Genomic DNA, 53,418 nt, shown 5'->3' with positions numbered 1-53,418 from the left:
CGACGCCGGCATTGTAGTGAACCAAGCGAAAGTGTCGGGTGATGATCCGGTAGGTAACCCGACATCGGAAGTGCCTTCTGACAACCCGGATACGCCGCAGCCGAACGACCCGACGGTTGTTGAATTTACTCAGCAGCCTGGCTTGTCACTTACCAAACGGACAACGGGCGAAGGTCCATTTGCAGTCGATGACTACATCAATTACGAAATTGTAGTCCGTAATACCGGCAATGTGACGTTGACAGACATTGTCGTTACCGATAATAATGCGGAAATCGTATCCGATTCGCCGATAGCCAGCCTGGCACCGGGTGCCACAGCCACGGTCACCGCACGTCACCAGATAACGCAAGCCGATATCAATGACGGTATGGTGGTGAACCAGGCGAAGGTGACAGGCGACGACCCGGACGGCAACCCGATAGCGGAAGTGCCTTCTGACAACCCGGATACGCCGCAGCCGAACGATCCGACGGTGGTCGAACTGACACAGCGACCGGCCCTGTCCCTGACCAAACGCGCAACCAGTGAAGGTCCGTATGCATTAGGCAAGTACATAAGCTATGAGATTACAGTCCGCAATACCGGCAACGTAACATTGACGGGTGTAACCGTTACGGATGACAACGCGGAGATCATTGCAGGTATACCGATAGCGCAACTTACCCCGAATGCTATTGCTACAATCATCGCTCGGCACCAAATTACCCAGATAGACATCGACGCCGGCACGGTGGTGAACCAAGCGAAGGTGACAGGCGACGACCCGGACGGCAACCCGATAGCGGAAGTGCTTTCTGACAACCCAGATACGCCACAGCCGAACGATCCGATGGTGGTCGAGCTGACACAGCGACCGGCCCTGTCCTTGACCAAACGCGCAACCAGTGAAGGCCCGTACGCAGTTGGCCAATACATAAGCTACGAGATTACAGTCCGTAATACCGGCAACGTAACATTGACGGATGTCACTGTTACGGATGACAATGCGGAGATCATTGCAGGTACACCGATAGCTTCCCTGAAACCAAACGTGTCGGCTACAGTCATTGCGCGGCACCGCGTAACGCAAGCCGACATCGATGCGGGTACCGTCACGAATCAAGCTACGGTAACCGGCAATGACCCCCGGGGTAACCCAATATCGGAAGTGCCATCGGATAACCCGAATACACTTGAGCCGAACGACCCTACGGTGGTGCCTATGGAGAGCGCACCTATGTTATCGCTAACCAAAGGGGTAACCAGCGAAGGGCCATATGATGTGGGCGACCAGATTAAATACTTCAATATTATAGTAACCAACACGGGAAATGTGACATTGACTGATGTGGTCGTTACCGACGATAACGCCGAAATCATTGCTGGTTCGCCGATTGCCAGGTTAAGACCGGGCGAATCCGCATCGGTAATGGCTAGGCACGTCGTTACGCAGGCCGATGTGGATGCCGGTGAAGTGATTAACCAAGCGCGCGTATCGGGCAATGATCCGGGCGGAAGCCGCACTCCTGAGTTCTTGTCGGACGATCCGAACACACCGGAACCGGGCGACGAGACCATTACACCTATTGCACAAGCGCCGGCAATTCGTATCGACAAAGTCGCCAATAGGCAGCTCGTTGAAAAAGGGGGTGACCGTATAGGGTACCAGCTGCAAGTGATCAACACGGGTAATGTAACGCTCTATGATGTGGAGATTACCGACCCGTTGACGGGATTTGTGCAACAGATTGCCCGGGTGAAACCGGGTGTGATAAACGCACATACCTTCTGGACGACGTATACAACCACGGCTGCCGATTTGGTCGTCGGCAAGATTGTGAACACGGCCACGGTGACTGCTTCGGCACCCGATGGAAGTGAGATCAGCCACGAGGCCAGTGTTGAAGTGGAAGCATACTTCAAAGAAATCGAAGCAGAAAATGATGACTTCGGGCCTGTGAATGGCAAAACGGGTGGAAATGCAGGGAATGTTTTCACCAATGATAAGATCAACGGCGATCCGTTGGTTCCCGGCGAGGTGATCCTGACGAGGGTGCCGTCAGACGACCCGTCGCCATTGAGGCTGGAAGAAGACGGTACGGTGACCATCGCCCCGAATACACCGGCCGGAACGTACAGTTTCGACTACCGGGTGTGCGATGTCATCAATCCGAACAATTGCAGCACAGCCACCGTTACGGTGGTGGTGGCCCCTGCGGAAATCCGGGCTACCGATGACCTGGTGACCGGTGTCAACGGTTATGAGGGTACGTCGAACGTAGCCAATGTGTTTGCCAACGACCAACTCAACGGTGTTCCCATCACATCCGAAGACGTGACGCTTACATTGATTGGCGGTGACCCGGCATTGCGGCTCAACCCCGACGGTTCGGTAGATGTATTGCCTGGTACGCGGGGCGGCACGTATACCCTGGAATACCAGATCTGCGAGAAGCTGAATCCGGATAATTGTTCGGTAGCAAGGGTGACCATCACCGTGGTGAACCCACTCAAAATTCCGAACGTGTTTACCCCCAACGGTGATGGTAAGAACGATCAGTTTGAGATTATCGGCAGTGAAGGTTTTGATCGCATTGAAGTTACGGTCGTTAACCGTTGGGGCAACGAGGTGTACCGGAACGACGATTACCAGAATGATTGGAGCGGTCAGGGCCTTACGGAAGGCACGTACTATTACCTGATAACTACTCATTTGGGTAGTGCAAGGGAAGTACATAAAGGTTGGGTATTGATAAAACGTCTGTAATGAAGAGTCTGATAAAATCAATGATAGGGCTGGTACTGCTTACAGTAGCCAAGGAAGGAGCGGCCCAGCAGAACATCCAGTTCACGCAGTACATTTTCAATTCGATGAGTGTTAATCCGGGTTATACGGGCTACAAGGAGGAATGGTTCGGTCAGCTGGGTCTTCGGAGCCAGTGGGTTGGGCTTGACGGGGCGCCCCGGACGGGGCTGCTGTCCATCGACGGAGTGGTCGATCCGGTTAACAAGCGGCACGGGCTGGGGCTACAGGTTACGGCGGATAGACTCGGTCCGCAGTCGGCTACCTCGGCCTATGCGAACTACGCGTTCCGGCTTCGGCTGAACGAGGAGGATACGCAGCGGCTGAGCTTCGGCATCGGGGCTGGTGTTACGCAGTACAGCCTTGATGGCGCATTGTTGGAACCCACTGACGGGGGCGACCAAATAATCCCTGCGGGCAAAATCAGCAATTGGGTTCCGGATGTGCGTTTCGGGGTGTACTATTACAATCCGAAGTGGTATGCGGGTGTATCGGTGATGGACCTATTGTCGGGCGACCAGAGCAACAACATCTTCCGCTGGGATAACACCACGACCGATAACATCCGCCGCAAGCGGCACCTGTACTTCATCGGCGGTGCATTGTTCAACCTCAACCGGGGGCTGGATTTCCGTCCCAGTTTACTGGTGAAGGAGGACTTCAGGGGCCCGACGAGCCTGGACGTGAACGCGATGTTCATTTTCGGCAAGCGGTTCTGGCTTGGTGCGGGTTGGCGCACGGGTGTGACGGTTTTCAAGCGTGAATATGGCCGGGTGAGCGGCCACAGCCTGAGCGGGCGGAACTCGTTTTCGGCGGTCACCCAGATTTATGTGACGGATGCCCTGCGCATCGGTTATTCCTACGACCACATCGTGAGCCGGTTGAGCAGCGTGCAGAACGGTTCGCATGAGATCACTTTGGGAATCACCTTTGGGCGGCAATCCCAACGGATACTCAGTCCGCGGTTTTTTTAGTTAGACATTAGACAGTCGCCATGAGACATTATCTGAAACCATTCATTTTTTCCACGTTGCTGCTTTGTATCGGCGGCTTCGCTTTTCCACAGGAACAACCCAGCTTACGCGATCGCGCAGATGAGCTGTATAGGCAGTACGAGTATGCGAATGCGGCCAAGCTGTACACGAAGCTGGTGGACACCAGACAGCCCCGCCTTCAGGATCTGGAACGGCTTGCCGACAGCTACCTAAGGATGAACGACTATGAATCTGCCGAAAACTGGTGCGCGCGGGTCATCGGACATGAAGACAGTCCGGCGCAGAACCGGCTGGTCTACGGCGACGTGCTGAAAGCCAACGGCAAGTATGCCGAAGCCAAGGAACAGCTGAAAGCGTATGTGGAAGCGACCGGCGACGCGGCCTCCGTGGCGCTGCAGATCGCGGGTTGCGACTCGGCACAGGTGTGGATGGCCGACCCGACGGTGCATAAGCTGCGCAATGAAGGGGTGAATACGTCGCTGTCGGAGTTTTCGGCATTCCCGGTGGGCGGGAAGGTGTACTACGCCGGCGAGCCGCAAGGCAACGCCGATACCTACGGGTGGACAGGCAACGCCTTCCTGCGGGTATATACGGCCGACCGCAACGCAGACAACATCCTATCCGATGCGGCCCTTGCCAGTGATGACATCAACAGCGGCAAATTCCACGTTGGCCCCGTGGCGACCGATGCCACCGGCAACACCTTGTTCGTGACACGCACATATGTAGGAAACGACGGCGAGCGGACAAAAGAGGGGCAACGGAAATACCGGACCCGCAACCTGGAATTGTTTATCTATACGAAAAGCAACGACGGGACGTGGTCGGCCGAACCCTTTGCGTATAACCGGGTGGAAGAATATTCGGTGGGACATGCGGCATTGAGCACTGACGGCAATACGCTCTACTACGCGAGCGATATGCCCGGTGGACAAGGAGGCACGGACATCTGGTACAGTGAAAGGCAGGCCGATGGTAGCTGGGGTACCCCGGTCAACGCGGGCGCAAGTATCAACAGCGCCGGCGACGAGCTTTTCCCAAATACAGGGCCAAACCATACGCTGTATTATTCAAGTGACGGCTTTGCGAGCATGGGTGGATTGGACGTCTTCCAATCCACCGGGGGGAAGGCACGATGGGGCACCCCGCGGAACCTTGGTTATCCGGTGAATTCATCGGGCGACGATTTTGCATACATCGTCACGTTTAATGGGGAAGAAGGTATCGCAGGTTACCTATCTTCCAATCGCAAAGGCGGACGGGGCAGTGATGACATTTATTCGTTCACGTATGAGAAACCGAAGATTGTAATCCTCTTGCGCGGTACCACATCGGATAAACAGACGGGCGACCGTATCGAGGCGACGGTGACATTATTCGATGGGACGAGAAGAATCATAGCTCGCAAAAGCAGTGGTGAATCGGGGACCTTCGAGTTCCTGCTCGACCGAAACCAAACGTATACCGTACTCGGAAACAAGGAAGGGTACCACGCCGATTCAGCGAAAGTGAGCACGGTGGACATTACAAAATCAGATACGCTGGAAGTGGCATTGCTGTTGGAACCCATATTTAAAGTGGGCGATACGTTTGAGCTGGAGAATATTTATTACGACTTCGACAAACATCATATTCGGCCGGACGCCGCTGCGATATTGGACGAACTGGTGCGCACGCTGCGGGATAATCCGACACTGAAAATCGAGCTCTCCAGCCATACGGACAGCCGGGGCAGTGACGCATATAACGAAGCATTATCGCAGCGGCGGGCACAGTCGGCCGTCGATTACCTGGTGAGCAAGGGTATCGCACGCGATCGCATGATGGCTAAAGGTTATGGTGAAACGCGATTGGTGAACGATTGCGGCAATGACGTGCCGTGCACGCGTGAGCAGCATCAGGCAAATCGGAGAACGGAGGTAACCGTGCTTGAATACTAGCTACTGCTTAACTGGTCATAAGTGGGCTGCGAGATGTATACGGAAAAGCCCGTCGGGCGTTGTAGCTATGAAGGTAATTATTAAAGAAGCCTATCCGGTCATGAGGATTGGGCTAAAACGTTTGATAACGAATTATTGCCCTTGTCAGATTATCAGCTGTGCTGATGTTTCCCAAACAATTGAAGCTATTGGCGAATCAAGACAACAGATTGATTTGCTGGTATTTGGAATGCATATGGATGAAGTGGCAGATATGAAAAGGGTATTGGCGACAGCCAAGCCACAGGTGCAGCGTAATGATATACGTGTTTTGGTCATATCGGATATGTGTGAATCTGTATATGCCCCGCTATGTATTTCTGCGGGAGCAAAGGGGTTTATATCCCCGCATGAGCCTGTGGAGGTGGTGCTCGCTGCAATAAAGGCAATTTTATTAGGTGGAATGTTTGTAAATCGTCTGCTCGCTAGGCATCCGGTCATGCAGCAAATAGTTAATAAAGGTGAATTGAATGTCTTCGACCTATTTTCCTGCCGAGAACAAGAAATAGCAGAATATCTTTTGAAAAATACTTCGCTTCAGGATGTTGGTGAAAAATTGAATCTTAGCTATACGACTGTTGCAACGTATCGGGATAGGATCTTGAAAAAGGCAAATGTAAAACAGATTTCACATTTAAGTAAACTGATCGGTCATAGGCATGAATCGTAATCGTATTTATTTCGTATTTTCGCGCCCATGGATAACCGTTTGGTTCTTTACAATACGTTAACAAGAAAAAAGGAAAAATTTGAGCCGCTGAATCCGCCATTCGTCGGAATGTATGTTTGCGGCCCCACCGTATACAGCGATGTGCATCTGGGCAATTGCCGCACATTTGTATCCTTCGACCTGATATTCCGTTACTTAACCCATTTGGGTTACAAGGTGCGCTACGTGCGCAACATCACGGACGCTGGCCATTTGGAGGGCGATAACGATGAGGGCGACGATAAGTTTGCCAAAAAGGCCAAATTGGAACGGTTGGAGCCCATGGAGATCGTGCAAAAATACACCTTGGGATTCCATGAGGTGCTGCGGCTTTTCAATACACTACCGCCTAGCATCGAACCTACCGCCACGGGTCATATTTCCGAGCAGATTGAAATGGTCAAGAAAATCATCGAACAGGGATATGCCTATGAAGTGAACGGCACCGTATATTTTGATGTGGAGAAATATGTAAAGGAATACGATTATACGATTCTTACTAACCGAAAGCTGGACGATTTACTTAACAACACCCGTGAGTTAAACGGGCAGGACGAAAAACGCGGCCGGCTTGATTTTGCCCTTTGGATCAAGGCGAAACCCGAGCATATCATGCGATGGCCTTCACCGTGGGGTGTTGGTTTTCCTGGCTGGCATATCGAGTGCTCGGCCATGAGCAGTAAATACCTGGGCGATCAATTTGACATCCACGGTGGAGGAATGGACCTGGCGGCTACCCACCACACCAACGAGATTGCACAATCTCAGGCATGCAACCACATGCAACCCGCAAAGTATTGGATGCACACCAATATGCTGACCGTAAACGGTACACGCATGTCTAAATCTGCCGGTAATGGTTTTCTACCCCACGAGCTTTTCAGTGGGAGCCATCCGTTATTGGAACGTGGCTATTCACCCATGGCCGTCCGCTTTTTTATGCTGCAGGCACACTATAGGAGCACACTTGATTTTTCGAATGAGGCGCTTGAGGCAGCGGACAAAGGTTATAGGCGGCTTATGAATGCCATGGCGCTGCTACCTAAACTGAATGCTACAGCCAAGAATACGGAGATAAAGGTCGATGAGTTGAAAGCACGTTGCTACGCTGCCATGGACGACGATTTTAACAGTCCGGTATTGATTGCCGAATTATTCGATGCAGTACGCATCATTAACAGCGCATACGACGGTAAACTCACCCTTGACGAACCGTCGCTGGTGTCGTTGAGGACGCTGATGCAGGATTTTGTGCATGGCGTACTTGGTTTGGTAGATGATAACACAGGATCCGATGATTTCGAAAAATTAATGGATGTTGTCATTTCGCTCCGTAATGAGGCCAAGCATAGTAAAGATTACACCACATCAGACCGAATCAGGGAAGGGCTGAGTTCCATTGGTATCCAGCTTAAGGACAGCAAGGATGGCACACTTTGGAATAAGATTTGATTGGTTGAATTGCTTTTAAGAATCGTTTATCAATCCGCAGTTAATGACAGCTCGTATCAGGATTAGTTTTTCCATCTTTTTTCTCGTTACTTCTATCCCTGTCTTCGCACAGGTATTGGGCAAAGTAGGGAGCTTACTGTCGGCAGATCGCACGGCGGCGCGATTATCAGTTACGGAAGGGCCGCACGCAGCGTTATTATCCGTGGTGGATAAGAATACGACTTTCTTTACCCCTTCGCCGGTGAACGCATTAGACTATTTGAACGAGCGCCCTAATATCCCGGATGTGCTGACTTGGAAACCGACCTACGCAGCCGTTGCAAAAAGTATGGAATGGGGAATTACCGCTGGTCCGCTTTCATTCCAACGCGTGGGAGCTATAAAGCGATATGGTGAGTATTTAGCTGTATGGCGACGTGACCGTAAAGGCAATTGGAAGATTGATCTTCGAGCGCAAATCGAACATAAGGGCGGCAACGAGGAACCCGAATTGCACTATATTGAGCCGGATGATAAAGACTATACGAAATTTAGGACGAAAGAACGAATACAGCAACGGAAAGAAATTGTAGTCAGCAATGATCAGTTGCTGTCGGCAGTACTGAAGTCCGATGCGTCCATTGCATACGGCGAGTTTTTAGCGGACGATGCACGCTTTTATTTTCCGTGGAAAACTCCAATCATTGGAAAGAAGGCTATTCTCGAATTTGTAAAAAAACAAGATATGGCTATCCAGGCAGAGTCATTGGTGGCCAATCGCTCTTATAGTGGGGAACTGGCTTATTCCTATGGCGAGGCCACGGTGGCCACGGCAGCTGAAACACTTAAGTGTAATTACGTACGGATATGGCAGTTACAGCCTGATTTCCAATGGCGGGTTATCATCGAAATGCTGTTTGAGCGATAATTGCTGCTACAGCTGCGCTTCAGTCGTTTCGTTATCTTTTAACCATATCTTCAAGTCGTCGCAATCATGGTACTCATCATTGATGTTGATAAATGTCACTTTCCGACGGCCTTCGAACCATTCGCTTAATTTGCGATTAATTTTATCTTGCAGCGCAGCCTCTTTAATTTTAGCGTAATCCAATTGGAGGCTAGCCTGATGTGGCGCAGTCCGTGACTTGAGGTACGTAAATTGGTATCCAATTTTACCGGCGCGGTCAGTAAATCGTGCCGGTTTTGAATACTCGCCGGGTTGAAGGGTATCTATAGCTGTAAAAACGGAAGCATCAAGCTTATCCGCGGGGATCAGCGTTGTGCGGCTTTGCTGGTTTTCCATATTGAGCAGCATGCCCCCGTTGTATTTGGTTTCTTTATTATCCGAATACAGGGTCGCTGCACTATAGAAATCGAGTTTATTGGCCACTACGTTTTCATAGATACTGTCGATATTGGCTTTTGCACGCTCCAGGCTAGCTGCAGTGGGTTTGATTTGGACGAGGATGTGGCGTGTCCGTACCTCTTCTCCGCGGCGTTCCAGCACTTCCAGGAAATGGAAACCATGCTCGGATTCAAACACTGGTGAGAGCTCTCCCGGTTTCATCCGAAAAGCCATGGCAGTATATTCCTTTACCATCATGTCTCGTGTGTGGAAGCCAAGATCACCTCCATAAGGGGCCGAACCGCCGTCCTGTGAGTACAGCCGCGCTACCGTGGCAAAGTCTGTGCCTTCCTGTACCTGGCTGCGGAGCTCCTCCGCGCGGTCGCGAAACTGTTGCTTTTCCTCGCGGGTAAGTTGGGGAAATATCACCAATTCGCCTACCTCTACTTCGGTATTGAAATAGGGTAAGCTGTCAGCGTCCAACGATTCGAAATACCGCTTTACCTCCAATGGGGTCACATCGATGCCTGATACGATATTCTGCTGCATCTTATTGGCCTTCAATTGCTCGAACACACTGGGCCGCATCTCTTCCTTGTATTGGAGCAATGAACGATTGAGAAACTGCTCGAGCCGCTCTTGTCCGCCCGCTTGGGTTGACATGTATCGCAGGCGGGAATTGATATTGTCGTCCACTTCGCCCTCACTCACTTCTATGGAATCAATGGCAGCCTGCTGGGCTAATAATTTCTGTGTGAGCTGTTGTTGGAGGATGTAGCATTTGAAATCTTCGTCGGCCTTATTGCCCTGGGCGAGGTATTGGGCATATTGCATTTCGATTTCTGATTGCAGGATGATGTTGGAACCGACCACCGCAGCTACCTTATCGATGACGTGTGGTTCTTGGGCAAGGGCCCAATTGGAAGTGCCTACTATTGCCAAAACCAGAAAAATGCAGCTATGTTTACTCATTTAGTTATATATTTCAATGTTGTTCTTTTCCCGGGCATCGTCTACAATGCTCCTTTGCATTTGGTCAACCAAATCAATTTTACGTTTATTCAAAATCAGGTTGCGGATATTGTTGGTTACCAATGACAGTGGCGAATGCGTATCCCTGAATTTCGAATCGTGCAAAATTATCAGATATAATTCATTATTTTCAATTATTTCAAAAATTCGGCCTTTTTGGTCAAAATTGTCCTCTCCAATCCCCGAAAGCGGAATCTTTTTTACCAGTTCGTCGACATAGTGCCACGAAGTATCGTGCAATGCATATTGTGAAGCGTACCTGGCGCAGTATTTTTCCAGTACATCTTGCTCCTCAAAATCCGTTGAAACAAACAATCGTTTTACGCGCTCCAATTCCGGTGCGTCGCTTTGTAACTGGATATAGGATACTTTGAGGATGGGCTGCTTGAGTGTAAATAAGTCCTCGCGCGACTCGTAATATCGCCTGATTTCATCATCCGTGATCACGGTATCCAGTTTTTGGCTCACCAGTGCTTGCTCATATTCATAAACAATAAGTCCGTTTTTGTACTCCTCCACCTGCCGATCAAGGCGATCCGTATTGATATTAACGTTGCGCTGCGCATGGTGAAGCAAGGCTTGCTGACGTGACCATTGCTCAATATACGCCCGTACTAGTTGTATACTATCAACTCCCGTTACCCCCCGAGGCACGACGCCCTGCAAATCTTCGGGATAGAGAAATTGATCAAATGATCGTGCCACTGGCTTTGGTTTTCCACGGTTACAGGCAGCCAGCAATGATGTAAGAATAACGAAAGTTAATATAAATGCCCTAACCATTAACTTGTCCATGCAACGCGATGCCAACCTGCTTATTTCAAAAGGCTAAGGTACGTATTTGGTGTCAATGCCAGGTGAATTTAACCATTTTTAACACATCGAAAAGGGTTGGTTTAACGACCGAAATAGCTAGTGATTTCGTAAAATATTTGCCATAAAGCGCTGTTTTTTTGACAATAATGCTATTTTTGTGTGCCCGATATCTGGGATGATGCCAACGATAGCAATTTAGCAGTATAAATCAAAATTACAATAAATATGGTTAATAACAATATCAATCGTAAGCTCAGGATGGGAATGATCGGTGGTGGAAAAGGGGCATTCATTGGTGAAATACATCGCATCGCAGCCACAATGGATGGACAGATTGAGCTGGTATGTGGGGCGTTCAGTTCCGATCCGGAGCGATCAAAGGAGAGTGGCGAGTCGCTCTTTCTTCCCGTCAATCGTGTTTATGGAAGTTATCAAGAGATGATGGCGGAAGAACGTAAGCTTCCGGAAGGTGAACGTATGGATTTTGTCAGCATCGTTACCCCCAACCACGTCCACTTTGACCCTGCCATGCTGGCGCTCGAAAATGGCTTTCATGTGGTGTTGGATAAGCCCATGACGTTCGATTTGCAGGAAGCTAAGCAGCTTAAGGAAAAGGTAGACGAAACCGGCCTGCTATTTTTGCTGACCCACACCTATGTAGGTTATCCAATGGTACGGCAGGCCAGGAAACTCGTGCGCGACGGTGCATTGGGTAAGATCCGCAAAATCTATGTGGAGTATCCACAGGGGTGGCTCAGCAGGTTTTCAGAGCAATCGGGCGACAAGCAGGCTGCGTGGCGTACAGATCCGACCAAATCGGGTAAGAGTGGTTGCATGGGCGACATCGGTACCCATGCATTGCACCTGGCGGAGTTTATTTCCGGATTGCGTACCACACAGCTGTGTGCTTCGCTGTATACCTATGTGGAGGGGCGGAAGCTGGAAGATGATGGTAACATCCTGCTCCAGTTCGATAATGGCGCCAGCGGTGTGCTCGTCGCTTCGCAGATTGCTGCGGGCGAGGAAAATGCACTGAAAGTCCGGATGTACGGCGAGAATGGGGGACTGGAGTGGAGCCAGCAGGAGCCCAACACCTTGTTGGTGAAATGGCTGGATGAACCTGCTCAAATCTACCGGGCTGGTGGGAATGCGGCGATCTCACCCGAGGCGCGGGCCTTTTGCCGCACGCCAGTGGGGCACCCCGAAGGTTATCTCGAAGCTTTCGCAAACCTTTACCGGAGTTTTGGAGGGGCATTGCGAACCAAATTGGGTGGTGTGCAGGGGAATACCCATGTGCCCGATTTCCCTTCGGTAGACGATGGCGTGCGCGGTATGGCCTTTCTGGATAATGTGCTGCGGAGTAATGAAAGCAACGAAAAGTGGACACCATTTACGGTGTAGAAGGTGATTTTTTTATTCGGTATTAATAATTTATTTGAAAACTATGCAAACAGTTAAAGGCCCGGGTATATTCCTGGCGCAATTTTTAGGCGACCAGCCACCGTTTAATACGCTTGAATCCATTTGCCGGTGGGCTAAAGACCTCGGATTTAAAGGTATACAAATCCCCACTTGGGCAACAGCTTATTTCGATTTGCAAAAGGCTGCCGAAAGCAAAACCTATGCGGATGAAATCAAGGGGATGATCAACGAAATTGGCTTGGAGATCACGGAATTGTCTACCCACCTCCAGGGTCAATTAGTAGCCGTGCATCCGGCTTATGATCAGCAGTTTGACGGCTTTGCCCCCGCACAGTATCACAATAATCCGAAGGCACGTCAAGAATGGGCCGTGCAGCAACTGAAATATGCTGCTAAAGCATCGCGCAACTTGGGATTGAGTGCACATGGTACCTTCAGCGGAGCGCTGTTATGGCATACCGTTTACCCATGGCCCCAGCGCCCGCAGGGGCTGGTAGATACGGGTTTTACCGAGTTGGCAAACCGTTGGCGACCAATACTGGACGCATTTGATGAACAGGGTGTAGATGTGTGCTACGAAATCCATCCAGGAGAAGATCTGCATGATGGGGTGAGCTATGAGCGGTTTCTGGAAAAAGTGGATAATCACCCTAGGGCATGCCTTTTGTATGACCCTTCCCATTTTGTTTTGCAATGCTTGGATTACCTGGCCTATATCGATCATTACCATGAGCGCATCAAAATGTTCCATGTGAAAGATGCTGAATTCAATTCATCCGGGAAACAGGGCGTATATGGCGGGTATACCGGCTGGGTAGAACGGGCCGGTCGCTTCCGTTCGCTGGGCGATGGACAGGTGGATTTCAAAGCGGTATTCAGTAAGCTAACCGCCTACGATTTTAAGGGTTGGGCAGTGATGGAATGGGAGTGTGCGCTTAAGCATCCGGAAGACGGAGCACGGGAAGGGGCTTTATTTATCGAAGACAACATTATCCGTGTTACCGAAAAAACGTTTGACGACTTCGCCGGTGGAGATGCTGACGAAGCGAGCAATAGACGCTTGCTCGGGCTGGAATAAAAAGCGCGGTGATGGATGGGAGGCGCATCGGTTTTACCATGGGATTGCTGCTCATTTTTGCAGCACCCATGGTCGGATTAAGCCAACCGGACACGTACCTTGTGCAACAATTGGATAACCGAAATGGCTTGTCCAACAGCGCGGTCAATTGTGTCTTCCAGGATTCCGATGATATGCTTTGGATTGGTACGTGGGATGGGCTCAACCGTTACGATGGCAAGTCTTTCCTGGTTTTCAATTACGACAGTTATAACCGCAATGACCCACGCAGCATCGGGAGTAACGTCATCCAGCATATTACCGAAGACCGTAATCGGAATATATGGGTCAGCACAATGGAGGGGGTATCACGGTACGAGAAGCAGCGTGGGATCTTCCATCATTATTTTTATACCCGCAATAAACGAAGCCAAGTTCGCGAACAGGAATTTGAGGTGACGGTGGATACGGCAGGACAATTGTATGCCCGTACGGCTACCTTGGGGTTCGCGCGATATGATGCGCAGCGTGATTCATTCTACGCCTGTCCACTACCGGGAACTGATGGGCACTTTCAGAAAATTCTGTTCGATCGGGGCAATCGGTTATGGACGCTGTCGGAGTCTGGGGAAATCCGTGTGTTCGAAAAAGAATCCAACCATCAATTTGAGCCGATACCCGTTGTCGGCCCTGATAGTGGACCATATACGGGGTTGTTTATAGCCAATGACAAGGTCTTTTTGGCAACATCAACGGGGCGGTTGAGCAAAGTGGATGGACTCAACCTGAAGTCAAGTGAGGTCGCCCAATTGCACTCGGGTATCCGCTCCATGGCGTTTTACGACCAGCAGTATTACCTGGCATTGGAAGGACAGGGCTATCGCGTGTTCGACCTAGACTTCCGTCAGGAAGCAGGCGACGGGAACATGAGGCCACTGGAGAATGTGAAAATCACCGCCTGGACGCCGGGGAGTGAACAACTCCTATGGGTTGCCACCGATGGCAACGGTCTGATTAGGGTGGCGCCGAAGACCATTCCCTTCGGCCACCTTTCACCATCGGCCGTGGGCGCTACCAAACCCATCAGGGCGATATGTCAAGTAGACGGCGCGCTGTGGATAGGTACCAAAGGAGGGGGGATCGCTTCCACCTTAGCTTTTGATCCAACAGGGAACACACCGGCCCATTGGCAATATTACACTACGAATGATGGACTAAGTAACAACGCGGTGTATGCTATCGAGGCCGGGGGCAACAACCTGATCTATGTGGGAACGGATGGGAAAGGGCTCGCACTCTATGACCGTCAAGCTAAGCAATTTGTCAATTGGGTGGATTTAGAAGGACATGAGGATTGTCCGGAATTTGGTTCAGTATACGCCATCGCAGAGGATAGCGATGGTTCGGTATGGGTGGGAACCAGTGGATATGGCTTACTCCATCTCCGGTTTACCCGGATGGCATCGCATCGACTCGCGGTACAATTTGTTCGGCAGTACACCTATTCCAATGATGAGAAAGGGCTGGCCAATGACATCATCTATGCCGTATGCCATGGTTCGGATGACTACCTATGGATAGCCTGCCGTTATGGCGGGTTGAGTTTACTGAATAAGAAGAGTGGCAAGATATCCACATTCAAGGCATTCACACACGAGGGCAGCCTTTCCAATAACGACGTGCTCGCACTGTATAAAGACAGTAAAAAGCGGTTCTGGATCGGTACAAGCTACGGACTCAATTGGATTGCGGAAGCAGCGATTACGCAGCCTCAGCCGGTATTTAATCACTTGAATACCTCCAATGGTCTCCCTAATAATACCATCCATGCCATTACGGAAGATGATTCGGGCTACATTTGGGTGAGTACCAACAAAGGGCTGGCCCGGGTCAATCCGACAGATTCAGGTGTGGCGCATTATCAGGAGGCCGATGGTCTGCAAAGCAATGAATTCAGCGATGGTGCAGTATGGAAAGATGCACAGGGATACCTGTATTTTGGTGGAATCTATGGACTGAATTACTTCCTGCCCCAGCATATCCGTGAGAATGTGCGCCGGCCCAACTTGCAGCTTAGCGGACTCCATTTTGCAGGAAAGCCATTCATCGGCGGCGAGGACCTGGTATTGCGGGCAGGGCAGTCCGATCCGGGGCACTATGCAGTATCCCGTACCGATAACTTCTTTGAAGTTGAGCTCAAAGCGATCAGTTTCCTGCACGCGGAGAAGTGTGAGTATGCTTGGAAATTGGAGGGCCATGATAAGACGTGGCAATACGGTGGAACAAACGGAAAGATAACCTACAGTAACATCCCTCCGGGGCGGTATGCGCTATCAGTTAAATGGTCAAATGGCGAAGGATTATGGACGGCACAGCAAGAAGCTTTTCAGTTGCACGTAAAACCTTACGTATGGTTGACTTGGCCCGCACTGCTCGGTTATGCATTGTTGCTGGCAACTGGTGCATCTATTTTTTACAGCAACAGGAGAAACAAACTGGAAATTAAGCATCGGCTACGCTTGGAGCAAAAGCTACGTGAAAAAGATGAAGCCTTACATGAAGAGCAACTCAACTTCTTCACCAATATTGCCCATGAACTGCAAACGCCGCTCACGCTGATTATGGGTTCTGCCGAACGGTTCCAGCATTATGACCGGCAGGATACGGCACCAGCACTGAAGCAAAACCTGTTGGCGATGCTTTATCAACAGGCATCCCGGCTTACTTACCTTGTGCAGCAACTGCTTGAGTTTAGAAAAGCCGAAGCAGGATATTTGCAAAACCACTACGCCATCCTTGACGTGTCATCACTGATTACCCAGCTAACCGACCTCTTCTTGCCGCTTAGTGAACAACAAGACATCACCTATGAACGGCAGATACCCGATGGCATCATATTGCCTACGGATAAAGACAAATTGGAGAAAGTCTTATTCAATTTGCTATCAAACGCGTTCAAGCATTCCGGGAGGCGTGAGCATGTCATTATTGCTGTGCAATGGGATGCGACGGCCGCGTTACTGCGGATCACTGTGTCGAATTCCGGATGTGAGCTCGAACAACACGAATTGGAAGGACTTTTCGACCAATTCCGTACGGGACGTAAAGAAGACCCTGCTACATTCACTACAGGGATCGGCCTGGCCTTCACGCGACGGCTCGTCCAATTGTTGGAGGGGAATATCCGTGCCACCGTCGATCAGGGATGGATATCATTCTGTGTTGAGCTCCCGCCACCAAAGGATCATCATGATGCTGAAGGTGGTATGCAGTATGGTGGAACCCCGTCTTTTATTTACCGAAACATGACTTCGGCGACTGCCCATGATACGCTAACGCCCACGGATGAGCAGAATAAGGGAGCGCTTGTGGAGACCCTGTCGGGCACCATTAAAAAAACCATTCTAGTCGTTGAAGATGAACCTGGTATCCGATATTTGCTGCGTGACATCCTTGGCGAACATTACGTGGTTTATGAGGCGGTCAATGGATTGGAGGCCGTGGGCCTCATCCGCAAGCAGGTGCCCGATCTGATCATCAGCGACGTAATGATGCCCGGAATGGATGGTCTTACACTTTGCGAGAAGATAAAAAATACGCCGTCTACTTGTCATATCCCCGTTGTTATTTTATCAGCGAAAGGCAGTGTGGAGCAGCGGACCGAAGGCTATGAGGTCGGTGCTGACGCATATATAGCCAAACCTTTTCATAGCAATCACCTTAAAGTACGGATAAAGAATCTGTTTGAACAACAGGAACGCCTGCATCAACTGTTCGCGCAAGGGGGGACCGATCCTGTACCATTGACGGGTAACCGGGAGCAGCAACAGTTTCTCAATGCATTGGTGAAGGTGATTGAGACCCAGTTAGACAATCCGGAACTCAACGCGGCGACACTTGAACATGCGCTTGCCCTTAGCAAGATGCAGCTTTATCGCAAACTGAAAACCTTGAGTAACATGACGCCTTCGGAATTCATTCGGCATATCCGGTTGAAACACGCGGCGCGTTTGTTGACCACCACCCCATTGACGGTCGCGGAAATCTTCTACCGAACGGGATTTAACAACCAATCTTACTTTTTCAGGGAGTTCAAGCGGCAATACCATTGTGCACCCAATGAATACCGAGCCCAGCATTATGTAAGGGTATAAATCGCTGTTTTTTTGTAATTACGGGCAATTTGCAAGCGCCGTATAGCAAAATGTAACCATAGTACAGCGCTGTGAAAGGTAAGACCTATACCTTTGTAAGACCAAGGAAATCTATATTCACTAAATGTAACCAACTATGAAGCCATTAAGACCACTATTGACAAAGGGTGCAATCCTTTTACTGCTGTTGCTCGGCTGCCTGATAGCGCCGGTCGCTGCACAGCAAGCCCGACAGGGGACTGTCGTTGCTGCAGATGGTAGCCCACTTGGTGGTGCTACTGTGGAGCTGAAAGGCGGCACCCAGCGCACATCGACAGATGCTGCAGGGAATTTTACCATCAATGCGCCGGACGAGGCAATATTACTAATCTCTTTTATGGGTTATACCACCCAGGAAGTTGCAATCAATGGGCAGTCTGTACTATCCATTACGCTCGACGCAACATCCAGTGATTTGGATGAGGTGGTGGTGGTCGGCTATACTACGCAACGTCGCACCACCATCACCGGCGCCGTGGGTACGGTGCCTATGGGTGATGCCGAAAAACGGCGGGTTCCCAACGTCACTCAGATGCTTCAGGGGCAGATTGCCGGTGTGCAGGTCACGCAGGCCACGGGGGCTCCCGGCGATCCGATTGATATCCGCATCCGTGGTGTCGGAACCATCGGCAATAACAGCCCGCTTTTTGTCGTTGACGGTATCCCGTCAACTAATTTCTCCTTTATCAATCCCCAGGAAATTGAATCCATGACTGTCCTGAAAGACGCATCGGCGGCAGCCATATATGGTTCGCGCGCCGCGGGTGGCGTAGTGCTGGTTACGACCAAAAAAGGAAAGGTCGGCCGCACTGCACTAGACGTGAATTATTTCAATGGTATTCAGCAGGTCACCAACTTGCCAACCATGCTCAATAGCCAGCAATACCTCAATAAACTGGAAGAAGCGTGGAATAATGCCGGTTTCAGTGGCACGAATCCCTATACAGCGGAAAAAAGCAGGGGCGATCTTGCAGATACCGACTGGCTGGATGAACTGTTTGAGACCGGACGCTCGCAAAGCGTCCAGCTTACGGCTTCCGGCGGAAGTGAGCAGGTTCAATTCCTGCTTTCGGGCGGCTACTACAAACAGAATGGCGTCGTGGTCTTCGACAATGATCAATATGAGCGGATCAACCTACGCAGTAACATCAACGCTAACCTGACGGATCGCATCCGTGTAGGTACTAATCTGCAACTTTCGCATGAAAGGCGCGATGTACTTTCCTCGCGTGGGGATGCCCCAGGCATCATTCGCCATGCGCTGTTGCGCCCGCCCGTACTGGCCGTTTACAAAGATCCGACGGATCCAACATACAGCGCGCGCAATCCCTTTACGGACCTGCCTTTTTATCAAGCTGACGGCAGTTTTGAAAGCAGTAAATACGAGTGGACACAGAATCCCATTGCGCTGGCCTATTTTACCGATAACAGGCAGAAACAGTTCAAGACTTTCGGTAATGTATATGGCGAGTATTCGATATTAGCGGACCACTCCTTGAAGTTCCGCACGAATGTGGGCGTGGAGCTGAACTTTAACCACAACAAAGCATTTTTTGAGAATTTTGGTGATGACGATGGCGGTGGCGGTGACCTGGATAAGGGCAAGGGTCTTGGCAGGCAAAATCGGCCCAACGGGCTGAACGAAGACCGGGGCGATGATTTCACCATCACCTGGAACAATACGCTAAGCTACGACAAGACCTTTGCTGGCATACATAGCCTCAATGCGTTGGTAGGTTCGGAATTCATCAACAATACCAGCGCCTCCATCAATGCATCCCGGCGACGCTATGAATATTCAAATCCAGCATTCCATTATATTGATCTTGGGCCCACGGATAACGACCTGTGGAATGGGGGCTTCGGACAGGAATGGGCCCTGTTCTCCTTATTCGGAACGGCTACCTATGTATACGACGGGAAGTACATGCTCACAGGCAACCTGCGGGCGGACGCATCTTCCCGCTTCGGTGCAAATAATCAATGGGGCTATTTCCCATCGGTATCGGCCGGATGGGTGATCACGGAAGAGGGATTCATGCAAGGCATCGCTTGGTTAGACTACCTCAAAATACGGCTAAGTAGCGGAACCTTGGGCAACCAGTCGATACCGAATTATGCCTACCGTACACTGTATTCACGCGAAGGGCACATCACCCGCTATGGCAACCCTGATCTTCGCTGGGAATCGACCACGCAGCACAACGTCGGTATCGACCTGAATGCTTTTCGGAATAGGTTTTCGGTGTCTGCCGATTACTTCGTTAAAAACACGCACGATATCTTGCTACCTGTAAGCCTGCCCAACTTGGTGGGTAACGTGGGAGCGACCTACGTGAATGCTGGCGAGGTGGTCAACGAAGGGTTTGAGTTGGGGGTGAGTTTCAGGGATGTGACGCAAGGTGGACTGTCCTATGGCATCAATGCAAACCTGGCTACCCTCACGAATACCGTGGAGAAATTGCATCCCAACGTGCCGCGTATCATTGGCGAGGTGACGCGGGCAGAAGCCGGCCAGCCATTGGACGTGTACTACGGCTACATCATGGAAGGCATCTACCAGAATGCGGCGGAGGTAACCAGCCACCTGCATGGTACCGCCAATCCCGCTACGCTGCCCGGTGATATCCGTTTCAAAGACCTAAACGGCGACGGTATCATCAACGACGAAGACCGGACCTTTATGGGCAACCCGATTCCAAAGTTGACGTACGGCTTCAACTTATCTGCCGGCTACAAAGGGTTTGACGTTGCCGTGCTGATTCAGGGGGTACAGGGAGTAGACCGCTACAATGATGGCAAGAAGATTTTGGACTATGACACCCGCCCGTTCAACTATACGACTGCTGTATTGGGCAGTTGGAATGGTGAGGGCAGCACCAACAGTATCCCGCGGGCAAGTTTTACGGATAACGGCAGCAGCAAGGTATCCAGCATCTATGTGGAAGATGCTTCATACCTGCGGTTGCGGAATGTAGAGGTGGGGTATTCCTTCGGTTCGTTGCTGCGGAGTGCAAACTGGGGTGTGCAAAACCTCCGGTTATATGTGTCCGGTCAAAACCTGTTTACGTCGACGAATTATTCGGGGCTGGACCCCGAGACCACCGATCAGATCGACAAAGGAACCTATCCGCAGTCGCGGGCTGTACTGTTTGGTGTGAATGTAACCTTTTAACCCGAAAAACGCTTAATGTTATGAATACCTATATCAAAAGCTTACCCGTTGCCGCGCTCTTGCTGCTGGCTAGTTGTGAAAAATACCTGGAAAAGGATCCCATCGGCATCCTGACCGAAGAACAGATAGCCACGGATCCTACCGTGGGAACCATCACCGGCGCCGTTACCAACGCATATGTACCCTTGGCCAGTACGCTCAATCTTTTCGGCGATTGGAATTGGACACAGGGCCTGGTGCTGCGCAATGATTTCATCACCGAAGATATTGCATCCGGCGATGCTAACAAGAAGTGGAGTCCGGATGGCGACCAGGCGTGGATGGACGACGTGGCATCATTTAACTTCACGCCCGAAAATGGTGCATTCAATGGTCTTTGGACGTACGACTATGAGGGTATTTCGCGGACCAACTTGGCCATCAGTCAACTCACTGATGAGGCTATCATCCAACAGACGGGTATGGAGCAGAATTTGCGCAATAGATTACTGGGTGAGGCATACTTCCTGCGTGCGTTCTACTATTTCAACTTGGTAGCCAATTTTGGTGATGTGCCATTGTTGTTGAAACCGCTGACCAATTTCAACGAAGCTTACGAGGTGGCGCGCCGTGCGCCGAAGGATGAGGTGTGGACGCAGGTAAACAGCGATCTTACGGAAGCTGCCAACCTGCTGCCCAATAGTAAATATACGAGTGATAGCGAAAAATGGCGGGCATCCAAAGGGGCAGCAATTGCGCTGCACGCGAAGACAGCCCTGTACCGTGGGCAATGGCAGCAAGTCATCGACAGGGTGCAGGAGCTGGAAACACTCGGCTTCTACCAGCTCAATAGCAATTATTTCGATAGTTTCGACGTGAGCAAGGAGTTTGCTGAAAACGAGGTGATCTTTGCCTTTGATCATCAGCAGGGTGTACTGCCGCGCAGGGGAAACGGCCTCACGGCATTGCTGGGTTGGGGATTCCTGGCGCCATCGCCAGATTTTACGGGTAGTTTCGAGGCCAACGATCCGCGTTTGGATTATACCGTCAATGTGTCGGATCAGGCGGTATATAAACTTTTGGGTGGTACCAATACCGATAATAAAGGGAACGATGACGCGCCGAGTAACAAAATTTATATTCGCTGGGCCGATGTGCTACTATGGAAGGCAGAAGCATATACCGAACTGGAAAGTTATCCACAGGCCATCGCACTCATCAATGAAGTGCGGCAGCGTGCCCGCAATACGCCGATTATAGGTGGCGGTACCGCTCCCGGTGGTACATTGCCCAACCGTGGGGCTAGCACCGATAAAACACAGGTAAAGGAGTGGCTCATGCACGAACGCCGTGTGGAATTGGGCATGGAATCGCATCGCTTCAGCGACCTGCGCCGTTGGGGTGCCGCCAAGGCTGTGCTTACGGCGCTGGGTAAGAATTTCCAGGATCGGAATTACCTTTATCCCATCCCGCAGGGCGAAGTGGACAAGTCGGCAGGCTCAATTACACAAAACGACGATTATTAAACGGATTGCCTACAATGACTGATATTTCAACGCGATTCGCGGAAAACCCATTATTGGCTCCAAAGGACCTCCAGCCATCGCATGAGGGGCTGGAGATTGCCTGTCTGCTCAATCCGGGCGTATTCCAATTCCAGGGAAAGACCTGGCTGTTGGTGCGGGTGGCCGAACGGCCGCCGCAACGGGATGGTTATATCTCGTTTCCGGTACTGAAGGATGGCGGCGGCATAGACATCATCGGCTTGCCGACCGCCGATCCGGAACTGGATCTGACCGACCCGAGAGTTATCACCTACCAGGGAGCCGATTACCTGACCACGCTGTCGCACCTGCGCTTGCTCTGTAGCTTGGACGGTATCCGTTTCTATGAACCGGATGATTATCCGAGGTTGGTCGGCGAAGGGTTGCTAGAAACCTTCGGTATTGAAGATTGCCGGGTAAGCTTGCTGGATGGCCGATATTACCTCACATTTACTTCCGTATCGCCCAATGGCGTTGCCGTAGGAATGCGCACGACTACTGATTGGCAGCAGTTCGAAACGCATGGACTGATTCTCCCACCCCATAATAAGGATTGCGCTATTTTTGAGGAGCGCATCGACGGGCGGTATTATGCATTGCACCGCCCAAGTAGTGTGGATCTCGGTGGCAACTACATCTGGCTTGCGCAATCGCCCGATGGCCTTCACTGGGGGCAGCATCAAATCATCGCCCGTACACGCACAGGCCACTGGGATAGCGCGCGCGTGGGTGCCGGTGCCGCACCCATCAAAACCGAAGCGGGATGGCTGGAAATCTATCATGGTGCCGACGCGCAAAATCGGTACTGCCTGGGCGCGTTGCTGCTGGATATGAACGATCCATCCCGGGTCATCGGTCGTACTGCGGATCCCATCATGGAACCAAGCGCCCCGTATGAAGTAAGTGGTTTTTTCGGGCATGTGGTGTTCACCAACGGCCATGTGGTCAATGGTGATGAATTAACCATCTATTACGGGGCGGCGGACGAATTTGTGTGCGGTGCACGATTTTCCATTAACCAAATCCTTTCCAAACTTATATAGCGCCATGTTTAGGAAACTTTCTGCAGAGATTAGCCATTTCAAACAGCAACCACTCAATTTCAGGGTGTTGGTGCTGACCAACTTGATCTACGCATTTGTGCTGCCGGTCATTGATATTTTCGTGGCAGCCTATGTGATGCGTAGCTCCAATGACCCCGTGAAGGTGGTCGTTTACCAATTGACGATCTATACCGGTATTCCCCTTACCTTCCTATTAAATGGCTTTTTGCTAAATAGGTTCAACATCAAAACGCTTTATTCGGTCGGCATGATGCTCAGCGCAGTTTCGATGATGATTATGATGTCCTTGAAAACGTTGGACTTGATGGGCATTGCTGCCGCGGGACTAACCATGGGCATGTCCTTCGGTTTTTATTGGGCTAATCGTGATTATCTTGCGCTGGCGATGACCAATGATGGCAATCGGAATTACTATTATGGACTGGAAACCTTTTTCTATACCATCATCGCTGTGGTCGTACCTGTCATGATTGGCTGGTTTATCGAATATGGCGGCCGCGCAGGTGGTGATGTACAGTCGGCGTACCGCATCGTTACCGGATTGGTGTTCGTGGTGACAGTGCTGGCTTCAGTGATGTGCTTTCGCGGTCATTTCCATAATCCTGCGCAAAGGCGGTTCATTTTCTTTAAATTCCACCCGTATTGGTATAGGATGCTGCTCCTGGCAGCGCTGAAGGGGCTGGCACAGGGCTTCCTGGTGACGGCTCCGGCGATGCTCATTATGCGGCTTCTTGGCCAGGAGGGGGCATTGGGCACTGCCCAATCCGTAGGTGCTATCGTTGCGGCCATCATCATGTATGTCGTTGGCCGGGCTACCCAGCCTAAACATCGACTGACAGTCTTTGCCATAGGGTTGGTGTGCTTTACCCTGGCCGCAATCATCAACGGCATGCTCTTCAATGCCACAGGTGTCATCCTTTTTATGCTGTTTCTGCTCGTAGCCAAACCACTATTGGATCTTGCTTATTTCCCTATCCAATTCAATGTCATTGACCTGTTGTCAAAACGGGAAAATCGCAATGAATTTGCCTATATACTCAATCACGAGGCGGGGCTTTACGTGGGGCGCTTTTTGGGTGCTGCCACCTTCATTGCCCTGGCTTGGTATTATTCGGATGAATTTGCCCTCCGGTATGCCATCATCATCATTGCCTTCTTGCAATTAGCTTCTATCTTTGTGGCGAAGCGATTGCTTAAGCAAGGCGAGGAGCTAAAGAAAGACGATTTGATAAATACGCCATTATAATATCATTCTACAACGATAACATGATACAACAGCGAATTAAAAGGAGTCCGATAAGGGGATTATTATTCCTTTTTTTGATCTTCTCCTGTAAGCAACAACCCGAAATACAGGGGATTCCGTTACCGCAACAAACCCTTGCCCGCGTGGATTCGATGCCGGCCTTGCCGCAGCCGCTCCACATCATCGACTGGCAGGGGTTGGCACAGCGATATGACAGCACGGTATATGATTTTAACGCTACCGGCGATTATTGGCCACTGGTATGGTGGGATCGTACGGCAAGGAATTTTGACCAGCCCGTAATAGGACTTTATACGGCGATGGGCGACGCGCGCCAGGGGCCCGATAACCACAAAGGGATGTTTCATGAATCGTTGGCGACGATGGGTGGTGTATTGGGTGCTACGTTGGTGGGGATAGACAAAAGCAACCAGGACGGGCTTAACTACGTCGGTATGCTGAAGAATTATTTCAACCGCGAGACAGGCTGGAACATCATGATGAACAACACCGCTCCCGAAGTAGCCTTATTGGGTGGTGGCTATGGCCGCGATTGGTGGTATGACGTATATCCCAATGTGTTGTTTTATGCCATTTATGATAAATACCCCCAAGAGCCCGATTTTGAAAAGCTGGCCAAGACAATAGCTGACCAGTTTTATAAAGCCGACTCGATATTGGATGGGAATTATGACTGGACATTTTTCGACTATGGGGCCATGAAGCCCATGAAAAACTGGATATGTGCCCAACAGGATGCCGCAGCGGGGCACGCTTGGGTGCTATATGCCGCTTACCGTAAGTTTGGCGATGAGAAATACCTGAAAGGGGCATTGCGTGCGCTTGGTGCGCTGGAAAAGCAGGCCGAAAACCGATTTTACGAAATCCTGATGCCTTTTGGCGCATACGCGGCTGCTCGGATGAATGCCGAGGAAGCCCAGGATTTTGAGGTGTCGAAATTCCTGGAATGGACCTTCGATGGTACGTCGGTATGCCGGGCTGGCTGGGGGGTGGTATTGGGTCAGTGGAACGGATTCGATATTTCGGGCATCGTGGGCTCCACGGTAGACCACGGCGGGTATGGATTCCTGATGAATACCTTTGATACGGCGTGGCCCTTGGTGGCCATGGTCCGCTATGACCAATCCCATGCCACGGCCATTGGCAAATGGATGCTCAATGCTGCCAATGCAGCACGATTGTTTTATCCCGAATACATACCCGAGGAACACCAGACTATACCCCAGCTCGCGTCGGCAACCAAGGGCGTAATTGGTTACGAAGGGCTGGTGAAGCATTCCACATTTGAGCGATATGCCCATATACCCTCCCCCGTAGTACAGGGTGATGGCCCAAATTGGGTGCCCGGCAAAAATCCCGATGTCTCGCAATTCAGCGTATATGGCAGTGCCCATGTGGGCATATTCGGTAGCATCATTCACAGCACCGATGTGGCGGGTATTCTGCAATTGGATTTACTGGCGACGGATTTTTTTCGCGGTGCCGCCTACCCGTCCTATCTGTATTACAACCCTTACGATGAAGCGAAAGAAGTTTCGCTTGACCTACCTGTTGAGGCGGGGCGGACGGATCTGTATGACGCCGTGCAAGGACGTTTTATTGCCCGTGGAGTGGCTGGCGGTAGTCGGGTTAATCTCCCGGGAGGCGGATCGGCAGTCATCATTTGTGTGCCCAGCGGGGCACGCATCAGCCAAGAGCAAAACAAATTACTAGCCGATGGCGTGGTGATTGATTATCATTTCCGCAACCAGCGAGGGAATTAAAATGCCGTTGCGGTAAACTTCGCATCGGATATCGGTGTGTTTTTCCGTTGGTTGCTAAAGGTAAGCTGTGTACGATCTCCCGAAGGATCGATGATACCGACTTGCTTGAGTAACAGGGTGGAGCTATCGAATGATAGTTCTACTTGTTCTACGTACTTGCCGAGCGCTTTTTCTCGGGGCACGAGCACAGCCAAGTAGGCGTTGTTTTCGTGATAATAGGTGATGGCAAACCGGCTTTCATCGAGGATGTTGCCCCCTTGTACCGTGCCCACCAGGAGGTCATTCAGGCCTTTCAGTCTTCTGTTGGCGGTAAGGTCTACGCTTTTAATTGCGCTCCCATCCTTAGTGTACATCGTTTGATCGTCGAAAATAACGACGTATGTCGTCGGGGAACGGTATTCCCACCGGATTTTCCTTGGCGCTTTGAAATACAGCTTGCCAGCGGATTTGATCGTATTCTCCAGATAACTCAACTGCTTGGTCTGTGTGAAATCACTTTCGAGCGACTGCAGGTGTTGGGTATTAGCGGCTATCTTTTCTTTAAATGCCCTAGCTTCCGCCGGTGTCAGCGCTTTCCGTTGGGCAACCACCGCCGTGCAGCAGAGCAGCAAAGCAAGGATAAGTATTTTATGTTTCAGCGTATGCATCTTGATGGATTAATTCAGCTGCGGTTACCATGGTAAAACCACGTTGTTCCAGTTGGGGCAACAATTGTTCCAAAACCGGTACAATCCGGTCGTGGGTGTCATGCAGCAGGATGATGTTGCCCGGTTTGACCTGTTTCAGAATGGCGCGGGAGATATACTCGGCATGTCTGGTTTTCAGTGTATCATAGGGACGCACGCACCAGCCGATGACCGTGTGGCCACTTAATTTGATAGCCTTGGCAAGATGGGGTGTGGTCACACCATACGGCGGACGGAAGAAACGCGGATTACTGCCAATTGAATGGGCGATAGTGGCGTCGGTTTGTCGGAGCTCTTCGAGCCACCTGGCCTTGCGGTGGAAATCAATAGTGGGTGCATGGGTAAAGGAGTGGTTGGCCACCACGTGCCCCGCTGCGTGGATTTGTTGGACGATTTCGGGATGCTGTGCGGCATGTTTGCCAATACAAAAAAACGTAGCCTTGACGCCGTGTTGTTTCAGTAATGCCAATACTTGTGGGGTGTATACCGGATGCGGGCCGTCGTCAAACGTGAGAGCGATTTGCCGGTTTGTGGCATCGCCCCTGTGGGTGGCTTTGAGAAAGAAATTACCCTGGATATTGAAAGCGCCCCACGCAACGGTGCTAATGCCAATGACGAGCAATACAAGCAATAACCAGCCGATCATAAATCCACCATCTCATTCATTTCACAAACTTAGCCAAATTGGCTTTTAGATACAAGTTGCCGCCATGTTTCCTCAATACCCCCCCATGATTAGTGCATGATTGATGAACGCCCCCGCGGAGGTCCCCGAAGCCACAGCCGTAGCCACGCTGCGGAGCATTGTTACATTATCCCCGGCGGCATAAATACCCGGTACGGTGGTCTTTTGGAAAACATCTACCTTAATGTGACCGCTTTCCGATAGCGCACACCCCAGTTTTTCCGGCAGCGAATTATGCTGGATAAAAGGCGCGTGGGCATAAAGGGCTTGTAAGGTCACCTTATTGCCATCCGTCAAAACCACCTGATTCAAGTAGCCGTCTGTATGGACGATTTTTTGGAGTGGCGTCTCCACGATCACTATGCCCATTTCGGTGAGTTGCCTTTCAGCATCGCCGATGGTGCTTTCGCCATTGGTGAATAAGGTGAGTTGCTTGGTCCAATGATGGATCATCCGTGCCTTTTCGAACGCCATTTCGCCGTTCATAAGAAGGCCTGTGGGCTCACTGCGATATTCATAGCCGTGGCAATATGGACAATGGATTACCGATATGCCCCAGCATGCAGCCAGGCCATCTATATCGGGCAGCTGGTCCTTAATGCCAGTGGCAAACAGCACTTTTTTAGTAGCGATCCGTTGCCCCGATGCTGTTTTAATTTGGAAAAGCAGGTCTTCACCGGTCACGTCAAGCACTTCATCGGTAATGAACTGGACGGTAGGATACGCAAGCACCTGTTCCCGTCCCAATGCGGCGATTCGGGCAGGGGTATTGCCGTCTTGGGTGAGGAAGTTGTGCGCATGAGGTGTCTGCGCATTGCAAGGCTTGCCGCTATCAATAATCAATACCTCGCGCATTGACCGGCCTAGGGTCATCCCGGCGGCCAATCCTGCATAGCTGCCGCCAACAATCACTGCATCAATTGTTTTCTGTTGTTGTTTCATATTTGTTAAGTGCTGGTAATAAGCAAATAGATTAAAATAAGTCGTTATGTCTCAAAAATGAGACATAACTAAGTAAATTTTTTAAACCCCTATCCCTTTGCTAAACGAAAACCAGGCGAATTGTTTCTGGCTTTGTTTCGCTACTTCTCCCATCGCATCGGCTTTCAACGCCGTATTCACTACACCGGTAAAAAAAGCATGTATCCATGAAGGCGTAACGTGTCTCGTGATCATGCCGGCATCTTGTAGCTGCATGATCAATCGCAAAAAACGTTGGTGCATGGTATCATAGGCTGTGCAATCGTCATTGCCGCCATGGTGTTGGTGTCCTTCGCTACCGTGCAGCTTGTGGAAAAATGCATATTTCGCGCCGCAATCCAGTGCGGCATATAAAAGCTGTTCCAGCTGTGTTAGTGGCCGATCGGAGCTGTCAAGCGCTGCGGCCATGGCTTCGCTGCAGCGTTTGCGTATATCTTTGCTACACACGGTTAGCAATTCATGCCGGTCTTTGAAATAGCGATGAAGTGTCCGCCGCGTGACAGCTGCTTTTTCAGCAACCTTTTCCAGGGGCGCCGATTGGTCATCATTGAAGATCAGGATGGCCGCATCGATAATTTTTTGTCGGGTTTCTTGCATGGTAACGATGACGCAATTATAGGGCTAATTTCTCAGTTGTGTGACATTTGAATGTCATGTTGTGATTATTTCCGCTATAATGATTACTTTTGTGATAAGGTTTCTCAGGGTTGTTGATCGTTTAGAATCACGTGGTATGATACAAAAACATGTTGGTTTCCTACAAAATAAAATAGTAAGGGTCGGTTTGCTTGCGCTTTCTGCCTGTGCCATTTATGCATTTGGTAAATGCGTGGGTGAAGTGATTTATTACTTTTCGCATTAATCCAGTAATCGGGCGCATCAGTCGATTTGCCTGCAGATCAATCAAAAACTCAACCCTTGCTCTTGATGTTGAATCACTCCCTTTGGGTAAATAGCGGAAATATGGCGCTTTCCCGATGGGAATTATCCATAGCGCGGCGCAGCTGCGCCACGATAGCGGGGTGCTGATCTGCGATATTATTGTGCTCGGCCATATCGATAGATAGGTCATAGAGTTCGATTGGCACCTCGAGGCCCTCCTTTACCTTTAGCCGAACGCCCTTCCACTTGCCCATACGGACAGCCTGCCTGCCGCCGCTCTCGTGAAATTCCCAGTAGAGGTAGTCGTGCTGCTGCTGGCTGTCCAGACCGAGAAGGGTAGGTAAAAATGAAATGCCATCGGTATATCGGGGTTGCGGGGCATTCGTAACCTCCACGAGAGTAGGCATGATATCCCAAAAAGCACCCATATGATCGGAAATCACATTGGCGGCCACTTTACCCGGCCACCGCACGATGAGCGGCGTACGGATTCCGCCCTCATAGAGATCGCGCTTTGCCCCACGTAAGCCACCCGTACTATTGAAAAAATCCGGGTCGGCGCCCCCCTCCTGATGGGCACCATTGTCGCTGCTGAAAAGCACGATGGTATGCTCGGCCAAACCCAGTTCATCCAGCTTATCGAGTACTTGGCCCACATAGGCATCCAGGCGGCTAACCATGGCCGCAAAGGTGGCGCGAGGCTTGGCAACGGACGCGTAGCCCGCCACGGTAGCTTCGGGACCGTAGCCGTTGCCCTGATGGGGAGTTTCGTCAAAGGCATGTTCATACTGTCTGTAATGCTCATCTTCCGGTCCTTGCAATTCGGCATGGGGCAATACCGTCGGGATAAACAGAAAAAAAGGTCTTTCTCGGTTTTCTTCGATGAACGCCAGTGTTTTTTTCTGGATGATGGCCGGCGCATAATGTGCCTTTTGCGACAGGTCATTGCCTTCGAGGATTACTTTTCGGTCATTTGCCCATAGGTGGGTCGGGTAGTAGCGGTGCGATTGGCGTTGGCAGTTATATCCGAAAAATTCATCGAACCCCTTGCGGTTAGGGTCGCCGCTGGTGCCTACCATGCCCAATCCCCATTTGCCGAAGGCGCCCGTTGTGTAGCCGGCCAGCTGCAGCAGCTGGGCAAACGTCTGCACGGAGTCGGCCAGTGGCTCTTGTCCCTCAGGTTTTATCTCCTTGTTGCCCCGGATGTAGGTGTGCCCGGTATGTTGCCCTGTAAGCAGTGCCGACCGTGATGGAGCACACACGGTGGTGCCTGCATAGAACTGCGAGAAGCGCATGCCTTCGGCCGCGAGGCGGTCAAGATGAGGGGTCTTGATAACTTGCTGCCCATATGCGCCAAGATCGCCATAGCCCAGGTCGTCCGCGAGGATAAATACGATGTTGGGCCGTTTCTGGGCTTGCAGCGCAAATGGTAATATGCCCAGAAGTAAAAGTAGTCTGATGTTTCGAATCGTCATCATGTCGCTCCCGTTGTCGAATGGTAGATATTCAATAGCAATAGTCTGTTTTGTTCGGCAGTATACCGTTGTTCATACTCCCGCCTGGCCTCCAAGCCTAACTGCTGCCGGTAAGTAACTGTTGTGGTAAGCCACAGCCCAATCTTCTCTCTTAGATCCGACGCACTGCCAGCGGTGAACCGCCAGCCGTTTTGCCCCTCATGTACCATGGATTCCATTGCACCAAGATTACTGGCGATGACAGGCGTGCCGGCTGCAAACGCTTCAATGAGCGTCATAGGCATGCCTTCATACCAAATGGAGGGGAACACCAATGCTGTACACGTTGCAAGCTGCTGATCAATGGCAGCTCGTCCCAAGGTATCAAGATAGGTAATGTTGGGATGTCGCTGATCGGCATCCGTCACCATGGTCCGTAGTGGGCCGTCGCCCACGATGCGTAAATGATAGTCCGTGCCGGCGAATGCTTCCAATAGCACTTCCACACCTTTTTCCTGGGTAAGGCGGCCGACGAACAGAAAATGGTGCCCGCGGGCTTCAGAAAGCTGAAAGCCGTTGGCAACAAAATTCGGTTTGATCACCAGCTTTTCTGGTGGTAAGTGCAGGGAGGAGCCCGCGAATACCTGCTTGGCAAAATCCGTTAAGGTGATGTAACGATCTACCATGTGCCACGTGCCTAATTTTTTGTGCAGCCACGTGGTATAAGAAAGCCAAAATGTTTTCACCGAGGAATGGCTATGTGCCCCAATGCATACGGCTTTCCAAGGGAATTCCGTATACAGGCTGTCCGTAAAAAGCTTGCCGTTGTGAAATAAAGTCGACGAGGGGCATAGCAGGCGATAATTATGCACGGTCATCACCACCGGGATGCCCATCCGCTTAGCAACCCGTACCGCAATGGGACCCACGGCATAATGCAGGTTATGGATGTGGATGACATCCGGTTTGTATTGCCTGATGGCCCGTTTTAGTCGTTGTGCTGCCCATATATTCCATGGCGACCAGAATGTCTGCCAAGCTCCCCGCCAACCCTTCTTGTTATTGAAGGTAAGTGAAAACACATGCTCGGTGAGGGCAAGCAGGGTCTTCTCCTGCTCAAAAACAACATCTTCACCGCCGGGGTGTTGATAGTAGTTATGGATGGAGAGTATGCGCATGGATGCTAAATGCAAGTAGACAAAGCTACGAAATGTATTTACTAAAAAAATCCTATCTTTAGGGCGCCATTTGATGATGGCTGTCAAACAGAACCCCTACCTATGGAGCGAAAGTGTTTGGATTGCGGAGCGTTGCTTTTTGGCCGTTCCGACAAGAAATTTTGTGACGATTCCTGTCGCACGAACTATAACAATCGACGGAATAGCGGAGAAAGCAGTTACCTTCGCAAGGTAAATAGTATCCTAAAGCGCAACCGGAAGATACTGGAAACCCTCAATCCCAAAAGCGAAACGACAGTCAAATGGCGAACACTTATCAGTGAGGGATTTAATTTTGACTTCATCACCGATATGTACGAAACAACCGAGGGTGTACAATACCGCTTTTGCTATGAATATGGATATTCGCTGCTAGACAACGACGAAGTGCTATTGGTGAAAAGGAAGGAATAGACTGGAAGATAGGGTCTCGTCGATTCGCATCGTTCATTTGGCTACAATCACTTTAAGCCCGCGCTCTTCCAACTCTTTCACGATGGTTTCAGGCACCCCGTTGTCGGTGACAATGTATTGCACCTGCTCCAGCTCGCATATCTTGCCGATACCGCGTTTGCCGAATTTGGAACTGTCTGCCAATACGACAATGATCTGTGAGGCGTTGATCATCTTTTGGTTGATATTGGCTTCGGTGAGGTTACTGATGGAAAAGCCGAAATCGAGATCGATCCCATCGACACCGATGAACAGCACCCCGCAGGATACCCGGTCGAGCATATATTCGGCATAAGCACCCGCTACCGACGATGAATTGGGCCGGATAAGACCACCGAGTTGCAGCACTTCCACGTTTGGCCGGTTGCAAAGCTCCATGGCTACCTTCACGGCCGGGGTGATAACGGTTAGGGGTTTGACGGGATGCAAGTGATGGGCCAATTCAAAGGCGGTTGTGCCCGACCCGATAATAATTGCGTCGTTCTCACCAATTAATTTGATTGCCGCGTGGGCGATTCTCTTCTTGAGCTCGGCGTTGATCGTGGCTTTTTCATAAATAGGCCGATCAATGGTATAAGGGTTGGTTAGTGATGCTCCGCCACGGGTAATGAAGATCAGTCCTTTGTCTTCCAGAAACTTGAGATCCTTCCTGATGGTGACGCCAGAAACCTGGGTAAGGTCGATGAGTTCCGGTATCGTAATCTGACCCTTATTTTTTAGGCGTTCCAAAATAAACTGATGCCGTTTGGTGATGTTTTTCATGTTAAATCAATGTTAATTTATCTTTATTCAAAGGGCGAAGCATCTCCTTATGCAATGTTAAGTGATTTTATTTGAATTTGGAAGGGGAAACGCCATAATTACACCGTTTGATTCGAAATTTTCCAGTTTATATATGTTAATTAAACTTTATTTTAATATTATTTTTTATTTTATTTTGTTTTTAAATATTTTATTTTGTTAAATTTGTGCTAGTATAAACCTTAAAGAATGATCGTTATGAAAGCTTTTGAATAGAAAGTTGAGCCATCGGTGTTGACGGCTGGGTCACAACAGGCATGAATTTTTTTGATAGATGCTGTATTCAGCGGTATTGGTCGTGGAGCACGATGGCATCATTGCCGGTTAATTAACTATTCTTATAGACGATCTTATTATAACATGCGCGATTCGAGCATCTATAAAAGAAAGTGAAAATAAGTCCATTGGGGAAGAAACGCGGATTTGTATTTGGATAGAAAGATATGCTAAGGCTTGTCTTAATCAGAACATAATATAAGCGTAACCTTAACGGAAGGTATACGACCTGCCAATAGGCTAATTTTGCCGGGCAAAAAATAAGTGCATAATGAATAAACTGTAAGAACAATCAAATCATTTTAAGCTAATGAAGAACAAACTACATTTAAATCTTACATACGTATGTAAGGCGTGTTCGGGCAAGCGGCTCCTGATGGCAATGGCTACCCTACTCGTGTTCGTATTGAATGGCTGGACTACCCAGGCCCGTCATAGCGACAACTCGCAAAAACCGACGGCTGTCCAAGAAAGAGTGGTGTCGGGCAGGGTGCTCGACATCCAAGAGCAGCCCATCGCGGGCGCTTCCGTCGTCGCAGAAGGTTCGTCCAAAGGCGCTACTACGGATGACGACGGGCGGTTCACCCTCTCCATTCCGGAGGGAACCAAGGCGTTGAACGTCCGGTTCATGGGCTACATCACCAAAACAGAGCCCATCACCTCCGATCAGACCGATCTGACCATTTACCTACAACAAGATGTTATCGGGCTCGAAACCGCCGTCGTGGTGGGCTACGGCACCCAAAAGCGCGTCAACCTGACCGGTGCGGTCTCGGTCGTAACCGGTGCGGAACTCGAAGACCGCGTCACTCCCACCGTTACCGGCATGCTACAGGGAGCCGCACCGGGCCTCAATGTCACCACCAGTGCGGGTAAGCCCGGTTCGACGCCCGACATCAATATCCGGGGTATTACGTCGATCAACGAAACCGAGCCGTTGGTGCTGATTGATGGTGCCGAAGGCGACCTGAACCGTGTCAACCCAAGAGACGTCGAGTCGATTTCCATCATCAAGGATGCTTCGGCCGCAGCCATCTATGGCGCTCGCGCCGCATTCGGTGTCATCTTGGTAACCACCAAGAGCGGGGGGGCCTCCGACGGCAAAGCCGTTGTCCGTTACAGTTCGCGCATGGGCTGGGAAGCACCCACCGCGTCGACCGACTATGAAAACCGCGGCTACTGGTCGGTATTCCTGGTCAACAAATTCTGGCAGGCCGACTCGGGCAACAAATACATCCAGTATACCGAAAAGGATATGGAAGAGCTGTTGGCTCGCGTAAACGACAAAACCGAACACCCCGATCGGCCGTGGGTCATTGAAGATGTGCGCGATGGCAAAAGACGGTGGATTTACTACGCCAACCAAGACTGGTGGGACGGGCTGTTCCGCGAAAGACGCCCCAACCAGCAGCACAGCGTCTCGCTGAGCGGAGGCACGGACGATGTCAAATACTTTGTCTCGGGGGCCTATCTCCGCGAACAAGGTATGCAGCGGCATCACCCCGACGTACTCAACCGCTACAACATGCGCTCGAAAGTCGACTTCAACATCAACAAATGGGCAACCCTGTCGAGTAACATCTCGCTGTTCGACTCCAAATACAACAACCAGAACGGTATCGATAACGTCATCCACAATGCCGCCAACCATGCCCTCGCGAATTTCCCTTTCTTCAATCCAGATGGGTCGGGCATCTACGATACCGACGGTTTGATCAACACCTACAAGGTAGGGAACGGCCGGCAAATCATGCTGATCAATGGGGAGCACCCCACGATCGACTCCGACAACGACTTCTCGACCACCACGCGTTTGGTATTGAAGCCGCACAGAACACTCACCGTCACAGGCGACTTCACCTACCGGTTCTACCAAGACCGAACCACGGCCCGTGGTAATCCCCTCCACTACCGCGTCTTTCCAGATGGCCCGATGGAGTCATATACCACAGGAGCGGGTATCAACCGGCTGACGGAGAGCGCAAGCACCAACAAATACAAGTCGTTCAACGCGTTTGCCAACTACGACGACACTTTCGGTGATACTCACCACGTGGCTGCCGTGGGTGGTTTCAACTACGAAACACGGCACACCAAAGGCCTCCGGGCAGTTGGCGAAAACTTGGTCGTTCCCGATATAAACGACCTCAACTTGGTCGGTACCGATGACAACGGCGCCGTCATCACCAGTGTGGGTGGTGGTCAGAGCGAATATGCGCTGATGGGTATCTTCGGCCGCGCCAACTACGACTACAAGGGGCGTTACCTCGTTGAGGTCAGCGGTCGCTACGACGGCACCTCGCGTTTTGCATCGGAGAGTCGTTGGGGGTTCTTCCCGTCGGCATCCGCGGGCTGGAGAATCTCCGAAGAGCCGTTCTTCAAAGACGGCGGTGCAGGTCGCCTGATCGACAACCTCAAGCTGCGGGGCTCTTTCGGCAGCTTGGGCAACCAGAACGTATCGAGCTACTATGCCTATATCCGACTGGTAACGATCAGCAACTTGAACAACCTCTTCGGCGGATCCACGCCCTCTAAACAAGCCTCGCTGGGCGATCCCCTGGCCGACGACCTTTCTTGGGAAACGTCCGAGCAATGGGACGTGGGGCTCGACCTCGACATGCTCCAAAACCGTTTGAACATGACGGCCGACGTCTATATCCGCGACACCAGGGATATGCTCACGGCCGGTGTGGCCCTGCCCGCCGTTTACGGTGCAAATCCTCCCGAGATGAACGCCGCCGACCTGCGGACCAAAGGCTACGAGATCGCCTTCAACTGGCGTGATCAGTTTAATTTAGCAGGTAAACCTTTTGCCTACAGCCTTGGTGCTAACCTCAGCGATTACAAAACGATGGTCACCAAATACGACAACCCCGAACGGTCGTTCGCCAAGGCCCATTACGTCGGCGAAGAGTGGGGCGAAATCTGGGGCTACCGCACGGACGGCTTCTTCAAAACCGACGAAGAGGCGAAACAATATGCCAAAGAGGTGAACCTGAGCCTGCAGTCGTCGCGGCTCACCGGTGGCTGGATGGCGGGAGATCTCAAGTTCCTCGATACAAACGGCGACGGCATCTGGGGTGTAGGTGCCAACACGGTCGACGATTCGGGCGACCTTGTAAAACTGGGCAATTCACTCCCTTCGCTCTCCTACGGCATCAATATGAGCGCACGCTGGATGGGCTTCGACGTGTCGGCCATGTTCCAGGGTACCGGTACGCACCACGTTTACCTGCATGGTAATACGCGCGACTTCTGGGGCCATTACTCTGCCTCTTACGGGTCGTTCATGCCCTACAACTTTATCGACAAGGTGTGGTCGGAAGATAACCCCGACGCTTACTTCCCCCGGGCGAGAGCCTACTTGGCAACCGGCGGATACCTCGCCAAAACCAACGACCGCTACCTCCAGAATATCGCGTATTTGCGTTTTAAGAACCTAACGGTGGGCTATTCGCTACCGGTTACGTTCTTCAAAAAGGTTGGCATCGATCAGGTTAGGCTTTACTTCTCGGGCGAGAATCTCGCGTACTGGTCGCCCCTCAAAAAGAATACGAAGTATGTCGACCCCGAAACGGCTTATGTGTACCGCAACAAACAGCTGTCTGATCAAGGGGAAACCGATCAGGGCTATTACCCTTGGGCAAAAACGTTTATGTTCGGCTTGGATCTCACTTTTTAACCTCAGAAAACACGAAAAAATGGAAAAAATAGTCAAAATACTGTCGCTCGTCGTTCTCATCGCCGTCTTTTCGGGTTGCGAAGACAACCTCGACAGGCAGCCGTTGAGCCAGATTCCGGAGAGCGGCTACTTTAAAACCGCACAAGACCTGGAGTTTTTCACCAACCCACTGTATAACATGCTGAACGTGGCTAACCTCGACCGCGAGCAGAGCGACCACCTCGTCCAGATGACCCTCTCCGAAATCATCATCGGCGGGAATCGCCGTACCGTTCCGAACTCGGGCGGTGGATGGGACTGGGGCCACTTGCGGCGCATCAACACGTTGCTCGCCCGTGTTGACCAGTGCGAAGACGAGGCTGCCGTACTCAAATACTCGGGTGTGGCGCGCTTCTTCCGCGCGATGTTCTATTTCGAGAAAGTCAAACGGTTTGGCGACGTGCCGTGGTACGACACCGAGCTGGGCCCGTCGGATGAGGCCCTCTATAAGCCGCGCGATCCGCGTGAACTTGTGATGACCAAGATGATTGAAGATATCGACTATGCCATCGCCAATCTGCCCGCAGAGACCAGCGTGTTCCGGGTCAACAAATGGACAGCTATGGCACTCAAATCGCGGTTCTGCCTCTATGAAGGCACGTTCAGGAAATACCACGGCGGCGAAGAGGCTAGCAAGTTCCTGGAATTGGCCGCTGAGGCCGCCAGAACCTTGATCGACGGAAACCAATACCGGCTTTACACGGCCGGTGGCGTGGACAACGCTTATTTTACCCTCTTCAGCCAAGACGATGCCGATGCAGGTGAGTTTATCCTGGCGTTCGATTACAGCAACAGCCCGCGTGTTAACCACGACGCGTCGTCGTTTACCATGTCGGCAGCGCAGGGGCGCCCCTCTTACACCAAAAAGTTTGTCAATACCTACCTGATGAAGGATGGTAGTCGCTTCACCGAGCAAGACGGCTGGCAAACCATGACCTTTATCGATGAAGTTCAGGACCGCGACCCGCGCTTGACGCAAAGCATCCGCAACCCTAAATTCACCTTGTCGGACAATCGGCCGTTCCCCAATAAATTCGCGGTATCGGTCGACGGTTACCATCCCATCAAGTTCCTTCAAGACGTAACCAAAGGGTATGATGTCCGTGTGGGCTACTCGTACAACGACCTTCCGATTTTCCGTTATGCCGAAGTGCTGCTCAATTACGCCGAAGCCAAGGCCGAGTTGGGTACGTTAACCCAGGCCGACGTCGACATTTCGATTAAACTGCTACGCGACCGGGTGGGCATGCCCAACCTGGATGTGGCCGCAGCCAACACGAACCCCGACCCGTACCTCCTGTCGACCGAAGCCGGATACACCAACGTAACCGCCGCCAACATCGGCGCCCTCCTCGAAGTACGCCGCGAACGGGCCATCGAACTCGTCCAGGAAGGTTTCCGATTTGACGACCTGGTACGATGGAAAGCAGGGTACTGCATCGATCAGCCGCTGGTGGGTATTTACTTTCCCGGCGCTGGCGAGTACGACCTGACGGGCGACGGAACAACCGACCTCATTCTCTACACCCAAGGTAACAAACCAACTGACCAAGTGGGTGTCGAAATGTATGAGATCGGTATGCCGGTCAATAACGGTGGCATCATTCTCACCGAAGGCACCAAGGGCAATGTGTTTTTCCACAGCAACATTGAGTTGGCCGGGTTCAACGAGCAAAGGGATTACCTCTATCCGATCCCCATCAACGAACGTTCGCTGAACCCCAATCTCAACCAAAACCCAGGCTGGAACGACGGCCTCAGTTTTTAAGTGAAACCAAAGCGATTGTTAGCGTCTGGCCCAGAAAGGGACGGGCGCTAACGATTTTTTAACGCGAACTCTCGCATGAAGAGGCCCAGTCAATATGATTTCGTTGTTGGGTGAATATGTTGGTTAAGCAGTATTTAGTTAAATAAAATTAAATATAATATTATTAATGTTTAATAATATTATATTTGCTTATATTTACTTTTATTAGTGGCAATAACCAATTAAGATGTTTATGAATACACGACAAGCGAAACCGGATTTTTTTTCTGGATCAGGCCTCCCCAAACCCCTCGCTTGGGGTTACCTCGGCATCATCATCTTTATGATGGGCGATGGCGTGGAGCAAGGCTGGCTAAGTCCTTATTTAATTGAACATGGGCTTTCCATGCAGCAATCTGCCTTATTGTTTACTGTATATGGAATTACCATCGCCATTTCATCGTGGTTTTCCGGTGTACTCGCCGAGGGGTATGGGCCACGGAAAGCCATGCTCCTTGGCTTATTGCTGTACATTATTGGGACGGTCGGTTTCGTGGGCCTTGGTATGCAGAACCTAGATTACCCCGTGATGTTAATTACCTATGCTATTCGCGGGTTTGCCTACCCGCTGTTTGCTTATTCGTTTTTAGTTTGGATCACCTACCGTACGCCTCAAAGCAAATTGGGGAGGGCTGTGGGGTGGTTCTGGTTCGTGTTCACCGGTGGGCTCAATGTGTTCGGGGCTTACTATTCCAGTTGGGCGATCGAAGCGCTTGGCTATCACAATACGTTATGGAGTTCCATATTCTGGGTATTGATAGGTGCGTTTTTCGCCCTTGTGATGAATAAAGATAAGTTCGTTCCATCCGGCAATGCGGGTTCGAAAACCAAAGAGTTGCTTAAAGGCTTGACCATCGTCAAAGAAGAGCCCAAAGTACTTATCGGGGGGATTGTGCGGGTAATCAATACCACCGCGCAATTTGCCTTTCCGGTGTTCTTGCCCATTTACATGGCCACCCACGGGTTCAGTACCATCGAATGGCTGCAGATATGGGGCACCATTTTCACCAGTAACATTGCATTTAACCTCATCTTCGGGTTTGTGGGTGATCGGATGGGCTGGCAGAACACCATTATGTGGTTCGGTGGTGTGGGGTGTGGCCTGACCACCCTGCTGTTTTTCTATTCCCCAGTCTGGTTTGGCGGCGATTATTGGGCCGTCCTGTTTTGCGGTGTACTTTGGGGCGGACTGCTTGCCGGTTATGTACCGCTATCAGCATTAGTGCCGTCCCTCGTTAAAAAAGATAAGGGGGCGGCCATGGCGATCCTAAACCTCGGCGCTGGCCTTCCGGTTTTTGTGGGTCCCGCCATCGTGGGCGTATTAATCGGAGTTATTGGTGATGAAGGGGTGATTTGGGTGTTGGCAGGCTTGTACTTCCTGAGCGCATTGCTTACGAAGTTTATCACGTTACCCAAGTCCGAAAACACAGGAGAGACGCAAAGGGGCATTGCGCGTATTTGACGCGAACAAAGGAGAATTTATAATTAACATGACATTTTTATGAGGATATTGGTTACGGCGCCTTATCACGAGAAAGGCAGGGAAGAGTTGGCGCAACTATTTGGCGAGGTTGTTTATAAACCTTGGAAAACACATGGAAGGGGGTATCGGCCCGACGAGCTCATTGATTTACTACATGAATCACAAGCCGAGGCATTGATTACAGAGCATGATGAGGTGACAGCAGCGGTGATTCACGCCCATTCAGACTTAAAATTCATCGGTGTATGCCGCGGTACGCCTTCCAATGTGGCGGTAGATGTGGCGACCCAGAAGGGCATACCTGTTTTCAACACGCCGGCGCGGAATGCCCAAGCTGTGGCCGAGTTGTTTATCGCCAATATCATTTCCTTTTTGCGGAAAGCAAGGCAGGGGGTCGAATGGCTGGAAGCGGGTAAATGGGGCAACGGGGCCCATACGGCATACCTGCAATTCAAGGGTAACGAACTGGCAGGAAAGCAAGTGGGCATGGTCGGTTTCGGCGCGGTGGCCCAAACCATTGCACAGATATTGAAAACCTTCCCCTGCGAAATCACGTATTTCGACCCGTTCTATACGGCGAACGATCCATTATACAAGAAACAATCGTTGGAAGAACTTTTCGGCTCAAGCGATATCGTAGCGATACATTTGCCGGTAACGGACGGGACGAAAGGCATGATTGGTGCCGACCTCTTGTCATTGATGAAACCGGATGCGATATTTGTCAATACGGCACGGGCGATTGTCGTCGATCGAGATGCTTTACTGGATGTACTGGAAAGCGGTAAAATCCGAGGGGCTATATTGGACGTGTTTAATCATGAGCCGCCTGATGAAAAGGACTACCGCCTGATCAGGCATCCGAACGTGCTCGCCACTCCCCATATCGCTGGAGCCACGCATGAGGTAGAGGATCATCACGTAGCTATCATGAACCGAGTGTTGGGGGATTATTTTAAGCGAGATAAAAAAGATATTAAACAACTCGTTAACCGAGATGACTTAACAGTTACTTTGAAGGAAGGATCTTAGTGTGAAACCAATAGCTATTACTTTGTTACGGAGCCTAATGTTTGCGATGGTGTTGTGCCTGGCATGCGGCCAAACGGTAATCGGCCAGTCACCGATGGAAGTCTATGCACACCGCGGGTTTCGGGGCCTACATCCGGAAAATACGATCCAAGCAATGAAGAAAACGCTTCATTACGGAGCTGTATTGGAGCTTGACCTGGCCATTAGTAGGGATAAAAATGTAATCGTGAGTCATGATGCGGTGATCAATACAAAAATCACTGAGAAAGCAGACGGAAGTTCGATGGTGAAAGAAGAGAAGCATGTGCTCTACCGAATGGACTATGCTGACATCCGGTCGTATGACGTGGGCAAGAGACCGAATCCTGACTTTCCCAAACAGGAACGGTATACCGCATATATTCCGTTGTTGAGCGAATTGGTCGACTCGGTCGAGCGGCATGCCGCAGCGCAAGGCTTGGAGGCCCCGCGCTACTTTATAGAAACCAAGCTGAACCCGAAAACGGATGGGGTTAATCATCCCGGTCCCGCCGAATTTGTGCGCCTGATGATGCAGGTTGTGGAGGAAAAAGGTATCAGCAACCGGATAATCGTACAGTCTTTTGATCCACGGACACTTCAAATACTCCACAGGCAATTCCCAAGCGTTAAGCTGGCGTTTCTGGCCAAGGCCAAAACGTCACTGGAAGATAATTTGGAATGGCTTGGCTTTGTTCCCGATTTCTACTCTATCAATGCGGCTTACATCGACACTGAATTGGTAGCGGCATGCAAGGAGATCGGGACCGAACTCATCATCGGTAACTGCAACGACTATAACGAGATCAAAAGAATTTCAGCACTTGGCGTACACCGGGTTATTTCGGATTTCCCGATGACATCCCTAGCAGCTATTAAAGAACAAACGCCATAATAACGGAACATGAATAACATGACACAACAGGCCTATTTAATTGTCGATATCGGCACGGGCAACGTGCGGGCGGCCATTGTCTCAACAAAAGGGGAGTTATTGGCCCTCCAGCGCGAGAATCTACGTTACCAAAAAGACGATGACTACCCAGATTCAATCGCTTTCAACCCGACGCAGTTATGGCAACAAATTAAGCTGTTGACGGAAAAAGTACTCGCTGTAGCAAGTAATGTACATATTGCGGCACTGACCGCAACCAGCCAGCGCGAAGGGTTGGTGGCACTGGACAGGGAAGGCAACCCGATTATCGGTATGTCCAACCACGACAACCGCGGCAGGGAATGGGAATCAATGATTAACGACAAAAATCGGATGTATGCCTTAACAGGTCGTTACCCTACGGCCTTGTTCTCGGCGCTAAAACTAGTGGGATTGCGCGAGCGGAAGCCCGATCTCTGGAATCGCATTGCTTCGTTTACCAGTATCAGCGACTGGGTGCAGTTCCAATTTTCCGGTGTTCTCGGCTACGAACATTCCCAAGCGTCAGAAACGCTATTGTATGATGTGAATGCCGGAGCGTGGTCAGCAAACCTTTGCAGCGTATTTGACTTGCCGATGTCGTTACTGCCCCCTTTGAAGTCTTCGGGACAGGTGTTGGGCAATATCCGAGCCGATATCGCGCAGGAGTGGGGTATTGCCGTCGATGCATTGGTGGTTGTGGGCGGTGCGGATACTCAATTGGCGGTGCACAGCACCAAGCCGGAGCGGGACGATGTGGTCATCGTATCCGGTACGACAACGCCGATCATCAAAGTGGTTGATGCCTATATTACCGACGAACAGCAACGTACGTGGACCGGGCGGCATATCGATGCGGATAGTTTTATGTTGGAGGCCAATGCCGGCGTTACCGGACTGAATTACCAACGTCTCAGGGAAATATTCTATCCCAATGAAGACTATGAAATCATCGAGCAAGAGCTGGATGAGACATCGTACTCGCAATGTATGGCTTCCTTGGGTTCATTGGTGGCCGACGAGGATACGCCCCTTACCAAGGGCGGCTTTATCTTTAATGCGCCCGTTTCGCACCAACTCACTCGCGGTGGATTCGTGTTTGCGATCCTGTGGGACATCGCATGTAGCATTTATGAGAATTATAAGGTGCTGGACAAGGTGGCCCCACATAACCGCGATTACATATGGGCATGCGGTGGTGGCGTGCAAAGCCGCAAGCTCCGCCAGTTCATCGCTAACCTCACGAACAAGAACGTCCGGATTTGTAATACATATAGACAATCATCGGTATTAGGTGGTGCATTCATCTGTGCAGAGGCGACTGGCCAACAAGGCGCCGCACTCGAGTTGCTGGATGAGGTAACGCCGCAAAACCGCGAGCAGTTTCTGGAATTGTATGCCGAGTGGAAGCGCGCTCGGCACACATTCAGCCAAATTAGCTAGGGATGCAGCAATGTTTTATTGGAATTGACGTAGGCACACAAGGAGTACGCGCGTCTTTGGTGACGGAAACCGGTGAAGTGCTGGGGGAGGCGTCACGCCAGTTTATCCTTACCGCAGGTTCCCGAATGGAGCAATCGCCAAACGATTGGTGGAATAACACGCTGGAAGTGATGGACGAACTAGGTGCTATCTGGCAGGCACGACACGATGCTTACCAGGTTGTCGCCATTGGTGTAGACTCGACCTCGGGTACGGTTATACCGGTTGACCACGCGAACCGCCCGCTACATCCGGCCATCATGTATAGTGACCTACGGTCAATGGATGTTGGTCGTAAGGTCAAGGCATTGGCCGAGCGCCATGTGTCCGATGGCTATACTGGATTCAACGCGTCGAGCGGACTGTCTAAGATGGTTTGGTTTATCGAAAACTATCCGGAAAAGGCCGCGAAAATCCACAAATGGATCCACGCTGCCGACTATATCACGGGGATGCTGTCCGGACGATTCGACGTGACCGATTATACCAATGCGTTGAAGTCAGGATACGACGTGGCCCGGTTCAAGTGGCCGGATTATCTCACGGCCGAGCTCCCGCTGCAGCGCGGATGGTTCCAAGAAGTGGTTCCCTCGGGTACGCCCATTGGGAAGCTGTGCGAGGAGTGGGCGGCGCGGTGGCGGATGCCCCATGTGCAGGTCGTTGCGGGCATGACCGATGGCTGCGCATCGCAAGTGGCATCAGGCGCTGTGAAACCTGGCTATTGGAACACGACGATTGGAACGACACTGGTGATAAAAGGCGTGACCGAAAAAGCTGTGCACGACCCGGATGGGAGATTATATAGCCATCGGCATCCCGATGGGTACTGGATGCCCGGAGGCGCTAGTAATACGGGGGCGGATTGGGTAATGACCGACTTCGGTACGGATTTACAGCAGTTGAATGAAATTGCGGCGAATCTTATTCCTACAGGATTGTTGGCTTGGCCGCTTAAGCAAGCCGGTGAGCGGTTCCCGTTTATTGCGCCCCAAGCGAAAGGGTTTATGCCTGAAAGCGCTTCACCGGCCCAACGTTTTGCCGCATGCATGGAGGGTGTTGCCTACATCGAGCGGCTTGCGTATGAATTGATTGAGCAACTATCGGGCGAACGCCCTGCGGCCGTGTACACAGCCGGGGGCGGCAGCAACAGCGATGTGTGGCTGACCATCCGTAGCAATGTGCTTCATCTGCCCATTTACAAATGCAAGGAAGCCAGCGGAGCGGTCGGAGCGGCCATCGCGGCGGCATCGAAGGCGCACTTCACGTCCATTGCCGAAGCCGCTGACCGGATGACTGCCATTGAACGGAGCATTGAGCCCGATCCGGAGTTGGCAAAAGTTTACGAACTCAATTACCATCGGTTTGTTGACGAATTGAAGAAACGAAAATATATTTGAATATGTTGACTGTCTACTTGCTCCGACATGGAGAAACAACCTACAACGCCGATGGGAACCGCTACTGTGGAAGGACAGATGCCGAGTTAACAGAAAAGGGGATTTTGCAGGCACAGCGTGTAGCGGAAGCATTGCATGGGCATCCGATTGATGCCGTTTATGCGTCTCCTTTGAAACGCGCGTACCGCACTGCCGAAATTGCCAGCGGCAGTCAGTTGCCCGTAGTCAAGGACCCTCGGCTGATCGAGCTTGACTTTGGTGCGTGGGAAGGTAAGACCCGGCAGGAATTTGTGGCGGAAGATCCATCGCTTTGGAATTCGTGGAGCAAATCGCCAGACCGCACGCAGGCTGGTGGTTCTGGTGATACCGCATTTGACGTGGTGCACCGATTCGATGATTTCTTTACAGAGATGATGCAAAAACACGATGGACAACATGTATTGGTGGTGGCCCACAACGGGGTAAACCGGCTGTACCTCGCATGGAAACTGGGAATGCCCCTGAAATACTACCGACGGATCGTACAGGAGAATTCGGCGATTACAATCATCCGATTTGGCGATCAGGAAGGTTTTTCGCTATTGAAATTGAATGCATAAAAAATAAAACCATGAATACACGCTTTTTAGTCGGGATTTTATTGTTTTTGACGGTCGGGTCGCAGTCTTCTGCACAGGAGCAGTCCCTTCACCGCCTGGATTTTAAGTCGCCGAAGCAATTGCACCGTTTTTTTAAATATAAGAAAGGAAAAAAGGTCATCAGCGGACACCGGGGAACCATTGAGCAAGGGCTGACCGAAAATTCCATCGAAGGCATGGAAGCTGTGTTGCGACATACACCGGCCTTCTTTGAGATCGACCCACGCCTTGCCAAAGATGGTGTGGTCGTGCTCATGCACGATGCGACGCTCGATCGGACGACTACCGGCACGGGTAAGCTGGCCGATTATACGTGGGAGCACGTGAAGCAACTGCGACTGAAAGACCGCAATGGCAATGAGACCGACCACTGTATTCCGACGTTGGCTGCGGCGATCGAATGGGCAAGGGGTAAAACGGTGCTGAATCTCGATCATAAAGATCTGCCGCTGGAGCAGACCGCGGAGATCATCCGCAAGCATAACGCCTATGCGTTTGTCATGGTTACCGTCCATTCGCCAGAGGAAGCGCGCTACTACCTCGATCAGAACAGTAACCAAATGCTGTCCGCTCACATGCTGACCATAGAAAAATTTCAGGAATACAAAGCAGCGGGAATTCCTTTTAACCGTATGATCGTCTATATTGGCCCGAAAATCAAACCGGAGAACCAAGAATTGTACCGGTTATTGAATGCCGAGGGGGTGATGTGCATGATTTCTGCGGCTCCTACGTATGACAAACTCGAAACAGAAGAGGCGCGTGCCAATGCATATCGCGCCATCTTTGCCGATGGTGCTTCCATCCTAGAGTCCGATTTGCCGATTGAAGTAGCAAGAGCTATTCATTAGGTGCAGTTCACGCCCAGCCCTCTTAATTTAATTCATGCAGTTGCGGACGAAACCTAGGAATTGGAGGCGAATCGATTCCAGTTCACTAAACGCCCTACCATTTGATTTATGCAGTTGCAGACGAAACCTAGGAATCGGAAGCGGAGCGAATCAATTCCAGTTGAGGAGCAACTGCATAAATTATCCCCCTCCTTTTCTTATCTTTGCCGCATGGAGCGGAATACCTTTGCTGATTTCAGGTTCAACAAGCAAATCCTGAATGCCATTGATGAAGCAGGTTATACCACGCCCACCCCCATTCAGCAAAAAGCTATCCCGCCGATATTAGCCGGGCAGGACGTGATGGGTGTAGCCCAAACGGGCACGGGTAAGACTGCAGCATTTGTGTTGCCCATCCTCATGAAACTTAACTATGCGCAGGGCAATGATGCGCGCGCGCTCATCCTTTCACCAACACGGGAACTGGCTATGCAAATTGAGGAGCATATCCGGTTGTTTTCGAAATATACGGATTTACGAGCCGTGGTACTCTATGGAGGGCTCGGCCCGAAAACCCAGATTGCCCAATTGGAAAAAGGAGTGGATATCATCGTCGCCACGCCGGGGCGGTTTCTCGACCTGTATCTCGCCGGGCACCTCATCACCAAATCGCTTAAAACGCTTGTCTTGGATGAGGCCGATAAGATGATGGACATGGGGTTTATCAGCAAGCTGCATAGGATATTGGAAGTAGTGCCCCGTAAACGGCAGAATATGCTTTTTTCGGCTACCATGAGCGATCTGGTACATAAGATTGCGGGCGACTTCCTAGCATTTCCTACGGTTGTGGAGGTGAGCGAACAGGCTACACCGGCGCAGACGATTACGCAAGCCCTATATTATGTACCCAATCTCAAAACCAAAATCAACCTGCTACAGCACCTGCTCAAAGACGACGCAACGTTGCACCGCCTTATTGTCTTCTGCAAGACCAAAGCTGTTGCCGACAATATATTCAGCTTTCTTGAACGTAAATACGGTGCCGAGCATATTCGGGTTATCCATGCCAACAAGGGGCAGAATACACGGATAAATTCCATCAACGCTTTCAAGGACGGTGATGTTCGGATATTGGTGGCCACGGATGTAGCTGCACGGGGTTTGGATGTCAGCAACGTTAGCCATGTCATCAATTTCGATGTACCCATCGTCATTGAAGATTACGTACATCGTATCGGCCGGACGGGGCGGGCATTCCAAACAGGCGATGCCATCACGTTCTGCAATCCGGCAGAAGAATACTATATACACAAGATCGAAAAGCTGATCCGCCAGCAGCTACCCGTATCGGAAATTCCAGAAGGGGTATTTGTCGAAAAGACGGGCTTCGACGAAAGACAGGCCATCGCCCGGGAGATTGACGCACAGAAACGAAAAGATAATCCGGAATTCCAAGGTGCTTTTCACGAGAAGAAAGCAGCCAACCAACGGGTAAACAGGCCCCAGCGAAATCACAAAAGGCCCGGGGGGGGCGGTAGCAAATCAAAACCGGGAAGAAAGAAGCGATGAGGCAGCTGAGGATTACCCCGTTGAATATTGCATCAGCGCTGTTAATGACTTGGCTGCTATGGCAATTCGTAACGGATAAGGTTGGAACCGGTATCATTGGTTGGTTTTTCTTACTTTTGTTGATAATGGTCGCAGCGGACCAGTTTTTCCGGTTGATGCTTCGCAATCTCAAACGTGTATGGCTAGCAGAGGGAGTGTTCTTGGTTTTTGTAATGCTCGTAATTTGGATGTTGAAGTTGTGGTAATCAATTTTTGAAAAAAATATATGAAAAAAGCAGAAATAAAACTAACGATTGAGCTGGACGACAATAATGTGCCGGATTCCATCACATGGGAGTCTTCAGACGGGGAAAACAAAGAAGCGTTGCCCGCCAAAGCCTTGTTTCTGGCGTTGTGGGATCACCACTACAAGAATTCTTTGCGCATAGACCTTTGGACGAAAGACATGCCGCTGGACGAAATGAAACGTTTTTTCTATGAAACCTTACAGACGATGGGCGATACCTTTGTTCGCGCTTCGGGAGACGATCCGGTGGCCAAAGCCGTAATCGGTGATCTGAGAGACTACTGTGATCATTTTGCGGAAAAGATGGAAGTTACACAGAAGCAGAACTAAGCCGATTCGCCTTTCGCAAAACCTGTTTGGTGTCGATAAGCAATTCAATAGATAAAAAACGTCAAAAATGAACCATTTCCTCGTAAAATCAGAGCCTTTCAAATACAGTTGGGAGCAATTCCTTAGCGATAAGCAGACCTTTTGGGACGGTGTGCGTAATTATCAGGCCCGTAACAACCTGCAGGCAATGAGAAAAGGCGATTTGGTGTTGTTCTACCACAGTAATGAAGGGAAAGAAGTGGTAGGGATTGCCAAGGTGGTAAAAGAACATTACCAAGACCCGACAACTGCCGACGAACGTTGGGTGGTGGTAGACTTGGCACCTGTAGAAACATTAAAAAAGCCCGTCACGCTCGAAACCATCAAAAAAGACCCGGTATTGCAAAATATCGCACTGGTGCGCCAAGGACGATTATCAGTGATCCCGCTTACTCGGGAAGAATTTGATCATATCGTCGCGTTGGGCTCAGGAATTTTTGTAGATTAGCACCGACAGAGAATTTAACCCTATAGCTATGTTGAAACAATATGCAATATATAGCCCTTTAATGTGCTTGTTGACAGCAGGTGTGTTGTCGTGCAACAACGGAACCACTACGCAGAACCAAGCCGAAGAGATACATAATGCGGCTACGCAGATCGTACCCGAAGAAGCTGAGGGATTGATTGGGCGATGGGATCTCACTGTAGACAAAGATGGCAAGGACGTGCCCTCATGGTTGGAAGTCAAATTATCGGGTTTTGATATACTGGTGGGCGCCTTTGTGGCCGATGCGGGAAGCAGTCGCCCAGTTTCGCATATCACGCTGCAGAACGGAGTGTTTTCATTCCAAATCCCGCCGCAATGGGAGGGTGGAGGTGGACTGTTCACGGTGGAGGGAGAGCTGGCTGGCGAGGGCATCAAGGGCACGATTACAACCAATAAAGGGAATGTATTCCATTTTACAGGGGTTAAAGCCCCCTATTTGGTCAGGACGGGCGAAGCGGAATGGGGCAAGCCCATAGAACTGTTCAATGGTAAAGATTTAACAGGATGGAAGACCTCCGGTGATAACAGTCAATGGGTAGTGGAAGACGGTATACTGATTAATAAAGAAACGGGTGCAAATCTGATCAGCGAACAGCAATTTGAAGATTTTAAACTGGTGGCCGAATTCCGTTATACAGAAGGGGCAAACTCGGGCATTTATTTAAGAGGGCGTTATGAGGTACAGATAGAGGATTCACCGAAAGACAGGCATCCCGGTTCTTTGTATTTCGGCGGCATATATGGCTTCTTATCACCGAGTGAAATGGCGACACTTGGGCCGAATGAGTGGAATACTTACGAAATTACTCTGCGCGGGCGTATGGTTACTATTGTAGCAAACGGCAAAACCATTATCAATAACCAGGAGATTCCCGGGATTACGGGCGGTGCATTGGATAGTCACGAGGGGAGCGCAGGTCCGATTTACCTGCAGGGAGACCATACCGGTGTAGCGTTCCGGAAAATTACACTGACACCGGCGAAGTAGCCTAGATAAGATAACTTACCCATTCAAACATTTTCCGATTGGCTTTGTTAATTGATTACTAAAAGCAAATCGTATGGCAAAGACAATGGGAATAATCTTAATTATCGTGGGAGCGGTGATGTTGGTATGGACTGGTTTTTCATTTACACGTAAGGAAAAAGTAGTCGATATCGGGCCGGTCGAAATCAGCGCGGACAAGAAAGAACAGGTCAACTGGCCGCCCTATGTGGGCGGTGTGATTTTGGTGGCTGGGATCGTATTACTGATTATCCCGCGGCGACGGTAAGATTACCGGCATGTTAAACCTCATTTTTTTACCACTTCCTTGAACAGGTTTTGGAGCTCTTTAGCATCCTTGGGTTTCAATTTCCCGGCGAGTACGAGCCGAAGCTCGCGGCGCTGGAGTGCTTCGTTGTATAGTTTCTGCTCTTCCTCGGTCTCCGGTACGAGCTGGGGTACGGCGACTTTTTCGCCCTGTTTATCGATGGCAACAAACGTATAGAAGGCTTCGTTTGACTTGACCCGCGTGCCGGAGGGTATATTTTGTGCCCATACCACCAAGCGCACCTCCACAGAAGTGGTGAAGGCCCGTGATACCTGAGCTTCGATGCTGATGACATCGCCCAGTTTAATCGGGTGCCTGAACGATACATTATCTACCGATGCGGTGACAACGATGCGGTTGCAGTGTTTTTGAGCAGAGATCGCTGCTGCAATATCCATCCAATGAAGTAGCCGCCCACCCATGAGGTTGTTTAGCGTATTGGTGTCATTGGGGAGCACCAGCTCGTTCATGATGGTGTGTGATTCGCGGGCGAACTTTTGAGTCATGTTGCAAAGATGGAGTTATTTTTTGGGTTTTGTAGCTGTTGGTCAACGATGGCCAGTCCTTCTTCAAAACTATGCGGATCATAACCCAATACGTCCTGTGCTTTGGTTAATACAAAGCCCGTTCGTTTGGGCCGGGGTGCCGCTTGGCTTAATGTGGAGGAGCTCACCTCCCGGATGAGTGATTTGTCTAGCTTCCAGAAATCGGCCACCGCGGCTACCAACTCATGGATAGCAAAAAGATCTTTACCTGAGATGTTGAAAACGCCTTCGGCTCCTTTTACTGCTGTTAGGAGGCAAGCTTTTGCCAAATCTTCCGCTAAAGTAGGCATACGCCATTGATCGTTTACGACGTTGAGCGGCTGTCCCTTTTCGAGCGCTCCTTTGGCCCAGAGTACGATGTTGCTGCGGCTCATATCGGCCACTACACCGTAAACCAAAATGGTGCGTAGGATAGCCCAGGTGGCTGTGGATCGTTGAATGAGCTTTTCGGCATCCAGCTTACTACGGCCGTACAGGCTTAATGGATTGGGCGATGCATCTTCGGCATAAGGCCCCGCTTCACCGTCGAAAATGAAATCGGTGGATAGGTGAATAAGATGGAATCCGAATTCCTCGGAACAGGCCACCAGTTGTGCTACGGCATCGACATTCAGCTGTTGGCAACCTATGGGGTCATGTTCGCAGGCATCCACGTTGGTCATTGCTGCCGTGTTGATGACGGCATCGGGCCGATATTCGGCAATGAGAGCCCGAAGGCGTTCGCTATCAAGGATATCCAGGTCGACATAGTGGTAACCATTTTTGATTGGGTGCCGGTTTTCACCGCGGGAGGTCGCAATGAGCACAATGTTGTTTTCGGCGAGGGACAGATCGGTGATTTTTTGGCCCAGAAGCCCATTGCTGCCCGTAACGAGGATTTTTTTTGTTTCAAAATTGTGGAATTCAGCCATCAGACCAGTATTTTATATAATTAGAGCGGGTAACATTTCTATGTAAGCTGGGCCAAAGATAAGGATACTTTTGGGATTGTATCGAACGGCCCTTGGCAAGCGGAATAGGCTCTTGGGTGGGTGTTGACATTCCGGCAGCTGCACAATAATTACATTTTTGTTTTTTTACTGTAGCGTAAAGTATAACTTTGGGAACAAAATGGAGTTATATATGCAAGAGAAATCTGATATCGGCGTGATTGGTATCGCCGTAATGGGTGAAAACCTCATCCTGAATATGGAAAGTAAGGGTTTCCACGTAACCGCTTACAACCGCACGGTGGATAAGGTGGAACGTTTCATCAATGGACGAGCAAAAGGTAAAAATATCTATGGAGCCACGTCCATTGAAGACTTAATCCGTTCGCTGAAGCGGCCGCGGAAAGTCATGTTGATGGTCAAGGCCGGGCAACCGGTAGATGACTTCATCGAACTGCTTATTCCGCATCTGGAGCCAGGCGACATCATTATCGATGGGGGTAATTCCCATTTCCCAGACACGGAACGCCGGGTGAAGTACATGGAGAGCAAAGGCTTGCTGTATGTTGGTACCGGCGTATCGGGCGGTGAAGAAGGAGCCTTAT

42 protein-coding genes (1 of these 42 cut by a window edge) are annotated in these 53,418 nt (G+C 50.7%); 30 read left to right on the top strand and 12 right to left on the bottom strand.

Translation table 11 applies throughout. The features are described from left to right. From IEV98_RS01120 to IEV98_RS01095, 6 genes are all read left to right on the top strand, one after another. Positions 1 to 2,749 (top strand): CLIPPER-2 domain-containing protein (locus IEV98_RS01120; protein WP_188504102.1); only part of this gene is annotated, 2,749 nt, incomplete at its 5' end. A 20-nt stretch (positions 2,750 to 2,769) separates the two neighbouring features. Next, positions 2,770 to 3,759 (top strand): PorP/SprF family type IX secretion system membrane protein, encoded by a 990-nt coding sequence (locus IEV98_RS01115; protein WP_371870664.1) that lies wholly within the window; start codon positions 2,770 to 2,772, stop codon positions 3,757 to 3,759. Between the two features lie 20 nt (positions 3,760 to 3,779). Beyond that, positions 3,780 to 5,720, top strand: a complete 1,941-nt coding sequence (locus IEV98_RS01110) for an OmpA family protein (protein ID WP_188504100.1) — start codon at positions 3,780 to 3,782, stop codon at positions 5,718 to 5,720. A gap of 67 nt (positions 5,721 to 5,787) precedes the next feature. After that, a complete protein-coding gene (locus tag IEV98_RS01105) occupies positions 5,788 to 6,429 on the top strand; it encodes a response regulator transcription factor (protein WP_188504099.1) in 642 nt (213 codons plus the stop codon). 27 nt (positions 6,430 to 6,456) lie between these two features. Then, positions 6,457 to 7,920, top strand: coding sequence for a cysteine--tRNA ligase (gene cysS, locus IEV98_RS01100; RefSeq protein ID WP_188504098.1), 1,464 nt, complete (start codon positions 6,457 to 6,459; stop codon positions 7,918 to 7,920). A 43-nt stretch (positions 7,921 to 7,963) separates the two neighbouring features. After that, a complete protein-coding gene (locus IEV98_RS01095) occupies positions 7,964 to 8,827 on the top strand; it encodes a YybH family protein (protein ID WP_188504097.1) in 864 nt (287 codons plus the stop codon). Between the two features lie 6 nt (positions 8,828 to 8,833). Here IEV98_RS01095 and IEV98_RS01090 read toward each other — a convergent pair whose 3' ends face one another. Together IEV98_RS01090 and IEV98_RS01085 are read right to left on the bottom strand one after the other, a co-directional pair. Next, entirely contained in the window at positions 8,834 to 10,216 is a 1,383-nt protein-coding gene (locus IEV98_RS01090) for a peptidylprolyl isomerase (RefSeq protein ID WP_188504096.1), read from the bottom strand. Next, the gene (locus IEV98_RS01085) at positions 10,217 to 10,981 is read right to left on the bottom strand and encodes a peptidylprolyl isomerase (protein ID WP_188504095.1); all 765 of its coding nucleotides are present in this window, start codon (positions 10,979 to 10,981) and stop codon (positions 10,217 to 10,219) included. 336 nt (positions 10,982 to 11,317) lie between these two features. On the opposite strand from IEV98_RS01085, the gene IEV98_RS01080 reads away from it, so the two are divergent. The 8 genes from IEV98_RS01080 (at position 11,318) to IEV98_RS01045 (ending at position 26,556) form a co-directional block, all read left to right on the top strand. Continuing rightward, positions 11,318 to 12,493, top strand: a complete 1,176-nt coding sequence (locus IEV98_RS01080; RefSeq protein ID WP_229738503.1) for a Gfo/Idh/MocA family protein — start codon at positions 11,318 to 11,320, stop codon at positions 12,491 to 12,493. Positions 12,494 to 12,536: 43 nt separating this feature from the next. Beyond that, the gene (locus IEV98_RS01075) at positions 12,537 to 13,592 is read left to right on the top strand and encodes a sugar phosphate isomerase/epimerase family protein (RefSeq protein WP_188504094.1); all 1,056 of its coding nucleotides are present in this window, start codon (positions 12,537 to 12,539) and stop codon (positions 13,590 to 13,592) included. A gap of 11 nt (positions 13,593 to 13,603) precedes the next feature. Continuing rightward, positions 13,604 to 17,725, top strand: coding sequence for a two-component regulator propeller domain-containing protein (locus tag IEV98_RS01070; RefSeq protein ID WP_188504093.1), 4,122 nt, complete (start codon positions 13,604 to 13,606; stop codon positions 17,723 to 17,725). A gap of 136 nt (positions 17,726 to 17,861) precedes the next feature. Next, a complete protein-coding gene (locus IEV98_RS01065) occupies positions 17,862 to 20,939 on the top strand; it encodes a SusC/RagA family TonB-linked outer membrane protein (protein ID WP_188504092.1) in 3,078 nt (1,025 codons plus the stop codon). Between the two features lie 20 nt (positions 20,940 to 20,959). Further along, positions 20,960 to 22,444, top strand: coding sequence for a RagB/SusD family nutrient uptake outer membrane protein (locus IEV98_RS01060; protein ID WP_188504091.1), 1,485 nt, complete (start codon positions 20,960 to 20,962; stop codon positions 22,442 to 22,444). A gap of 14 nt (positions 22,445 to 22,458) precedes the next feature. Next, a complete protein-coding gene (locus IEV98_RS01055; RefSeq protein WP_188504090.1) occupies positions 22,459 to 23,505 on the top strand; it encodes a glycoside hydrolase family 130 protein in 1,047 nt (348 codons plus the stop codon). A 4-nt stretch (positions 23,506 to 23,509) separates the two neighbouring features. Then, positions 23,510 to 24,772 carry an MFS transporter gene (locus IEV98_RS01050; protein WP_188504089.1) on the top strand — a complete coding sequence of 421 codons (1,263 nt, stop codon included), beginning with the start codon at positions 23,510 to 23,512 and terminating at the stop codon, positions 24,770 to 24,772. Positions 24,773 to 24,792: 20 nt separating this feature from the next. Continuing rightward, positions 24,793 to 26,556, top strand: coding sequence for a D-glucuronyl C5-epimerase family protein (locus IEV98_RS01045; protein WP_229738502.1), 1,764 nt, complete (start codon positions 24,793 to 24,795; stop codon positions 26,554 to 26,556). Here the strand turns inward: IEV98_RS01045 and lolA2 are convergent. The 6 genes from lolA2 to IEV98_RS01015 all read right to left on the bottom strand — a co-directional run bounded on the left by lolA2 (position 26,553) and on the right by IEV98_RS01015 (position 32,422). Further along, complete coding sequence (gene lolA2, locus IEV98_RS01040) at positions 26,553 to 27,203, bottom strand: flexirubin biosynthesis/transport protein LolA2 (protein ID WP_188504088.1); 651 nt, start codon at positions 27,201 to 27,203, stop codon at positions 26,553 to 26,555. The two genes, IEV98_RS01045 and lolA2, sit on opposite strands and share 4 nt — an antisense overlap. Then, positions 27,184 to 27,888 carry a polysaccharide deacetylase family protein gene (locus tag IEV98_RS01035; RefSeq protein WP_188504087.1) on the bottom strand — a complete coding sequence of 235 codons (705 nt, stop codon included), beginning with the start codon at positions 27,886 to 27,888 and terminating at the stop codon, positions 27,184 to 27,186. The genes lolA2 and IEV98_RS01035 overlap by 20 nt, the downstream gene beginning before the upstream one ends. A 72-nt stretch (positions 27,889 to 27,960) precedes the next feature. Next, positions 27,961 to 28,869 (bottom strand): NAD(P)/FAD-dependent oxidoreductase, encoded by a 909-nt coding sequence (locus IEV98_RS01030; protein WP_188504086.1) that lies wholly within the window; start codon positions 28,867 to 28,869, stop codon positions 27,961 to 27,963. Positions 28,870 to 28,950: 81 nt separating this feature from the next. Further along, the gene (locus IEV98_RS01025; RefSeq protein WP_188504085.1) at positions 28,951 to 29,505 is read right to left on the bottom strand and encodes a TetR/AcrR family transcriptional regulator; all 555 of its coding nucleotides are present in this window, start codon (positions 29,503 to 29,505) and stop codon (positions 28,951 to 28,953) included. A gap of 338 nt (positions 29,506 to 29,843) precedes the next feature. After that, positions 29,844 to 31,268, bottom strand: a complete 1,425-nt coding sequence (locus IEV98_RS01020; protein WP_188504084.1) for an arylsulfatase — start codon at positions 31,266 to 31,268, stop codon at positions 29,844 to 29,846. Further along, positions 31,265 to 32,422 (bottom strand): glycosyltransferase family 4 protein, encoded by a 1,158-nt coding sequence (locus IEV98_RS01015; protein WP_188504083.1) that lies wholly within the window; start codon positions 32,420 to 32,422, stop codon positions 31,265 to 31,267. Before IEV98_RS01015 ends, IEV98_RS01020 begins: the two co-directional genes overlap by 4 nt. 102 nt (positions 32,423 to 32,524) lie before the next feature. Here IEV98_RS01015 and IEV98_RS01010 point away from each other — a divergent pair, with 102 nt between their 5' ends. Next, positions 32,525 to 32,875, top strand: a complete 351-nt coding sequence (locus tag IEV98_RS01010) for a hypothetical protein (RefSeq protein WP_188504082.1) — start codon at positions 32,525 to 32,527, stop codon at positions 32,873 to 32,875. A 33-nt stretch (positions 32,876 to 32,908) separates the two neighbouring features. Here IEV98_RS01010 and IEV98_RS01005 read toward each other — a convergent pair whose 3' ends face one another. Further along, positions 32,909 to 33,676 (bottom strand): DeoR/GlpR family DNA-binding transcription regulator, encoded by a 768-nt coding sequence (locus IEV98_RS01005; protein ID WP_188504081.1) that lies wholly within the window; start codon positions 33,674 to 33,676, stop codon positions 32,909 to 32,911. A gap of 625 nt (positions 33,677 to 34,301) precedes the next feature. Here IEV98_RS01005 and IEV98_RS01000 point away from each other — a divergent pair. Continuing rightward, a complete protein-coding gene (locus IEV98_RS01000; protein WP_229738501.1) occupies positions 34,302 to 37,673 on the top strand; it encodes a SusC/RagA family TonB-linked outer membrane protein in 3,372 nt (1,123 codons plus the stop codon). Here IEV98_RS01000 and IEV98_RS24790 read toward each other — a convergent pair. Then, a complete protein-coding gene (locus IEV98_RS24790; protein ID WP_229738500.1) occupies positions 37,663 to 37,980 on the bottom strand; it encodes a hypothetical protein in 318 nt (105 codons plus the stop codon). The genes IEV98_RS01000 and IEV98_RS24790 overlap by 11 nt on opposite strands. 18 nt (positions 37,981 to 37,998) lie before the next feature. Between IEV98_RS24790 and IEV98_RS00995 the strand changes: the two genes are divergently transcribed. The 13 genes from IEV98_RS00995 to IEV98_RS00935 all read left to right on the top strand — a co-directional run bounded on the left by IEV98_RS00995 (position 37,999) and on the right by IEV98_RS00935 (position 51,300). Beyond that, positions 37,999 to 39,480 (top strand): RagB/SusD family nutrient uptake outer membrane protein, encoded by a 1,482-nt coding sequence (locus IEV98_RS00995; protein ID WP_229738499.1) that lies wholly within the window; start codon positions 37,999 to 38,001, stop codon positions 39,478 to 39,480. 232 nt (positions 39,481 to 39,712) lie between these two features. Then, entirely contained in the window at positions 39,713 to 40,981 is a 1,269-nt protein-coding gene (locus IEV98_RS00990; RefSeq protein WP_188504079.1) for an MFS transporter, read from the top strand. A 39-nt stretch (positions 40,982 to 41,020) separates the two neighbouring features. Continuing rightward, entirely contained in the window at positions 41,021 to 42,034 is a 1,014-nt protein-coding gene (locus IEV98_RS00985; RefSeq protein WP_188504078.1) for a 2-hydroxyacid dehydrogenase, read from the top strand. Positions 42,035 to 42,071: 37 nt separating this feature from the next. Next, positions 42,072 to 42,947: a glycerophosphodiester phosphodiesterase family protein gene (locus IEV98_RS00980; protein ID WP_307726847.1), complete on the top strand. Its 876-nt coding sequence runs from the start codon at positions 42,072 to 42,074 to the stop codon at positions 42,945 to 42,947. Positions 42,948 to 42,956: 9 nt separating this feature from the next. After that, on the top strand, positions 42,957 to 44,408 hold the full coding sequence (locus IEV98_RS00975) for an FGGY-family carbohydrate kinase (RefSeq protein ID WP_229738497.1): 1,452 nt from the start codon (positions 42,957 to 42,959) through the stop codon (positions 44,406 to 44,408). Between the two features lie 2 nt (positions 44,409 to 44,410). Continuing rightward, positions 44,411 to 45,844: an FGGY-family carbohydrate kinase gene (locus IEV98_RS00970; RefSeq protein ID WP_188504076.1), complete on the top strand. Its 1,434-nt coding sequence runs from the start codon at positions 44,411 to 44,413 to the stop codon at positions 45,842 to 45,844. Between the two features lie 2 nt (positions 45,845 to 45,846). Next, positions 45,847 to 46,443 carry a histidine phosphatase family protein gene (locus IEV98_RS00965; RefSeq protein WP_188504075.1) on the top strand — a complete coding sequence of 199 codons (597 nt, stop codon included), beginning with the start codon at positions 45,847 to 45,849 and terminating at the stop codon, positions 46,441 to 46,443. Positions 46,444 to 46,454: 11 nt separating this feature from the next. Then, positions 46,455 to 47,333, top strand: coding sequence for a glycerophosphodiester phosphodiesterase family protein (locus tag IEV98_RS00960; protein ID WP_188504074.1), 879 nt, complete (start codon positions 46,455 to 46,457; stop codon positions 47,331 to 47,333). Between the two features lie 210 nt (positions 47,334 to 47,543). Continuing rightward, positions 47,544 to 48,881 (top strand): DEAD/DEAH box helicase, encoded by a 1,338-nt coding sequence (locus tag IEV98_RS00955; RefSeq protein ID WP_188504073.1) that lies wholly within the window; start codon positions 47,544 to 47,546, stop codon positions 48,879 to 48,881. Positions 48,882 to 49,146: 265 nt separating this feature from the next. Continuing rightward, complete coding sequence (gene gldC / locus IEV98_RS00950; RefSeq protein ID WP_188504072.1) at positions 49,147 to 49,497, top strand: gliding motility protein GldC; 351 nt, start codon at positions 49,147 to 49,149, stop codon at positions 49,495 to 49,497. 67 nt (positions 49,498 to 49,564) lie between these two features. Beyond that, positions 49,565 to 49,984, top strand: a complete 420-nt coding sequence (locus IEV98_RS00945; RefSeq protein ID WP_188504071.1) for an EVE domain-containing protein — start codon at positions 49,565 to 49,567, stop codon at positions 49,982 to 49,984. 61 nt (positions 49,985 to 50,045) lie between these two features. Continuing rightward, a complete protein-coding gene (locus tag IEV98_RS00940; RefSeq protein WP_229738496.1) occupies positions 50,046 to 51,014 on the top strand; it encodes a 3-keto-disaccharide hydrolase in 969 nt (322 codons plus the stop codon). Positions 51,015 to 51,087: 73 nt separating this feature from the next. Then, on the top strand, positions 51,088 to 51,300 hold the full coding sequence (locus IEV98_RS00935) for a hypothetical protein (protein WP_188504069.1): 213 nt from the start codon (positions 51,088 to 51,090) through the stop codon (positions 51,298 to 51,300). Between the two features lie 20 nt (positions 51,301 to 51,320). Here the strand turns inward: IEV98_RS00935 and IEV98_RS00930 are convergent, their stop codons facing one another. Then, complete coding sequence (locus IEV98_RS00930) at positions 51,321 to 51,845, bottom strand: acyl-CoA thioesterase (protein WP_188504068.1); 525 nt, start codon at positions 51,843 to 51,845, stop codon at positions 51,321 to 51,323. Beyond that, entirely contained in the window at positions 51,842 to 52,795 is a 954-nt protein-coding gene (locus tag IEV98_RS00925; RefSeq protein ID WP_188504067.1) for an SDR family oxidoreductase, read from the bottom strand. Before IEV98_RS00925 ends, IEV98_RS00930 begins: the two co-directional genes overlap by 4 nt. Before the next feature lie 211 nt (positions 52,796 to 53,006). On the opposite strand from IEV98_RS00925, the gene gnd reads away from it, so the two are divergent. Continuing rightward, positions 53,007 to 53,418, top strand: partial view of a decarboxylating NADP(+)-dependent phosphogluconate dehydrogenase gene (gene gnd / locus IEV98_RS00920; protein WP_188504066.1) — the 5' portion only. 1,043 nt of this gene lie beyond the right edge of the window; the window shows 412 of its 1,455 coding nt (coding positions 1-412); the start codon lies at positions 53,007 to 53,009; the stop codon falls past the right edge of the window.

This window comes from Parapedobacter pyrenivorans (assembly GCF_014636865.1).
In the GTDB taxonomy this organism is placed as follows: Bacteria; Bacteroidota; Bacteroidia; order Sphingobacteriales; family Sphingobacteriaceae; genus Parapedobacter; species Parapedobacter pyrenivorans.
The sequence above is the reverse complement of the archived record's forward strand: the minus strand, read 5'-3'. Positions and strand labels throughout refer to the sequence as shown.

Bases quoted from the DNA above. Each gene is read 5' to 3' on its own strand.
- IEV98_RS01115 (WP_371870664.1), top strand. From the start codon at position 2,770: ATGATAGGGCTGGTACTGCTTACAGTAGCCAAGGAAGGAGCGGCCCAG.
- IEV98_RS01110 (WP_188504100.1), top strand. From the start codon at position 3,780: ATGAGACATTATCTGAAACCATTCATTTTTTCCACGTTGCTGCTTTGT.
- IEV98_RS01105 (WP_188504099.1), top strand. From the start codon at position 5,788: ATGAAGGTAATTATTAAAGAAGCCTATCCGGTCATGAGGATTGGGCTA.
- cysS (WP_188504098.1), top strand. From the start codon at position 6,457: ATGGATAACCGTTTGGTTCTTTACAATACGTTAACAAGAAAAAAGGAA.
- IEV98_RS01095 (WP_188504097.1), top strand. From the start codon at position 7,964: ATGACAGCTCGTATCAGGATTAGTTTTTCCATCTTTTTTCTCGTTACT.
- IEV98_RS01090 (WP_188504096.1), bottom strand. From the start codon at position 10,216: ATGAGTAAACATAGCTGCATTTTTCTGGTTTTGGCAATAGTAGGCACT.
- IEV98_RS01080 (WP_229738503.1), top strand. From the start codon at position 11,318: ATGGTTAATAACAATATCAATCGTAAGCTCAGGATGGGAATGATCGGT.
- IEV98_RS01075 (WP_188504094.1), top strand. From the start codon at position 12,537: ATGCAAACAGTTAAAGGCCCGGGTATATTCCTGGCGCAATTTTTAGGC.
- IEV98_RS01070 (WP_188504093.1), top strand. From the start codon at position 13,604: ATGGATGGGAGGCGCATCGGTTTTACCATGGGATTGCTGCTCATTTTT.
- IEV98_RS01065 (WP_188504092.1), top strand. From the start codon at position 17,862: ATGAAGCCATTAAGACCACTATTGACAAAGGGTGCAATCCTTTTACTG.
- IEV98_RS01060 (WP_188504091.1), top strand. From the start codon at position 20,960: ATGAATACCTATATCAAAAGCTTACCCGTTGCCGCGCTCTTGCTGCTG.
- IEV98_RS01055 (WP_188504090.1), top strand. From the start codon at position 22,459: ATGACTGATATTTCAACGCGATTCGCGGAAAACCCATTATTGGCTCCA.
- IEV98_RS01050 (WP_188504089.1), top strand. From the start codon at position 23,510: ATGTTTAGGAAACTTTCTGCAGAGATTAGCCATTTCAAACAGCAACCA.
- IEV98_RS01045 (WP_229738502.1), top strand. From the start codon at position 24,793: ATGATACAACAGCGAATTAAAAGGAGTCCGATAAGGGGATTATTATTC.
- lolA2 (WP_188504088.1), bottom strand. From the start codon at position 27,203: ATGCATACGCTGAAACATAAAATACTTATCCTTGCTTTGCTGCTCTGC.
- IEV98_RS01035 (WP_188504087.1), bottom strand. From the start codon at position 27,888: ATGATCGGCTGGTTATTGCTTGTATTGCTCGTCATTGGCATTAGCACC.
- IEV98_RS01030 (WP_188504086.1), bottom strand. From the start codon at position 28,869: ATGAAACAACAACAGAAAACAATTGATGCAGTGATTGTTGGCGGCAGC.
- IEV98_RS01025 (WP_188504085.1), bottom strand. From the start codon at position 29,505: ATGCAAGAAACCCGACAAAAAATTATCGATGCGGCCATCCTGATCTTC.
- IEV98_RS01020 (WP_188504084.1), bottom strand. From the start codon at position 31,268: ATGATGACGATTCGAAACATCAGACTACTTTTACTTCTGGGCATATTA.
- IEV98_RS01015 (WP_188504083.1), bottom strand. From the start codon at position 32,422: ATGCGCATACTCTCCATCCATAACTACTATCAACACCCCGGCGGTGAA.
- IEV98_RS01010 (WP_188504082.1), top strand. From the start codon at position 32,525: ATGGAGCGAAAGTGTTTGGATTGCGGAGCGTTGCTTTTTGGCCGTTCC.
- IEV98_RS01005 (WP_188504081.1), bottom strand. From the start codon at position 33,676: ATGAAAAACATCACCAAACGGCATCAGTTTATTTTGGAACGCCTAAAA.
- IEV98_RS01000 (WP_229738501.1), top strand. From the start codon at position 34,302: ATGAAGAACAAACTACATTTAAATCTTACATACGTATGTAAGGCGTGT.
- IEV98_RS00990 (WP_188504079.1), top strand. From the start codon at position 39,713: ATGAATACACGACAAGCGAAACCGGATTTTTTTTCTGGATCAGGCCTC.
- IEV98_RS00985 (WP_188504078.1), top strand. From the start codon at position 41,021: ATGAGGATATTGGTTACGGCGCCTTATCACGAGAAAGGCAGGGAAGAG.
- IEV98_RS00980 (WP_307726847.1), top strand. From the start codon at position 42,072: ATGTTTGCGATGGTGTTGTGCCTGGCATGCGGCCAAACGGTAATCGGC.
- IEV98_RS00975 (WP_229738497.1), top strand. From the start codon at position 42,957: ATGAATAACATGACACAACAGGCCTATTTAATTGTCGATATCGGCACG.
- IEV98_RS00970 (WP_188504076.1), top strand. From the start codon at position 44,411: ATGCAGCAATGTTTTATTGGAATTGACGTAGGCACACAAGGAGTACGC.
- IEV98_RS00965 (WP_188504075.1), top strand. From the start codon at position 45,847: ATGTTGACTGTCTACTTGCTCCGACATGGAGAAACAACCTACAACGCC.
- IEV98_RS00960 (WP_188504074.1), top strand. From the start codon at position 46,455: ATGAATACACGCTTTTTAGTCGGGATTTTATTGTTTTTGACGGTCGGG.
- IEV98_RS00955 (WP_188504073.1), top strand. From the start codon at position 47,544: ATGGAGCGGAATACCTTTGCTGATTTCAGGTTCAACAAGCAAATCCTG.
- gldC (WP_188504072.1), top strand. From the start codon at position 49,147: ATGAAAAAAGCAGAAATAAAACTAACGATTGAGCTGGACGACAATAAT.
- IEV98_RS00945 (WP_188504071.1), top strand. From the start codon at position 49,565: ATGAACCATTTCCTCGTAAAATCAGAGCCTTTCAAATACAGTTGGGAG.
- IEV98_RS00940 (WP_229738496.1), top strand. From the start codon at position 50,046: ATGTGCTTGTTGACAGCAGGTGTGTTGTCGTGCAACAACGGAACCACT.
- IEV98_RS00935 (WP_188504069.1), top strand. From the start codon at position 51,088: ATGGCAAAGACAATGGGAATAATCTTAATTATCGTGGGAGCGGTGATG.
- IEV98_RS00930 (WP_188504068.1), bottom strand. From the start codon at position 51,845: ATGACTCAAAAGTTCGCCCGCGAATCACACACCATCATGAACGAGCTG.
- IEV98_RS00925 (WP_188504067.1), bottom strand. From the start codon at position 52,795: ATGGCTGAATTCCACAATTTTGAAACAAAAAAAATCCTCGTTACGGGC.